This is a genomic window from Flavobacterium hercynium (assembly GCF_002217285.1).
Taxonomy (GTDB): domain Bacteria; phylum Bacteroidota; class Bacteroidia; order Flavobacteriales; family Flavobacteriaceae; genus Flavobacterium; species Flavobacterium hercynium.
Genome location: NZ_MUGW01000029.1, coordinates 1 through 57671, shown reverse-complemented (window position 1 = coordinate 57671; position 57671 = coordinate 1). Strand labels below are relative to the sequence as shown.

Below are 57671 nucleotides of genomic sequence, written 5' to 3'. Positions count from 1 at the left end.
ACGTCCTCTTTTGTATGAGCGGCTGAGCAAATGAGCCTTAAGCGGCCTCTTCCGCTTTCCACAATTGGATAGGTCACTGCCGATGTTTGAACGCCACGCTTAAATAAGCCCTGTACTATAGCGAAAAGTTTATCCTTATCGCTAAAATGAGGAGTGACGATAGGTCCGTCTCCAGTTCCTAGATCATACCCTGCATCTTCGAATCGCTGACGCATGTAACGAGTCGTATTCCACAGTCGCTCACGCAATGCGTCATCGGAACGGAGGCGTCTTAATGCAGTGAGTGCTGCTGCCATATCTGCTGGGCTAATGGAAGCCTGAAAAATGTAGGCTCTGGAAGACGACTTCAAAAGGTCAATGTGCTCCTGGCTAGCTGCAACAACTCCGCCAATACTACCTAACGCTTTGCTGAGTGTTGTCATGATGAAATCCACGTCTTTAGTAACGCCTTGAGCGGCACAAATGCCTGCCCCACCTTCACCGTAAAAGCCAAAAGAATGCGCTTCGTCCACTAGAACGAGTGCATTATATTTTTTTGCCGTGTGCACTATTTCTGCAACCGGTGCAGCGCCTTCGCCCATGCTATACACGCCTTCTAGAACCACCAGAATAGTACGATAGGGTGACACTTCCGACTCAAGGACAGTTATCAGGTCAGATGCATTGTTGTGTTGGAACGTTCTAATAGTTGCACCGGATAGACGAGCGCCATCAACAATTGATGCGTGACAGAGCTGATCGATAACGATAACATCGTTTTTCCCTAGAAGCCCTGCAATCGCTCCAACATTGGCTGTATAACCTGTCGGAAACAGACAAGCGCTGGGCTTTCCTACTAAATCAGCAAACTCTGTTTCGAACTCCAGGTGTTGATTGGTCATACCTGAGGCTGCGGCAGAGGTACCCATTCCGGTCCCAAAACGCGATAAGGCGATGGACGCTTCCTCAATGACATTCTGGTCACGGTTCAAGCCAAGATACAGGTTGGTCGTCCATATAACTGCTTCTTGTTCTTCATCATTGTAGGCATCGCCAACGATGCCCCTGGTGGCACTTCCCGTTCGCAATACCTTACTATAGGGGTTTCTACGATTGTCGTTCACCATGCGCAAAACTTCTTGAACCAGCTTGCTCTTATCGGTGACGTTCCATGAGGGCGCTTTAGCAGCCTGAAATGTCGGATGGCTGGACTGAATATGTGTTTGGAAGCTAGCAAGGGTATCGGTTGCCACAGTAGGTAGCTTATCTGCTGAGCGGTTATCGGAGCCACTTCCCATCGTATTGATAATATAACTGACCAGAGCATTTGGGGTAGGATGTTCAAATATCGCATGAGCTGGCAACTTTTGACCCAATAATTTGGTGAGTCGACTACTGAACTCCAATGTACTTAGGGAGTCGAGGCCAAGACCATCGAATGAACGGTCTGGCAATACGTCAGCTGAATTACATAATTTAAGGAGAGAAGCTACCTCGCTCTGAATAATCGACAGTATCGCTGCTTGTTTTTCATTTTTTGAACCTACCAAACGTTGTATGAAACTGCTGGTACTATTGACTGGATCAGCACCTAGGCTTAATGCAACTGCACCTTTTTCAAAACACACCTCCTCTTCCAGGCTCAGGAGTTTCTTGCGATCAAGTTTGTCATTGGGTAAAAGAGGCAGTGCCTTTAGGTGTTTCACAACTTGAGGAACCATATAATTTGGTAGTCGTTCTGATAAATAGGATTTGACTCTAGCCTCTGTTACCGTTTTATCCCGAGCGACAATATAAACCGCTAGTATCTTCTGACCAATACCTCCTTCAACAGCTGCAGCTGCCGCGGCGTCCACACCTTGCATCGATTCAAGTGTCGATTCAATTTCTTCAAGTTCTATTCGAAAGCCCCTGACCTTTACTTGTTGGTCGATTCGACCAAGAAATTCGATCTCTCCATTTTCTGTCCAACTGCACAAATCGCCTGTTTTGTACAACCGATTATCTGGAATCAAATCACTCGGTTCCATCTCGATAAAACGCTCCTTGGTAAGCACTTCCTCGTACAAGTACCCACGCGCAAGCTTACTTCCTGCAAGATACAATTCCCCAGCTACCTCATTAGCAACGGGTTGCATAGCATCATCCAAAATATACGAACGCGAGTTTGGCACCGACTTGCCAATCGTAACAACCTTGGTACCAGAAGGGACTTCGGCAATGGTCGAAAAAACGGTATCTTCGGTAGGACCATATGCGTTTAATACACGGAGGCCTGGCTCTTGCTGATAAACTTGTTCAACCAGTGAGCGTTTGAGCGCTTCGCCTCCAAAAACCAGACATCGTATACCCTTAGGCAATCTTTCTGTAGAGAGCAATGCTTGCATTAACGATGGAACCATTACGCATGTTCTCACCTGATCTATTGCAGGAAGTTTGGTCAGCTCAAGGGCGTTTTTCGCTAGTATTATTGTGCCACCCAACGACAAAGTGCCCATAATTTCCATCACCGAAGTATCGAAACACACGGAGGCACCAGCAAACACCCCTTTCAGCTCTTCATCACTGAATAGAGTGCGCATTGACTGACTCAAGCACACAATACTTCTGTGCTCGACAGCAACCCCTTTTGGGCGTCCTGTTGAACCCGAGGTATAGATGACATATGCCAAATCGTTCGCAGATGGTCGTACCGAGCTATCCGTATGATCACCCAATGTATTGATCCACAATAGTTCATGCACTTCACTGCATAGCTTGGCAGAGCTATCATTATCCACGATAGCTGCCACAGCATGAGAATGCTCTAACATATATCGGACCCGATCTTGTGGATATGCGGGATCCAACGGTACATATGCACATCCTGCTTGCATCACACCAATTAGAGCAGCTACCAGTTCCCAAGAGCGGTTCATACACACCCCGACTAACGAGCCTGGTTCTATCCCACGGCTCTTGAGCTCTCCAGCAACCTCACTAGCCCGTTTCATAAGACCTTTATAGTCAATTTTGGTCTCGCCATCGATAATTGCTATCCGTTCTGGATATTTTAGTATTTGCTTCGCAATCAGTCCACAAATTGTTGTTTCTAAATCATCATCGGTTTTTTGAGCCAGCTCTTTCTCCATTATTTTTTGCAAATTCTGGGTAGCCATCCCAATTATCTCTTCCGCATGCTTCACTCCCAATTCGTTCAACATGCTCTGTTTATTGCTAGCAATTTCGCCCGTGCTCGAGCCTGAATTAAAACGCTCTAATTTATCAGAATTGGTTAACAACTCACTAAATAACTTACTTAATTTATCCATTTTCCCTTCTTTTTTATAATTGACCAGTTTTGTTTTAATTATTGCTAACGTCCCCGCGCTACAAGCAGTTTGGGATTAAATTAAGCCCATTATTCGGATTTGCTAAATCATCCAAATACAAAACTAATTTCAAATTAAGCCTAATATTCAAATTGCTTGTAGCGTGTGCTGAACTAAACCTTCGGTAGCACATTATTTGATTTTGTACCTTACGAATATAATTAAAATCTGTAAGATATGACTACAAAAAAAAAGTGGATGTGCTAACTTAGCGTGAAGTTCTAGTTAAAGACAAAATCTGGTTCTGTCGCATCTGTTTAATAACTATTATCTTTAAATCTTTGAAATATATTTTATGAATACGAAAGGTCATTGTTATCCCAAAGCCATTATTTTGCAGGCTGTTTATTTCAAATTGAGATTTACATTGAGTTACAGGGATGTTGAGGAAATAATGAAAATGCGTGGAATAGCAGTTGATCATGCTACGATTCAACGTTGGGTATTTAAATTTACTCCAATTATTGAATCACAGATGAAAAAAAGAAAGAACAGAGTGGGAGTGAGCTGGAGAATGGATGAAACCTACATAAAAGTTAAAGGTATTTGGTGTTATTTATACAGGGCTGTGGATAAATCTGGTAAAACAGTAGATTTTCTTTTGACTAGAAGACGACAGAGAATGAGTATCCAGTCATTTCTAATTAGGGCAATAAATAATAACTGCAGACCAGCTTTAATAAATATAGAAAAAAGCTGCTCGAACACCAGCGCAATACGAGTTTACAACAAACGATCATTTTCAAATATAAATATTCGTCAATCTAAATATCTCAATAATATTGTTGAGCAGGATCATCGTTTTATAAAATGGCGAATACAAAACAGTTTGGGTTTTAAAAGTTTTTCGTCTGCAAGAAGAACCTTGGAAGGAATTGAAGTGGTGCACATGTTGGGAAAACAAAACCATTGCCATGACTAAACTAGCGCATTGGTAAAAGAAGGTTGAAGAATCTGGTTTTAAAAATTTTAATATTCTTCTTAATACTATAATGATTAATTACCAGTCAATCTTAAACTATTTTGATAATAGAAGTACAAATGCTTCGGCTGAATCTTTTAATACAAAATAAAAGCGTTTACAGGCCATTTAAGAAGAGTTAGAAGCATAGATTTCTTCTTGTTTAGATTAACCAATCTTTTTGCCTAATCCCCAACTTTTATCATGATCTCAAAAATCTCCGCAATGGTTAAATTTATGGCATAAAAAAAGTCCTAATTTTCATTAGGACTTTTTTGGTGGGGAGAGCAGGATTCGAACCTGCGAAGTTCACACAGCAGATTTACAGTCTGCCCTCGTTGGCCGCTTGAGTATCTCCCCGAAGCTTTGTATTGTTGCGCTTTGTTGTTCTAAGCGGTTGCAAATATAGGAACGTTTTTCATGTTTACAAACAAAAATCGCACTTAATTTTAAGTTTTTTTTGAAATAATTTTTAACCTATTGGTATTGAATAAAATAAAAAAATCTCCACTAGGGAGATTTTTTTATTTTTTGTCGAATTTGGTTCTTATTTCGCTAAAAGTTCTAAAACTTTAGCTCTTAATTCAGGACCTCTTAAGTCTTGAGCGACTACTTTTCCTGATGCATCAAGAATAAAAGTTGCAGGAATTGATTCAACATGATATTGAGCAGCGATTGGTTCGTCCCAAAATTTTAAGTTTGAAACATGTGTCCAGGTCAAACCATCTTTTGCGATTGCTTCTTTCCACTTTGTCGCTTCTTTATCTAAAGAAACGCCAATGATATTTAATCCTTTTGCATGTAACTCTTTATAAAGTGCTACAACATTCGGATTTTCTTTTCTGCATGGTCCGCACCATGAAGCCCAAAAATCTACGATAGTAACTTTTCCTAAACTTTCTTTAAGCGAAACTACTTTTCCTTCCGGGTTTGGGGCAGAAAAATCTGCTCTTCATTGAGCGCTACCAACTGGAGGAGCTGATGCACCAACTGCAGGTAATTTTGCTTGACCTATTTTAGATTTAATTTCTTTTCCAGTACTAGTGTTTTTCAATGACTCGTCAAGAGAATTGTATAAACTTTCGATTTTTTTAGCTTCAACAGATGGATCGTCAGACATTCCTCTAATGATTAAAGCTGTAATAAAAGATTTTGGGTGCGTTTCAGCATAAGCAACATATTGCTTTTTAGAAGTTTCCTGAACTTCTGTTTGGATAGCCATAAATTCTTTCATCAAACCATTGATAACTGCAGTATCTTGCGATTGTTGAGCAGCCTGCATTTTAGCAGTATTGTTTTTTTGGAAAGAAGATAATTTTTTCTGAGTTTTCATTAACTCATCATTAAATTTCACAAACTCGTCATTGCTGTAAGTTCCTGAAATTTTAGATTTATGTATACTGTCTTTGTCAACTGTAACTTTAATTTCTCCTGTTTCAAGGATAAAAGGAATTTGTCCGTTTGCCCCCTGAACAAGTAATGCATGGATAGCTGGTTCAGTTACTTTTCCTTTAATTTCAAATTTTCCGTTTTCAACTTTTACAGTATCAAGAGAAATTGGCATTTGAGTAGTTTTGTCACGACCTTGAAGGATAATTGTTTTTCCATTTTCAATTCCTGTAGCAGTTCCTGTAATAAGGTATTCTCCGTCTTTAACTTTGCTGCATGAAATAATTGCTACAGAAGCGGTAAGTAATAAAAATATTTTTTTCATTATAAAAAATTAATTAGTTAATTGATTTGAGCAACAAAAGTATCTAAAATTATAAAATATAAAGAATTTTGCTGCCTTAAAATTTTGTTATAGTTTTTGTTGGGTTTAAATGTCTTGTTATCAGCGTGTTTGGTGTTCTTTTTTACTCTTAAAATGATTGAAAATTGTCGATTTTTGCTTGAAAAAATCCATTTGGTAGTTATTAAACGCAAAAAAAGCATCCTGTTGTCAGAATGCTTTTACAAATATTGTGATATAAATCTATTCCTGATTTGTTTTCTTTCTCCAGGTAAAAGAGTTTAAAATGTGTCTTTTTGCGAATCTTCCAGGAGAATCAGCATTTACCATTTTCACGTAAGTAGCTTTAGGAACACTGATGTATTCGTATACACTTCCGTTAGAGAAATCAATGATTAAACGACCTTCAACAAATTTATAATCCGTAATTGATGAAGTTGCTATTGTTTCTGTATATTCAGGTAAATTTGCTTTAATCGTTTCTGGATTAATACTCACCAAAAAGTGATAAGCTTCAATAATAAGCTTACTTTTTTCTTCTGCTTCTTTCAAACCAGCTTCATCACCTTGAAATTTATCAGGATGAGATTCCTTCATCGCATTACGATAAATGGTTTTCAAATCTTTTAATTCAGCAGTTTTGTCTACGTTTAGTAACTTACGGTATTCAACTATTTTTTTCATAAATAAAAGGTAACTTCTTGTCTATTAGTTTGAAATGAGTGTTTTTACCCTCAAAACGACAATTTTTTTGCAAAGGTACACTTTTTTTTAACTTTTTAGTTTTGATGTAAAAAATAATCATTATTAAAAAGTTAAAAGTTGTCAGTTAGGTTAAAAAATCAAGCTTAGAAGAAGAACTTTAAACTTGAACAAAAGAAAACCTAAAATTAAATTAGTACTTCTCTTCAGGCTTGTTATTTGCTTTATGAAAATTTTTTGATTTTTTTGGATATTTATCATAGCTAATATCACTTGGATTTTCGATAATAGATTTTATAGTAATCAATTCTCCTACAGTATGATTAGCAGCTACCATTTTATAATCTAACAGATATTCACCACAAAAAAAATTGTTATTTTCATCTTTCTCTATAATGCCGGTATAAACACCTTTTTGCATCATCTTACTTTGTGAATCTTTAGACATGATCTTTATATTTTAAATTGAAGGGACAAAGTTAATCAAAAGTTCATCAATTTTGGTTTGTTTTAGGAGGTTCTTGACAATCTCAGTATATTTGCGCATGCAAAAAAACTTCAAGCCACATCCTAATTCATTCAAAAATACATTTTGTGTTTTTCAGGAAGTACTTTCAAATGAAATTGAAGGCTTAAAAAAACAATTCGAAAGTAAAGCCGGAAGTGCCTATTATTATACGGAAGCCGGAATGTACCGCGTCTCGAATCATTGGGGCCGATTAGCGAACAGCAAATGGCGTTTGATAGCGCGTGAACCTGAAACAGAGTCGAAAACAAAAATAGGTTTTGCAGCATGGAATGATTTTTATACGGACAATGCTGAAGAGAAGCTATATTATATAGATGCAAATTTTGAAAAGAATACCGTGACCTATCAGCACAAACAAAATCCTGATAGAGATACGAAAGCTATTTTAAGAACCAGTTTTGAAACCACAAAACGCATTAAGCAAATCAGGAATTTGCAACAACTTACTTCATGGGCAAAACATTTTGATTATGATGACCTTGATGTTTTAAGAGAACAAATTATCAGAGAACTGATTTATACCGAAAAAACTTTAGAAGAAATTAAAAGAGCAATATAATGGGACGCAACAACGAAAGAAACATAAAAAAGCACAACGATAAATTGCATAAAGCCCAAAACAAAGTGAAACAGGCTGAAATTGCACGCAAAGAAAAGTTGAAAGAAATTATAAAAAAATTCAACGAAAGTAAGACGGAAGAGTAGAGAATTGGTTTCAAGTTTCAGGTTTTTTAGTTTCAAGTTTTCGAACGGAGCGACCTGAAACTTGAAACATGAAACCTGAAACAACAAAAACAAATAAAAAAGATATGAGTAAATTCGAAGAATTAAAAGAAAGTGTGCAGAAAATCATTGATTTGATAGCTGCAAAACAAAGCAAAGAAGCAAACAACAAATTACTTGAAGTAAGCGATACTTTAGATGAAATGCTGGATCATGCGGAAGAAGATGAAGAACTAAGAGAAATAAGCCGTTATCAGGTATTATTGAATCAGTTGCATGTTAAGATTAATGGAGAAGAACAAGTAGATGGAGAGTAAAAAATGCTTTTGCGATACCGGATTATTGTTTAATGACTGTTGTAATTTGTATCTTGAAGGAGGTCAAAAAGCAGCCACAGCATTAACATTAATGCGTTCTCGTTATAGTGCTTACGCAACACACAATGCAGATTACCTTTTAGAAACAACTTATGTTTCTGAACGTAAATATTATTCTAAGTCTGAAATTTTGAAATGGGCAACCAGCAACAAATGGCAGAAACTTGAAATCCTAAGTACTTCTGAAAACACAGTAGAATTTAAAGCCTATTTTTTGGATGCCAATCAGCAACCACAAACACACTACGAGTTTTCAACGTTTAAATTCGAAAATGGAGTGTGGTTTTATGTTGATGGAAAATTTTCGTGAATGGTGAATTGTGAGTTGTGAATTTTAAATGATTTCACATTTTAACGATTAAGCAAATAAACGATTTCACAAATAATCGATTCACCAAACAAACAAATCCACGATTTAACGAATTAACGATTCCACAAACAACAAACAAAAAACAACAAACCGTCAAGAAATACTTTAACTAAAAATTAATAAACGTTTCGTTTTTCATAATTCTAAAATAGCGTAATTTTAAAATCATGAAAAACGAATTTAAAAAAGGTTTTTATTTTAAAACGTACGAAGCTCCTTTTCAGTCTCCGTTTGAAAAACTTTTTGGTATTTTCAAAGAGCTAATCACCCATACTTCAGGGGATTTTGATGAAGCGATAAACTGGCTTCGGGAGTTGGATAAGGAATATAAACTGACCGACGAGAACTACACAATCGATGATTTTATCGAAGATTTAAAAAAGAAAGGTTACATAAAAGACGAAGTCAAAGACGATGGAACAGGTGGTTTTGGAATCACTGCTAAAACAGAACGTGCAATTCGTCAGCAAGCTTTAGATCAGATTTTCGGAAATTTAAAAAGATCCGGAACAGGAAATCATAAAACCAAACACGCCGGAAACGGAGATGAACATACCGGAGAATTTCGTGAGTTTAATTTTGGTGATGGTCTGGAGCGTATTTCACTTACCGAAAGTCTTCGCAATGCACAGATCAACAATGGCGTAGAAAGTTTTATGCTGACAGAAAATGATCTGGTTGTCGAAGAAACACAGTACAAAGCACAAATGAGTACGGTGCTCATGATCGATATAAGCCACAGTATGATTCTGTATGGTGAAGATCGTATTACGCCGGCTAAAAAAGTTGCCATGGCGCTGGCGGAATTAATTACGACACGTTACCCGAAAGATACACTCGATATTTTGGTTTTTGGAAATGATGCCTGGACGATTCCTATTAAAGATTTGCCTTATTTACAAGTTGGACCTTACCATACCAATACAGTTGCAGGACTGCAATTGGCAATGGACATTTTGCGCAGAAAGCGAAATACTAACAAGCAGATTTTTATGATTACCGACGGAAAACCAAGTTGTGTTCGCGAACGTGACGGTTCTTACTATATGAATAGTAACGGACTTGATGAGTATATTGTCGACAAATGTTATACACAGGCGCAACAAGCCAGAAAATTACACATTCCGATTACAACCTTTATGATTGCAAACGATCCGTATTTACAGCGTTTCGTAAATCATTTTACCGAAGCAAATCAGGGAAAAGCATTTTACACTGGACTGAAAGGTTTGGGTGAAATGATTTTTGAGGATTATGAAACAAATAGGAAAAAGAGGGTTCGTTAAAATGTAGGTTCAAAGGTGCAAAGGTACAAAGGTTCAAAGGTTTGTCGTAGAGGCGCACCGCAGTGCGTTTTTGGGAGCGATTAAAAATTTTACATATAACGTAATCGTATAAATGCAAAACCGTAGAGACGCACCGCAGTGCGTCTACGTAAAATTTCGTAAAATAATAACACAATCATTATTTTACAAAAAACAACAATAACAAAAACAGATATTTCATAAAGATGGAAATTAAAAATATAAACACATTAGGACAGTTAAAAGCTGTTGGATACAAAAGCGTAGGCATCAAAGATGAATTGCGAAACAATCTTCGTGAGAAAATTAAATCGGGGAAACCTGTTTTTGAGGGTGTTCACGGATTCGAAAATACTGTAATTCCTGAGTTGGAGCGTGCTATTTTATCACGTCATAATATCAATTTATTAGGATTACGTGGACAAGCGAAAACGCGTTTGGCTCGTAAAATGGTTGAATTGCTTGACGAATATATTCCGTTTGTGGCTGGTTCAGAAATCAATGATGATCCGTTGAATCCTATTTCGCGCTTTGCAAAAGATATCATTGCTGAAAAAGGAGACGAAACACCAATTTCGTGGCTGCACAGAAGTGAACGTTTTTTCGAAAAATTAGCAACACCGGATGTTACCGTAGCCGATTTAATTGGAGATGTTGACCCGATAAAAGCAGCAAATCTTAAATTATCATATGCTGATGATCGTGTAATTCACTTTGGAATGATTCCGAGAGCGAATCGTTGTATTTTTGTGATTAACGAATTGCCGGATTTACAAGCGAGAATTCAGGTTGCTTTATTTAATATTTTACAGGAAGGCGACATTCAGATTAGAGGATTTAAATTGAGAATGCCTTTAGATATGCAATTTATATTTACTGCGAATCCGGAAGATTATACGAATCGTGGAAGTATTGTAACGCCACTAAAAGACAGAATTGGTTCTCAGATTCTAACGCATTACCCTGAAAGTGTTGCCATTGCCAGAACAATTACTGAGCAAGAAGCAAAATTAGATGAAACACAACACAGATTGGTTTATGTACCAAGTCTGGCAAAAGATATTTTAGAACAAATAAGTTTCGAAGCGCGTGACAGCGAATACATCGACAATAAAAGTGGTGTAAGTGCGAGAATGAGTATTACCGCTTTCGAAAACTTAATGAGTACCGCAGAGCGCAGAGCTTTAAAATCCGGAGCAGATTTTACTTCGCTTCGTTTGTCTGATTTTATTGGAATCATTCCTGCGATTACAGGAAAAGTAGAATTGGTTTATGAAGGAGAGCAGGAGGGAGCTGCAGCAGTGGCGCAGAATTTAATAGGATCAGCCATCAGAACGTTGTTTCCAACGCTTTTACCTAAAATTGAAAAATTAGAAAAGCAAGGTGAGAAAAATGCCTATTCAGATTTGATAGAATGGTTCTTTGCTGAAAGTGGTTTCGAATTGTTAGATGATGCTACAGATGAAGAATACAAACGTATTTTAGATCAGGTAACGCCATTAGATGTTATATTGAAAAAGTACCAGCCTCAATTGGATAAAAACGATTTGTATTTTATGAAAGAATTTATTTTATGGGGATTGGTAGAATATAAAAAATTAAGCAAAGACCGTTTTGCACAAGGACATCAGTTTAAGGATATGTACGGAAGTTATATTAGTAAATTGTAAAGAGCCAGAGGCTCGACCAATATTGTAGGGCCGGATTTTAATCCGGCTTTTGTTATTAGGATTGGAAAAAAGTTCCATAGGAACGACCGATATTTTGTGCTATTTACGAATATGGCGTATGAATATCGGTCGTTCCTATGGAACTTTCATAACGTTCATTGTTGTGATCAACGGATTAAAATCCGTTGCTACAAAATGTTTCGTTCCTACGGAACTTTAAAGTGAAAACAAAAAAAACGAGACTACAAGTTAAGAGTGGTCAGAGGAAATTCCGACCACTTTATGTTTTATATGCTTTTGACGGATCTCCGCCTACGAAGACTATAATTATTGCTGTAATAAGTTCCCGGAGTTCTAGACCAAATCTTTTTTTTGCGGTTTTATAGCCAAGGTCATTTGCTTTTTTTGATATATTAAAATCAGCATTGCAGCAATTAAAGTCATATAAATCATTACTTATATTCCGTTTTTATTCAGCGATACCAAGTGACTGAGATTTAGCTCTTGTTTGATAAACCTGAAAAAAACTTCAATATCCAATCTTCTTCTGTAATAGTCGGCAACTTATTTTGCACTAGGTTCAAAATCATTGGTAATAAATATAATTAAAATTTATAAATTAAACAAGAAAAATATTGTTAAAATAAAGTAAGGAAAACAAATATTTCAAAAGCATAAAGCAAAAAAAGTCGGAAGAATAATCTTCCGACCATGACTACCCAAATTGGGAGCTTTTTTTAGTCTTTAAATAGAAGAACTTTATAATAATTCTTATTGTCAGTTTCAACTAGCCAAATTCCTTGATCCGTAAATTTGGTTGTAAAATGCAGTCTAGTATTTCCTTCTGGAATGCTTTTTAAATATTTAAACAAATTTTCGTTCAAAATTATGGCAGCAAAGGAATTTTGAGAAAATGATTTTTTTCTTAAATCTCCAACGAAATCATATGTGAAACTAATAAAAGTTCTCAATTTCTCGTGAGATGCGTTATTATTATATTCTAAAAAGCTAGATTTTAATATTGCCCCGTTTGATTTATCCACAACCGCCGCATTTGTGAATTCTGTAAAAGAGTTAACACAAACTTGAAAAACGAGATTTTTATTGTATTCTGCTAAACTAACTTTCAACGCCGCATCGGACCTAATTTTTTCAAAGAAATCTTTCCCATCTATCTTATTAATTGATTCCCAAACTTTATTACCTTCCTTGTCAAATTTAAAAACATAAAAACCATTTGGATGAATTCTATCACCTATCTTTTTAGGAAATTCATCGCTAAAAATTCCATATACATATAAATCTCCATTTTTTCTGTCTTCTAAGTAATTATTAATACTCAGATTATCAAGATCTACACTCGTTTGTTCATATACCGCTGGTCCGCCATCGTTGCCAGATGTAACAAAAAATTTATCATTAAGTTTTAAAGTAAATGGAATTGTTTTTATTTTTTTTCCCTCAAAATTATAAGTTGTCTTGTATAAAATGACAATTTTAAAATCTTTAGATATTGATTTGGTTATTAAATCGAAATTTTCGTTACCATTTAGTTTACATCGAAACGTAACTTTCATATTAGTTTTAGCAAAAGATTCTCCTTCTAATAAAGTTAAATCAGGCTTTTCAATTGGAAATCTTTTTCTAGAACCTGTCTTTAATTCCAAAACTTCTAAAAAAATATCGTCTTTTTTCAAGTCGATCTTTCCTTTATTCTTTTGATTTGAAAAACCTAAAACATACAAATCATTGAAAGCCCCATCTATGTTATTTGAAGCTAAATTACTTTTAGAATGTGAAATACCATCAGAATAGATTGTAAAAAAAGAGAAGTTCATGTTTTCCCTAGTATCAGGATTTATTTCTATAGGCTTGTTATCAACAAAAATCTTATAATATGGAGTCCAAATTGACTTCTCGAAGTTGTAAGCCATAAAAGATTTTTCAGTTATGGAATAAGAGCAACTATACAACTCTTGATTTTCAAACAAAGTCTCTCTTTTTCCATTTGCATCGTAAGCTAAGGCATTAGTTGCTAAATAAGACGCGGTCATCTTAATCCTTTCACCACGATACATAACAAACTTTTCAGTATTTGGCAGATATTCGAAACTGATAGGATAATTACTTTCTTCAATCTTTTCATCAATAATTACAGTTTGTGCAGATAAATAAATAGAAGATAACAACACAATACTAAGCATTATTTTTTTCATAAAGTTTGTTTTTGGGGTTAATTCGAGACCAAAAATAGTATAAAAATTAACAAATAAAATCTTCTAAAGAAATATTTATTTGAAGAACATAATTATGTAATTTGTAATTTTAAAAAATTAATAAAAACAAATATTTGAAAAGAATAATGCAAAAAAAAAGTCGGAAGAATAATCTTCCGACCATAACTAACTACAAGTCTCGTTTTTTAATTACTATATCTGGCATAAAGTATTATTTCTCTCTTAATAGTTTTTCAACATATTCAAGTTTATCTTTTTCAGCCTGAACCAAGCGTTCGTACAATTCCACAACTTTATCAAGCGGATTGAAAGTACAATGATTATTCATAGCACCTTGACTATTACTAAAATCATTGTCAGTAAAGGTGTTGAAATAATTAAATACAGCTTCGTCCGAAAAATTCTTAATTGCTTCTACACTTACACCTAGTGCTTTAGCAACTTCTATTAATTTTTCTTCCTCTATTGTTTCGCTGTTTTCTAAAATAGAAACTGCCTGTTGATTTGTTCCCATAGCTTGTGCCAAAGCTTCCTGTTTCATATCTTTTAATTCACGAATACGGCTAATTTTTCGCCCTATGTGATTTGGTTTTGTTGTAGTACTCATATTTCAAAAGTAATAATTTTCTAAATAAAAAATAAGGTTATGTACGGTACATATTCAATAATGTATGGTACGGGCTAAATTTAAGTTTTACCAAACAATCAATTGTTTACTTGCTCGCCTGTTAAACAAAAATACAGTTTTTCATACAGGAATTAATTAAAAAAATAAAAAAGATGAAAGTGAGTGATAATGTAGGACTAGAGATAGTTACTAAAATTATTAATGAAAATGTAAATGTTAAAATGATAAAATGTTTCTTAGAAAAAAAGAAAATCAAAACGATTAAACCTCCGTATGATACCAATATTTTGTCTTATAAAGAACATACGCATTTTCATATATTAGTTTTAACAGATGATTATACTACACTTGATGCTGCTGCAATAAGCGCACTAATACAAACTAAAACACAAGGAAGATATTCTGCAACAATTTTGATGTACTGAAGTTGCTACAAAATGTTTCGTTCCTACGGAACTTTTTTAAAATTTGATAAAGTTTTTCCCGATAACAAGACTGAGTGTAATTCGAAAGAGCCAGAGGCTCGACCAATATTGTAGGGCCGGATTTTAATCCGGCTTTTGTTATTAGGATAGGAAAAAAGTTCCATAGGAACGACCGATATTTTGTGCTATTTACGAATTAAGCTGATACATATCGGTCGATCCTAACCCAACAAGTTTCAAAACCTGTATGGTTTATTATTTTATAAAAACGCCATTACCAGTTTTATTTCCTCTACCTTGCTACGTTGGCTGTATTTGCAGTTTTTCCCAAACAAAAATGGAAAATGGTTTCGAAGATTTGATTGCGAGTTATATTGAGAACAAAGTTGGAATATCGGAGCATTTTTTAAGCCCTGAATTGGCGAATCATTTAAAACAGAATTTAATCGATTTAAATCAAAAGAGTTTATTGCTGGCAGCAGGAATAGGAAACTCAGAAAAGGTTTCTTACGATGGTGCAATTAGAAGCGATTCTATTTACTGGTTAGATAAGAAACACAAAAATGTATTCGAAGATGAGTTCTTTACTCAGATTGATGCATTTATTCTTTATTTAAACGAAAGTTGTTACGCCGGAATTACGGGTTATGAATTTCATTATTCTTTGTATGAAAAAGGAGATTTCTATTTGAAACATTTAGATCAGTTTAAAAACAATCCGAGTCGGAAGTATTCTATGATTAGTTATTTGAATAGTAATTGGCAGGAAAGCGATGGGGGAGAGTTGATGATTCATCAGGAAAACAACAATCAGAAAATAGCGCCTACTCAGGGTAAAACCATTTTCTTTAAAAGTAATGAACTGGTTCATGAAGTCTTAATTACCAATAATACAAGAATGAGTATTACAGGCTGGTTGAAGAGTGATTAATGTGATTTTGAAACTAATAAGTAATAAAAGTAAAAAATGCAGAAAAGGAAATAAAAAAGGCTCGAATATAAATAGGATAAAAAATAGAAGCAAAACATAGAACTAAAAGAAGTTTAAGTACTACTTTTGTCAGCAAAATTTAATCCTATGTTGTTTCTTATTCTAAGTGTTTTTTGTAGTGTGATTGTGGGTGTTATTTTTAAAATTACTCGAAAGTATAATGCCAATCCTACTCAAATTGTAGCTTTTAATTATTGTATTGCATTAGCACTTTGTTATGCAATATTTGCGCCTAATTTTTCTGAAATTGATGCAAAAGCACCTTGGAATATATATGTAGCAATTGGTTTTTTGTTACCAATCGTCCTTTTGTTTTTGGTAGCTTCTATAAAAAATATGGGAATCGTTAAAACAGATGCTGCTCAGCGACTTTCTTTGTTTATACCAATTTTGGCAGCATGGCTTATTTTTAAGGAAGCTTTTAATACTTATAAAGTTATCGGACTTTTGATTGGCTTTTTGGCGTTGTTATTTATTTTGCGAAAACCCACTCAAAATAGTCAGAACAAATGGATTTATCCCGCCATTGTATTATTTGGATTTGGAATAGTTGATATTCTTTTCAAGCAAATAGCGTTGTTTACTACTTTACCTTACACAACTTCTTTATTTGTGGTTTTTAGCATTGCTTTAGTGATCGCTATTTTGATTGTGGCGTATGAAATTGTCGTTAAGAAAGTAAAGCTTGAAATCAAGAATGTGCTTTTTGGTGCTTTGGTTGGTGTTTTCAATTTTTGTAATATCTTATTTTACCTGAAAGCGCACAAAGCTTTTTCAGACAATCCTTCTACGGTTTTTGCGGGAATGAACATGGGAGTTATTGTGCTGGGAAGTCTGGTTGGCTTGCTTTTTTTTAAGGAAAAAGTTTCTAAACTTAACCTATTTGGATTGCTTTTAGCCCTGATTTCGATTGTTTTTATCGTTTTATCACAATTTAAGTGATTTTTTTTACTCTCCTAAAGTCTTAATTTACAAGGTGTTTTATTTTTATTTTCAAAAGATGTAAAATAAACTCTACTAATTCTATAGAATTTATAAAATATATTTATAAATTTGTCTCAACAATGAAAAACTATAATCAAAATATCATTCCATTCACTTGCAGCTTCACGATGTGCTGCATGATGCACTATGTAATGAAAGGTCGTTAATAGAGAAAGTACTTGTTAGTTATTTTTTTTTTTAGCCTTTCATGCACCATGAAAGGCTTTTTTTTTTAAAACGATAAAATGAATAAAATGAGATCCAATAGAAATACAAATATTATGATGCAGTGCTGTTTGAGGAAAATTCCATGTTGTGGCTGTATGCGATTTTTATAAAAAACAAATGCTTTTGCAAGATGACAGAAGCGAGTTAACGGATACATTTTAAGAAGAGAACCCAAATTTTAAAAGATATAATTATGAGTACAGAATTAATAAAACAAAACCCCTTTCAATCGATGATTGACAGGTTTAATATCGCAGCCGATATTTTAAATTTAGATGAATCGATCAGGCAAAAATTGCAAAGACCTGAAAAACAGATTCTCGTAAATTTCTCCATAACGTTAGACAATGGTAAGATTCAGAATTTTGAAGGTTACCGCGTGATTCACAATACGGCATTAGGACCTTCTAAAGGTGGGATTCGTTACGATAACGGTGTGAACCTTGATGAAGTAAAGGCACTTGCGGCGTGGATGACCTGGAAGTCTGCTGTAACGGGGATTCCGTTTGGAGGTGCAAAAGGCGGAATTATTTGTGATCCCCGAACACTTTCTAAAACAGAATTAGAAAAGATTACTAGAGCGTATACAAAAGCTTTAGCGGATATTTTCGGTCCTGAAAAAGATGTTCCTGCTCCTGATATGGGAACCGGTCCGGATGAAATGGGATGGCTAATGGATGAATTTTCATTGGTTCACGGAAAAACAATTCACGCGGTTGTTACCGGTAAACATTTGCATTCGGGAGGATCGTTAGGCAGAGTAGAAGCGACAGGAAGGGGTGTGAGCATTATTACGTTGCTGGCATTGCAAAAACTCAAACTGAGACCGGCACGATCTACTGTTGCAATTCAGGGTTTTGGAAACGTAGGATTACATTCGGCTTTGTTTTTATATGAAAAAGGGCTGAAAGTAGTTGCGATTAGTGATGTTTCTGAGGCGTTTTACAATCCGGATGGGATTAATATTCCGGAACTGATTTTATATTATAACCTGAATAGTAAAAGTATAAAAGGATATCCAAATTCGGTTGCGATTAAGCATGAAGAATTATTGCTTTTAGACGTCGATGTGTTGATTCCGGCAGCTAAGGAAGATGTGATTACGGGACGAAATGCCAGCGAGGTTCGTGCTAAAATTATTGTAGAAGGAGCAAATGGTCCTGTTTCGTCTGATGCTGATGCAATTCTGCACAATAATAATGTATTGGTAGTTCCTGATATTCTTGCTAATGCAGGTGGTGTTACAGTTTCTTATTTTGAATGGCTTCAAAACTCACTTTTAGAATCCTGGAGAATTCACCAGATTAATTCTCGTTTAGAGGATGTTCTGGAGAAAGGTTTTGAAACTGTTTTTAGAATTGCGGCGAAGCATAATGTTACGCCTCGTATTGCGGCTTATGTTATTGCTTTGCAAAAAGTTGCTGAAACACAATCTGTGAAGGAAATAGCGCTGGACACGCCAAAATTTATACAGAATTAAAGGATTGAACTAAATAGTACGACAAGTTTATTTTCATCGGTTAGGATTTTTTTTCAGTAATGAAAAAGGGTGTTAGCTGATGAAAATATCTTTTCGTTTATAGCAATATTGAATTATTTAAGCATTTATTACAAATCACAAAAAGCACTTTTTAAAAATGGAACATATTAATTTTCTAGCCTTCGCGATGCCCGCTTTCTTCTTGTTTTTATTTATAGAATTTAAGATGGCACAGCGTAGGAAGAAGCCGGAAATTTTCAATTACGAAAGTTCTGTTTCGAACATTAGTATTGGTATCGCGGAGAGATTGATCAATTTGTTTATCGCTGCGAGTTTTTATCAATTGTATTATTTTATCTATGACAATTACCGACTTTTTGATGTTTCGAGTAATGTCTTTGTCTGGCTGGCGCTGATTCTTGCTACTGATTTTGTTTGGTATTGGTACCACCGACTGGGACACGAGGTCAATTTTTTCTGGGCTGCTCATATTGTCCATCATCATAGCGAAGAGTTTAATTTTACTGCCGCGGCAAGGATTACTACTTTTCAGGCAATTGTACGAACAGGATTTTGGTGTGTGCTGCCCTTTGTTGGTTTTCATCCGTCGATGGTGATTACGATGCTGATTGTGCATGGCGCTTATTCGTTTTTTACGCATACGCAAATGATTGGCAGAATAAAATGGCTGGAGTATGTTTTTGTAACGCCATCAGTTCACGGGGTGCATCATGCTTCTGACGAGAAATATCTGGATAAAAATTATGGTGATATGTTTACGTTTTGGGATCGTCTTTTTGGAACGTTTCAGGAGGAAGAAGAAAAACCTAAATACGGATTAACGCATCCGCTAAAAAGTTATAGCTTTTTGTGGCAGCACTTTCACTACTATTTTGAAATCTACGAGTTATGGAAACGTTCTCATGGTTTTAAAGCAAGATGGAAGGCTGTTTTTGGAAGTCCGGCTCACATGGATCAGGATATTAGACCTATTTTGGAGAAACGATTTTTGCAGGATAAGGAGAATCCGCATCAAAGGCTTCGTTTTAAAAATTACTTGTATATTCAGTTAGGTGCTTCTGTTTTACTGCTTACTGTTTTTACGTATTATTTTGATTATTTAAATGTAGTCGATAAGGTTTCTGTTTTGTTTGTTATTCTGATTACGCTTGTGAATTGCGGTGCTTTACTGGAACAACGCAAGTGGATCTATTACCTCGAATATGGACGTATTTTTATAATAACGACTTATCTTTTGTATGAAGAAGATTTAACTTCATTCTTCTTTATTCCGCTTGTGGTAATGATTTTTGCGGAACAATTGTTTTCGCTTGGAAAACGTTATCAGAATGTGGTGCTGCAGTTGGAACCTGTAGAATAATTTGATGAAATAGTATTTGTTTTGAATACGAGAGTGCGTGAGGGATAGGAATAAGCTACCGTAGTAGCATGGATAGCCCGACAGCATTATAAAAAAGGGCGACTAAGCGGTGCTTATGTCAGCCCTTTTTTGTAATGGTGGCACGCCCAATTATTTAGACGTTGTGCTGTTTTTATACTCGATTGTAATCGGCTCGCCAATGTACGATGGCTTTTTTGATGGCTGCTCCGGTGAGATTGTTTTTTACAGCATCGTCTACAAGCGGCAGTAATTCGCTATCGGGGGCAAATCGCAGGGCAAATATTTGATCGTCTGTTAGTTTGTATTCGAATTCTTCCAGTCTTTTTCCGGTAAGCGTAAAGTAACGGTATCGTAATTCTAAGCGTACGATTCTGTTTTGCAATGTAATAGCGTAATGTTGGCGGAGCATGAAACCGAGACAGAACAGGAATATAAAACAGATGCTAATAAAAGTCCATATTAGTTTTTCGTTGGTTGTCCAGGCCATATAAAGGCTGGTGAACAAAAATAGTGCAAGAAGCGGATAATATACAAAATGGTGCGGGGGGTAAAATCGGATGTGATTTTTGTACGTTTGAATTTTCATAAGTGTGCATTGTATTTAGGGCTTAAACTATAAAAGCTATTCTACGAATAGAATAGCTTTTTTTTCAAAATAAACTAACAACCAATATTTTTTATAATCTAAATCTTTATTGTACTTTATAAGTAGTGAGATTTTATAAAGTACTGAATTCAATTATTTAAATATCTTAAAACCTAATGGTAAAATTAGATCATTAGTCTTGGTGTTGTGTTACATTTTAAATGCAGAATGTTATAGAATTCAAACATTTCTTACTTTTGAGGCTCTTGCAGGGATTTGATAATCTTCCATTCCTTTAACTTGTTTTCATAACTAATGCTGGCATTGGCGGGACTTGACGATGGTAACGTAATGAGTTGATACGTTTTATTTAGATGTACATATTTCTTGAAAAATGCAGCAGCAGCTTTACCATTGAATAATATAGTTTGTATTTGCGGGTGTTCTTTTAAGAAGCTTTCGAAATCATTGGCAATTTCATTTTTTATGGCGCTGTCTAAACTTCCTATGCGTTCGCAAAATTGTAGAACGTCCCAAACGGCGATGTTGTTTTTTTGCAACAATGATTTTCTTATTTCATATTCAGTAGAAAATTCTTCGTTTAGTATCGTAAACATAAACTTCCAGAAGTTGTTTTGCTTGTGTCCGTAATATTGATTGAGTTCTAATGATTTTGTGCCGGGCATTGTGCCCAGAATCAAAATGTTAGCTTGCTGTGTAGTTATTGGAGGAAAGGAAAAACTTTTCATACTTACTATTTTGTTTTTGCATATAAAAAAACTGTTTTGTTAAAATAATCATTTAGAAGGAATTATAAAACAAAATGAAAAAATTATATAACATTGTTGGTCTGTCTTTAATCGAACTTTGAATGATAGATTTTTAGGAATTAAGCTACCCACGACGAGATTCCTTTTTTAAAGTCTATAAAAGTAAAGCAAGAAAAATTAAAATACAGGCAAAATGAAAATAGTTAGTATACATACAGATAAAATTAAAAATATATTTGAAGAATTGGCTTTGAATGTAGGAGGTAAAGTTCTTTTTGATTTAGATGAATATACTTTAGAAGTAAATAACAGTTTTGCTAAAGGATCTATTATTGGCGCTTCGTTTAATGATGATATTTCATACGTGCAGTTTGATATGACTTTTGCATCTGATGTGAGACTTAATGTAATGAATCAAAAATCGTCTCCGGTTTATTTTGCTTATTGTTCTAAGGGAAATTTGTCGCATAGTTTTGGTTTACGAGGCGAGGAGAGAAAGCTGAAAACTTTTCAGACTGCTATTCTTTCGTCTAAACAAAATGAAGAGAATGTTTTATTTTTCGAAAAGGAAACCAAAACAAAATTTACTTTAATTATTGTGGGAACTCAAGTTGCCGGCACTCATTCGCTGAATGAAAGTGTTCGTGAAACTTTTTTTGAAGGAAAAACAGAAGACTTCTTTTATATCGGTTCTTATAATTTGAGAATTGCTGAGAAAATTGAGCAGCTTAATGCTGTAACGCAAAATGGAATTGTTAGAAATTTATTGAAGGAAGGAATTTTGAGAATTATCCTGGCAATGGAGATTCAGCAGCATTCTGATGATATGGCAGCTGCTACAAAAGATTTGAATTGTCTGACTCTAAGAGAAATGGAAGAGATAAAAGAACTTTCAGAAGCTATTAAATCAAACCCTGAAGAGCCTTTTACAATAAAATCATTGAGCAAAAAATCGGGATTGTCTCCAAATAAATTACAGGAAGGTTTTAAGATGATTCACAACCGTACGGTAAATGATTACATTACGCACATGCGTGTTTTAAAAGCAGAAATTCTGATTAGAACATCTGACTTAAATATTTCTGAAATTGTGTACTGCATTGGTTTTACAAGCAGAAGTTATTTTTCTAAAATCTTTAAAGAAAAGTTTAAATGCAGTCCAAAGGAATACAAGTTTAATTTAAATCCGTTAGCTATTACAGCTTGATATATATGGACTTGGTTTTTTAATAATTCTCTGATAATTATATAAAAACGAATGTCTGAAAAAAACAGAGCAATGATTTTTTTCACTAAGGTGCACAGTATATGTGCGCCTTTTTTAATTTCTGCTTGTTCATAATGCCTGATTAAAATTAAGGATTTCAATATCTGCCTGCCTTTGGCTCTTTTTCAGCTTCTTATAAAACTAAATTGCTACTTTATTTGGATGGAAATAGAAATTTTATATATTTGCATAACTAGTTATGTAATTAATTATGATATGGATTTTTTCGATAGAGTAGGCAAAGTGGCTTTAGGAAGCCGATTGCGTTTGATGACGGCTCGCATGACAGACGATGCGGCTAAAATTTATAATTTGTATGGTATAGAATTTATGCCCAAATGGTTTCCGGTTTTTATTACGCTGGCTAATGAACGGGAAATTACGATTACAGAAATTGCTAATGAAATTGGTCATTCGCAGCCATCGGTGAGCAAAATTATTCAGGAAATGATTAGCGCGGGTTTGGTTCAGGACAATTTGAAATCTCCTGACAAGCGCAGAAATGTGGTGATTATGACCGAGAAAGGTTTGTCGCTTACAGAAGAACTTAAACTGCAATGGCTGGATGTTGAAGCGGCTGTAGAATCATTGATTGGAGAATCGAACCATAATTTGTGGGCAGCGCTGGAGGAATGGGAATTTTTATTAGAACAAAAATCATTATACAAGAGAGTAATGGAAGAGAAAAAACTACGTGAAGGTCAGGAGGTTAAAATTGTTGCTTATGAACCTAAATATAAAGATGCTTTTAAAAATCTAAATGAGGAATGGATTTCAAAGTATTTTGAAATGGAAGAAACAGATTACAAAGCGCTCGATAATCCGAAGGAATATATTCTGGATAAAGGCGGTAAGATTTTAGTTGCGCTATATCAAAATGAGCCTGTGGGAGTTTGCGCCTTGATAAAAATGCATAACAGCGCTTTTGATTTTGAAATGGCTAAAATGGCGGTTTCTCCAAAAGCTCAGGGAAAAAGTATTGGATGGCTTTTGGGTCAGGCGATTATAGAAACTGCAAGAGAATTGGGAGCAAAAAAAATCTATCTGGAAAGTAATACTATTTTGAAACCGGCAATTAATTTATACTATAAGATGGGTTTTGAGAAAATTACAGGTTTGGCAACTCCTTATAAAAGATGCAATATTCAGATGGAATTGAAAGTTTAGTTTTTTTTTGAGGTTCAAAGTTGCAAAGGTTCAAAGGGACAAAGTATTAGACCTCTGAACCTTTGTTCCTTAAATCCTTTGAACCTCAAAAAAAAATTATCTTCCAAATTTATAATATTCCAGATCTTTATTCTTTTTATGATTGATAGAATCCATAATAGAATTTAGCGCCATTGTACTAAACGTGATTCCGTTTCCTCCAAAGCCTAAAACATAATGTTCGTTTTTGTGTGAATCAGGTTTTCCAAAGTAAGGCAATCCGTCTTTGGTTTCCCCAAAAGTTCCTGCCCAGGAATAATCGATTTTGAAACTGATGCCCGGGAATTTTTTTTGAAATTTTTTCATTAAAAAAAGTTCCTTTCTTGGTAAAAGTTTATCTCGCTTTTTAGCATCTATAAATTCTTCGTCACCACCACCTACGATTATACGGTTATCTGATGTTGCACGGTAGTATAAATAGGGTGTAGAAGTATCCCAGAAAATAGCTCTCTTGAAGGACTTAGGTAAATCAGGAATACTTTCTGATGCTATAACAAAAGTACTTTTTAGATCTACAATTTTTTCTTTAATGGTTTCAACACTTTCATATCCGCTGCAATGAATAACATGGTCGGCCGTAATTTTACATTTGTTTTCGGTAGTGGCAATAAGTCTTCCGCCTTTATGGCTTTGAACAGCAGCAATGTCTGTTCTGTCAAAAACTTTCATGCCTTTGCCCTGACAATAGCGTATGATGTCCTGAGCCAATCGATACGGATCGACAACGGCTGCAGTTTTAGATTCTATGGCTGCTAAAGCATTTAGTCCCAATTTTTCTAAATCCCACCGTTCCAGCCAGCTTACATCGAAGTCATGGTCTTTTCTGCATTTGTATTCGTTTTTTAGAAAGGTGAGATCTTTTTTTAAAGAGCAGAAATAAATACTTTTTTTAAACTCAAACTGGCAGTTGCTTTTGATGCTGTCAGCGATTATTCTGAGATCAAAAATTGCTTTTTTTCCATTATTGTAACTGTCAACAGCACATTCTACACCTCTTAATTTTATAAGTTCATGTAGTGGTACGTCTATTTCATATTGTAACAAAGCCGTGCTTGCAGCAGTACTTCCGTTTGCAATATCACGACGATCTACCATTATTACTTTTTTCCCTTCGTTAATGAGTTTGTAAGCGATTAAGGCTCCGGTTATTCCACCTCCAATTATTAGTATTTCAGTATCTTTATCTGAATCTAATGAGGGATAGCTCATTTCCAGTGCATTCTTTAATGGCCAAAAAGTTTCTGTTGAACGTAGTTTCATTTTTTAGTGATATTTTGGATGCGCATTTTTGTTTAGGGTTCTATCGGGACGCTCGCATTACTAATGCGCTTCTGCAATTCGAACGTGATATATATTTGGATTGTTTAATTCATAGTGCTTTTGACTGTTATTTTTTTGAATTAGACTTTGCTTTCTTTACTCTTTCTTTTCTAATGACTTTATTGTTTTTTTCATCGTAAAGTGCAGGTTTGATTTCTTGTCCTGTTTTACTAAAGATTTTAATTTTTGGATCTTCATGTGTTCCTGTAATAACAATGGGAAAACCGATGATTCCAAATAGGGGAAGTCCTAGTCGCATACGCAAATCTAATAAGCCATCGAAACTGGTTGTTCCCTTTATGGTAGGTTTAAAGCCGGCTACTGTAAAGGTAAAAGGTTCTATGTGAATTAAGTTATTATCTATGACTGATTTAATCTCAATCCCTTTCATATCGGGATTATTTAGTCCGTTTTGTCCTGTTTTAGAACTTATTCCGTCCAGAAGTTTCAAGCCTTTTACTTTTACATCTCGCAAGTTTATAATTCCTTCTCCTTCTAATGATGGATAAATTGGACTCATATTACCGTTTAAATCGCCTTTTACTTTGTAGTCAATACTAATAATTCCCTGCGCTTTTTCTGCTGCTGTTACCAATTCATGAAACATTGGAATTTCTTTATACGCTCTTTGTACACTAAAATCTTTTGCTGTAAAATGCGCATCGAAGTTTGCCATTGTCGGTGATTCGTCTTTATAATTAGCGTCGATACCAACAATACAGTCGATAATATTGAAGGTCGATTTTTCTAAGTAAAAGTTCCCTTTTGTGATACCTATTTTTCCTGTTAGTTTATTTAGTACTAATCCGTTGTATTCTACTTTGTCAACATCTGTATTAAGCGCTACATTTAAGTTTTTTGGAATAATAACCACACCGCTCATTTTTGGATGGTCTTCTTTAGCATAAGCTACTTCTGTATTACGATCTGTATTTTCGCCTTTTTCAAGCGCCATGAATTCATCTACATTAATAAGTTTAGATTTCATTTTAAAATCACCGCTTAGCGTGCCATGCGATTCTAAAAAGTAATTAATAGTATTTAGCAAATAACCATTAATGGCAAAATCTGATTTTCCGTAGGAAGCGTTGAATTTTTCGAACCACATTTTTTCGTTCTGAAAACGAAAGTTTCCTTCTTTGATGTAAAACGCTTTAGGGAAAAGCTCAGAGGTTGCTTTTATGTTTTTAAGTAAAATAGTTCCTCTGTTGTCCAGTTTTTCATATTGTCCTTTTGTGGCATAACTTTGTTTTCCTTTTAATGCCAAATCTGCTTTTGCATATCCGGTAACATCGACTCCTTTTTGGGAGAAGACCTGATAAATACGTCCAACATTTAATTCTCCTTTAATTTTTGCATTGTATGCCAGATCACTAAAATCAGAAAGTGTTGCATTTACATACACCGGATTTCCTTCAAAAGAAAAAGAAGCAGGCGCAACGGCTATGATCAGATCCTCAAAAGTTCCGGCTTTATTCAGAACATTGGCAACTAAGGTAATATTGGTAATAGGGTTAGGATAGGAATCGGTTTTTAGCCAGCCGTTTCGCAATGAAATGCCGCCAATAGTTTTAGGAAACAATTTTTTAGATGTACTAAAAGTTCCTTTTGCTTTTATGTCTGTTCTTAAAAGTCCTTTAAGTTCAAGGCTCGTTAATCCCAAAGCAGCATCAATAGTAGCGAGATCAAGATTCCCTTTTATAGCAGCATCAACATCCATTTCGGTAAATCCTTTGCTGCGCAGGTGGGCATTGAAAAAGTCTTTTTCACCTACTTTAAAATTTAATTTTCTTAAGTTTATCAATAATTTTTCGATATCAAGTGAAGGCATAATCGCATTCAGATCCATTTTAAAATCTGTTAACGGAGCGGGAGCATTTTGATAATTTATGGCGCCATCATTGATCTTTAGATTAAAAGCCAAATCCGGTTTTTGATTTTTAGAAACGTTATAATCTCCTTTGAAGGTAAAAAGCAAATCACTTTTACCGGAAATTTCGGTTTCGTTCATCCAGGTTAAATATTCCGGAGGCATTACTGAAAATAAGTCTTTTAAAGTGGTATTTTTGGATGCTGCTTCTATATTAATTTTATAACCGTCTCTTAAAATAGTAAACAAACCAGTAAACGTTAGAGGCAGTTTATTGATTTGCAATTCGTTTTTTTGCAGAATGAAGGAAAGTGCATTGGTATTTATTCGTGTAATTAAATCGGCATGTATTTCTTTTTTCCTCAGATAGGCTGTTCTGTCGTAATAGAAATCGATGGCATCTATTTGCGCATCTGTACTTAAATCAAAAATGTCTTCGCTTAAGTTTCCTTTTCCAATATAATTAAAACCTTTGGCATCTACCAGAACTTTGGCAGAACGATCGTTGTATTTCACGTGACAATCTTCAAAATCTATTCGTTCTAGTTTTATTGCGGTTCCTTCTTCTGTAGTATCGGCTACTTTTTTATCATCAGGTGATATATATATGTTGTAATTGGCCTGTCCTTTTTGGTTGACCATTACATTAATGAATGCTTTGGAAACGTATAGTTTATTAATTTTTACTTCATTGTCAAAAATCAGTCTTTTTAAGTTTATTCCAAAAGCAACCTGCTCCGCTTTCAGTAACGTATCGTTACTAAAAGGTGCAGAGCCAGTAAGCGACAAATCATCTAATGAAACTGTTAACGAAGGGAAATGGGTAAAAAAGGAAAGTTTCGATTTCGAAAAATCCATTTTAGTATCCAGACGCTGGTTCGCAATTTTTTTGACTTCAGAGGCTACTTGACCCGGAAAAAGTAAGGGAATCAAAAAGAGCAACAATAAGATAGATGCTATTGTTATTCCGATTACTTTAACTGTTTTTAAGGCTATATTTTTGAAGGAACTATTCATTCAGATCAATTTTGATTATTTTTTCGCTTTTTCGGCTTCGGCTTTTTTAGCCTCTTCTTCTTTCTTTTTTTCTTCCTTTTGTTTTTCTTCCTGTTTCAGTTTTTCTTCTTTTTCTTTAGCTGCTTTTTCCTGCTGCTCTTCTTTTTTCTCTTTTATTTCTTCCTGTTTTTTAGCTTTTTCCTTTTCTTTTTTCTTGTAGTAGCCTCTCAAAAGGAAATTGCTTTTGGCAGCTTCCATATTTTGACTAAAACCTTTTGTTCCGGATTCTAAATTATTTAAGGTGTTCGAAACGCTGTTTGCCATTTTATCATCGCTGACTAATCGTGCCAAAGCTCCTTTTCCGTTATTCATACTGTGACTAAAAATCGCCAGCTCACTCGAAATAACACCAACATTGTCTACGCTTTTCTTAACGCTTTTCATGATGTCATTCATTTCTATACCATTTACAGAAGCGATTTTCCCGTTGTTTTCCACAACAGTTTTTGAATTTGCACCCGGAGAAATGGTTAAAACTTTATCACCCATTAAACCATCAGATCCTATACTTGCGCTGGCATCTGTTTTAATGAATTCACGTACATCATCTTTAATAACCATTCCCACAACTACTGAGGAATCGTTTACTAATCTGATTTCGTCGATCGTTCCGATGTTAATTCCTGAAAAACGAACATTATTTCCTATCTCTAATCCGCTTACGGTTTTAAAGTTTGATGTAATTCTGAAGGTGGATCCAAACAGGTTTTTTTGCTTTCCGATAAAATAAATTGCCATTATAAAAAGCAATAATCCTATTGATACAAACATTCCTAATTTCCAAGTTTTTCCAGATTGCTTCTCCATGATTTCTATATTTTTTAATTTTATTCAAAAAAAGAGCGCACCCATTCGTCTTCGCTTTTTTCTAATTCTTCGTATGTTCCTTCTGCTTGTATAACACCTTCTTTTAAAACCATAATGCGATCTGCTGTGAGCTTAGCGCAAGCCATATCGTGTGTTATAATGATCGATGTCGTTTTTCGTTTGTGTTTTATGTCGAGTATAAGTTCACTTATTTCTCTTGATGTAATCGTATCTAATCCTGTGGTTGGTTCGTCATACAGAATAATTTCCGGTTTTAGAATTAGGGTACGTGCCAAGCCAATTCTTTTTCGCATACCACCGGAAAGTTCAGACGGCATTTTGTCGATAGCATCACTCAAACCAACATTATCCAGTGCTTCTAAAACTTCTGTTTCAACTTCTTCGCTGCTTAATTCTCTTTTGTGTTTTCTTAGCGTAAAAACCAGGTTTTCTCTAACGGACATCGAATCGTATAAAGCACCACTTTGAAACAAAAAGCCAATTTTGACTCTTACTTCATTAAGCTCATTTTTAGGTAAATGCAATACATTTTGATCAAATACTTTTATTTCTCCTTTGTCCGGTTCTATTAAGCCAACAATACATTTTATAGTTACTGATTTTCCTGAACCGGAACGTCCTAGGATTACTAAATCTTCGCCTTTGTTAACCGTAAGATTTACGCCTTTCAAAACATGATTATCCTGACCAAATGTTTTGTGCAAGTCCTTGATCTCAATGATGGGAGATTTGCTTTTGGCTTTAGATTCCTTTTCTATATTTTCTTCTTCTTTAATCATCTTAAAAAAATAAATCGGTTATTTGAACAGCTACCATGTCGATTATAAAAATGGTTAATGAAGCGGTAACAACAGCGGAATTAGCCGCTTTTCCCACACTTTCTGTTCCGTTTGAGGCATTAAAACCTTTGTAACATCCTATCATTCCGATAAAGAATCCAAAGAAGAAGGTTTTTATGGTTGCAGGAAACAGATCTAAAAATTCTAAGGATTGTAAAATTTGCGTCAGATACCTGTAAAAATTAACATCTCCATGAATATTGATTCCTATATATCCACCAATAATTCCAACAGCATCTGCAAAGAAAACCAAAATAGGAACCATCAAGGTACAAGCCAGTATACGTGTTACAACCAAATAGTTATACGGATTGATTGCTGAAACTTCCATGGCATCAATTTGTTCTGTTACTTTCATCGAGCCTAATTCTGCTCCAATTCCGGAAGATATTTTTCCGGCACAGATTAGAGCTGTTATCACGGGCGCAATTTCACGAATCAGCGAAAGTGCCACCATTCCCGGAAGCCAGGATTCAGCTCCAAATTTTACTAAAGTTGGTCTTGACTGAAGCGTCAATACTAATCCCATAATAAAACCTGTTATGGCTACTAACGGTAATGATTTATACCCAATGAAGTAACATTGTTTCAGGAACTCTTTTGTTTCATAAGGAGGTACAAAAACTTCCTTAAAAAACTGCTTCGCAAACAATGTTGCGTTTCCTATATCTTCAAATGTATTTTTTAAGTTAAGTATCAAAATACTGCGTTTTAGTGGTTCGTTTAAGTTTGAAAATCAATGCTTTAACATTTGTAGTTTTCCTCGCTTATTTTTAATGAAAGTTACTTCTATAGTTAACAAAAATTCTTACACAACTATTTTTCAAGTTTATATAATTTACATAACAACACAATAATAGTATGAAAGAGACGTTATTGTCCGGTTTGTATAAAAACAAAAAATCCCTTTGGTATAAAGGGATTTTAGGATAATAAATAGTAATTGGTTAAAGTGGTAATAGGTATAGCTAAAGTATTTTATAAGTTAATAGCGATTCCGGTTTTCTCATTCATTAAGGGAATAACCTTGCTCTCTGATAATTTAAAATTTTCCATAATCAGACGTGCTGTTAAAAAACAAACAGTCGATTCTGCTCCCTGATTAAAGTTTACATTTGTTTTTTCTAAACCATCATATCCGCCTCCGCTAACGGGATTGTACATAATTTGATTTAAATGATTCTTGCCTAAGAACCAGTTAAATGCAGTTTTCATTTGCTGTTTGTGCTCTGGCATTTTAAACGCATTGTAAAATGAACTTAATGTCTGAATCGTGTACGATACATCAATTGGCTGTTCTCCGTATTCCTTAGGTTCTGAACCTTTGTGGTACCATCCATCGTTTGAAATTACTTTGAAGTTATCATTGGCGAACATTTTAGATGATAAAAATTCCATTGATTCCAATGCCACTTTTTTATAGATGGGTTTATTGGTTACCAGATAAGCATATAACATTGATTCCGGCATAATTCCGTTGGCATACGTTAGATAGTTTTCGTACCATTTCCAATCCTGTGTTGCATGAATTTCATAATTCGAAAGCAATTTGGCATTCAATTTATTGATAATTGCGGCAACGTATAAATTAGGAGTTGTCGAATGGTACAGGTACAAACCTTTGGTTGCAAAACCAATAGATCGTGGCGACTGAATGGTTTCTGCCCATTTCAATGCATTTAGCAAACATTTTGATGCTTTTTTGGAAATAGATTCCGGAAGAATTGAAGCATTAGAAACGACAGCTCCTAAAGCCCAAAGCGCACGCGCATTTGAATCTTCTAAATTTACTTCGGCATTTTGTTCAATATGTTCTCTATTGTGCTGATCAACGTAATTCATAAAGTTACCTTTTGGTTTTTGGCAACGTTCTATGAAATCTAAATAAATTAGAATGTATGGTAAATCATCTTTGTCTTCTGTTAGTTTATAGTGCATACAAAAAGCAACTAAGGCACGTGCATTATCATCTAGTGTATAACCTGATTCTATATCCGGAATAGAAATTTTACTAAACTGAATAATACCCAGTTCCGTTGTCATTCTTTTAATATGCGCTAATTCTATTGAAGGATAAGTGAATTTAATTTCTGATGGACTTTCGAATAAATTTTTATAGGTGTTGATATGAATGATTCCAACATTTTCCCAAGAAGAAGCGCGTGTTTTTCTAAACGAGCTTTTACCCATTTCTTCTCTCAGATTTTCATCTGATAATAATTTAATCGCTGCTTCTGCAAATTGATCTTCATTACCAATGTCTACTAAAATTCCTGAGTCCTCTGTTAAAACCTCTAATGTATGTGGAATTTTTGATGCTACTATTGGGCAAGCACAACTCATTGCATAAGAAAAAGTGCCGCTAACTGCCTGATTTGGATCTTTTGAAGTAAACATGTAAACGTCAGTAGCTTTTAAATATTCTAAAAGTTCTTCGGTTTCTAAATATTGATTTATAAAACGAACATGATCGCGTAAGTTTAACTCATCGACCATTTGTTCTAATTTATCACGGTAGGTATCTACACCATCAATGATTAAGTTTGGATGTGTTTTGCCTATGATTAAGTAAAGTGCATTTGGAGTTTTTTCAATAATTTTAGGCAAGGCTCTTAAACCTGTTTCTATATTTTTCCCTTCGCCTAATAAACCGAAAGTAGATAATACTAATCTGTCTTCTATTTCAAATTTTTCTTTGGCTTTTTGAGGAAGTTCGTAAACTACAACGTGTGTTCCGTGTGGTACACAAGTAATGATTTCTTTACTAATGTCATAATCTCGAACTAAAATATCTTCTGATTGATTTGTCATTACAAAAACTGAATTACTATAACTTAGCAACAGTTTTACGAATGTCTTCAATTCATTATTTGGATTTTGAATTACGCTATGAAAGGTAAAGGTAACGGGTTTTTTAATAGCATTTAAAAAATCCAATAAGTGATCGCCGTAATTACCCCCAAACAAACCAAATTCATGCTGAATATGTACCAGTTTTACACTTTCGTCATTGTTGATTTCTTCTGCAACTGTAGTGTATTCAGATCTGTTTTTTGTGTTTAAGGTAAAAGCCTGAGTTGGATTGTCTTGTGGTTTGCTAACTAATTCGCAAATTTCACATTCTATAGACTTACCAAAAACATCAGTAATTCCTTTTATTGTATCCTGCGTGTAGGTTGCGATTCCGCATTGTGTTGGTGGAAAAGTTGATAAAAAAACGATTTTTAGTTTATTTGATAGTGCTTTCATGAGGAAATATTTTTTAGTTCGTTTATAGGATCTTTATGGTATTTTTTTCGATTTTAAAAATAGAGAATACAGATGATTTTTTGTTTATTAGAATGATGCTGCAGTCTAAAGCGATTCTTTCAACTTACTGGCGTTCAATATTTTTTGATAAAAGTAGAATTTAGATGAGGTGAGGATTAATCCAATCCGTTAAAAAATTAACTCTAAAGCATTTTTGTGGGAATTCTGTAACAGGAAAATGGGAATTCTGATACTTCTGCTAAAATTTTGAAATTATTGTATAATCAAACGTATTGCGCTAAAAAAATAACGGATAGAGTTAAAGCTACTTGTTTTTTAGAGAGAAATTTGAAAAACAAATCAGACTTTACAAGTCATTTTTATTAACTAAAAAATCAAATATTATGTTACGTTATACAGTCATTTTTATTATTCTTGCGATCATTGCAGGGATATTTGGTTTCGGTGGAATTGCCGCTGGAGCAGCTAGCATTGCAAAAGTTTTATTCTTTATATTTTTAGTGTTATTTGTTATTTCATTAATAACAGGAAGAAAAAAAGTGTAGCAATACATTTCTAATCAGATAAAAAAGCGAGACCGGTATAACACCGGTCTCGCTTTTTTTATACTTTTTAATTGGCTTATAAAACATAATTTTTGATTACAAACAGATCTTTAAATCCCAATCTGGTATAAATATCTTTCCCCATTACTGAGGCTTGAAGTAAAGCATACTCAACATTAAGATCTATAGCGTGATTGAGTGCAAATTTCATGATTTCTTCGGCATAACCTTTTCTTCTCATCTCTGGTATTACACCAACACCGTGAATACCGATATTATTCTCTGTTTTAAAAAGCATAAATGTTCCGATTGGTTTCTTTTTTAGGGAAACCAGATAGAAATCAACATTATCTAAATTTCGTGCCAAGGTTTCCTTGCTTATAACATATCCAAACGCGTTAGGATACAGATCTGACCAGATTTTAGCTTCTTCTTCGTTGGTAACTTTTTTATAGGTAAGCGTATTTTGCAAGGTAAATTTTTGGTCTAATGGTAATGCCATTGCTATTTGTTCCGTTTTCTTAATCAGACCTTTTTTTTCCAGTATTTCAAAAGAATTACTGTTGTAAAGATCCCAATACGGAAGTACCAAACCTGAATTGGATTGCATAATCTTTATCGCTTGGTCTACGTCATTATCATTGATATCTTCATGAAACCAAAGTTTGTTTGGCCAGCCTGCATTTTCGATTTTAGAATATTCAAACGTACCATTATTATGGTAGGATAGGAAGGCAGCACCAACAGTTTTCCATAATGTGGTAAGGTTATGTATGTTGTCTTGTATTAATTTTGAATTTGTCATCTTGATAAATATTATAGATCTGTCGCAAAGTTAGTTTTCACATTTTTGAAAACTCTTTACATATGTTGATTCTCTATTCTTTTTCCAGATTTTTTCGGATGCGGCTTAATTGCGTAGGTGTAATTCCTAAGTGCGAGGCAATATGGTGTAACGGAATCCTGTCTGAAATATCAGGATGTTGCGCTAATAACTCAAGATATCTTTGCGTAGCATTTTTCATGACTAAGGCAATTTCGCGTTGTTCTTTTTCAATAATCCAGTTTTTTTCGAGGTAGGCAATGTAGAAATTTTTAAAATCAGAATATTGCGCAATTAGTTCACGGTATTTTTTGTAATTAATACTAAAGAGAATAGTATCTTCGAGTGCTTCAATTGCAAATTCTGAAGGCGTTTGCTGCAACAATGAAACTTTTGATCCTGCAAAGTCACCTTCCAGAAAAAGATTTTTATTGTAAATAGTTCCTTCCTGATCTGTGATAAAAGTTCGTAAAACACCTTTGCACACAAAATAAATGTCTTTAGCAATTTGTCCGTTTTCTAAAAGTATTTCTCCCTTTTTTGCAGATAACAATACAACTTTGTATTCGATCTCCTTCCATGTTTCTTGCGAAATAGGAGCGTAGCTTTCAAATTTAAGTTTTAAATCGTTCAGATGTTTTTTATTGTTGTCTAACATGTATTAAAGGAAGATTGTATTGTATAGTAAAAGTAAAGAAATAAAACAAGCTTAAAGAAAAAACGCTGCTAAACCAGAGTTTAACAGCGTTTTTTTAATGTTTTTTCAAACACGATTATTCATAACAAGTATAATCTATTTTGATCGTTTGCTCATTATTATCTTTTGTAAACTTAAGCATTTCTACTAAATTCATTTCATCTAAATGAATAGTTCCCCAAGGTTTGTAAAAATCATTTTGCTCTGCACGTTCTGCTGTTGAGTAGAATTTTTCAAATGTTCTATCGTTATTTTTTTCAATTTTAGATTTTCTGAATTGAAGTACTTCTTTGTTTTGAAATGAAGTATACGTGTGTACAAAAGGATAAACGTTGCTTGCACCGCTGCAATCTCTCGTCCAAACTACATTGTTAATGTAATATACGACGCAGTTGTTTTCAAATTTTTCTTCTACAAAGTTATTCATGTATGAAAATTTATCATCAGCCATAAGCGTATACGATTTACGAAGCAATTTGCCATTTTCAAGCCAAAAAATAGTTGTTTGATTTGCATCTCCTACGTTTTCTGTAATCACGATTTTATTATCATCGTAATTTACAGAAGACACTTCCTGATCGTCTTTCATAATTTTAGAAAGCATTCCGTCTTTGTAAACAAATTCTTTTTTGCCTTTTGATTTTCCTTCGCGATCGTAAAAAGAAACAGAAGTTGGAAGTCCGTCAGTATCAAATGCAACACTTTTTAGTGGTGTTCTTGCGCCTTTGTTTTTTATAATGTAGGAATCAATTGTTTTTAGTTTCGCTGTTCCTTGTTGGTATAGCGCCATTTCTTCTGATCTGATGTCCGAAAAAGGCAATGTGTAACCATTAAGCAATGCTTTAAGCGTTTCTCTGGATTTTGAAGTGATTTTGTTTTTGTTTTGTAATGAAGCTACTTCTTTTTTGTACTTTTTCGTATTAACCACATAAGATGACTCTTTTTTAGAACGTATTTGCTCCCCAACAAATTCGGTTGCCATTTTTGTACCTTCTTTTATTTGAACTTTATCGTCCATTTTTCCGCCCCAGTACGCTAATGCCTGAAACGATTTTCCGTAACCGGTAATGTCTAAAGTTTGTTTATTTTCGAAAAGAATATAAGTGTATTTAGTGATATTGATGATTTCCAGATTTTCTTTCGGAAAGTTGCGTTGCAGTTCTGCTTTTTCAGAGTTATCTTCAGCTTTATCCACATACACATCGGCTTGACCGGAATATTCGGTTACATCAACTAAGAAAACATACTTTTTTCCTTTTTGTACTTGCAGTGTATCTGGTTTTATTTTTTCTGGTTTAACTTCTTCAACTACGACTTCTTTTTTAGTTACGGCAGTTTTAGGTTGTGTTTTCTTTTTTGCTGCTGGTTTTTTTTGTGCAAAACCACTCATTGATAAAGTAAAAATTAACAAAATACTTAATATGTGTTTCATTGTTTTGTAGAGGTTATGGTTTTTGTTAGTGATATATTATTGAGAATGAATGAAATGTGGTTATTTTTTAGTTCTCAAAATTTTTTTGGCAAATGTACTTATTTTCGTATAAATCACCGTCTTTAAAATGCTTTATTTTCTTAAAATCTGGAATTCTTTCATTTCTAGTCAAATAGATTTTACTTACAAAGAGAAGCACAGGCTTTAGGAACTTTGGAAATAAAAAAAACGCTGCAAAACCGAAGTTCTGCAGCGTAATCTCAAATAAATAATTAAAAAAAACGGGTATTATTTCCAACCACCGCCCAAAGCACGATACAAATCAGTGCGGGCAGCCAATTGTTCTCTTTTTATGTTTGCCAGTTCTAACTCACTCTGCAATAAATTCGACTGAGCCGAAAGTACTTCTAAATATTCTGCCATTCCGTTTTTGAATAGCAGATTTGCATTTTTAATCGCTTGTTGTAATGTTTTTACACGTTCTTTCAAAAATGATTCTTGCTGTTCCAGTTTTTCTACTTTAACCAAAGCATCCGATACTTCGCTAACGGCTACTAAAACAGCTTGTCTGAAATTTAAAACTGCTTTTTCTCTTTCTGCTTTTGCAATATTGTATTGCGTTCTCACTCGTTTGTTGTTTAGCAAAGGTTGTGTTAGACCTCCCAATGCTGTACCAAATAAAGAAGCAGGAACGTTAAACCAGCTGCTTGTTTCGAACGAATTTAATCCGCCTTGCGCTGTAATTTTCAAGGTAGGATACAAGTTTGCTTTTGTAATACCTACATTAGCATTAGCAGCTTGGAGAGCCAATTCAGCGCTTTTTACATCGGGTCTTCTGCTTACTAATGCAGATGGAATTCCGATTGCAGTATTGTTTTTTACTTCAATAGTACTTAAACGTGACGTTCTTGTTTTTGAATTAGGAAATGATCCTGTCAACACGCTCAATGCATTTTCCTGAATCGCAATATTTTGTTCTAACAACGGAATCAATTGCGCAGCGTTTAATTTCTGTGCTTCTGATTGTTGAATCGCTAATGTAGTCACTTGTCCGGCATCATATTTTAATTTGATGATGTTTGTTGTACTATCGTTTAATTTCAGATTTTGTTTTGCAATTTCTAATTGTGCATCCAGCATTAAAAGATTGTAATATCCTTTAGAAACATTGGCAACAATGGTAGTCTGTAAAGCTTTTTTTACTTCCTCAGATTGCAGGTAAGTAGCAAAAGCACCTTTTTTCTGGTTTTTGATTTTTCCCCAGATATCCGCTTCCCAGGAAAGTGAAATACCAGTAGAATAATCTTCAACATATTGTTTGCCTAAAAATTGGTTCAGGTTCATTCCTGTAAAGCTGTTTTCAGACGGACGATTGATACTTGCGTTTACAAATGCGTTAACCTCAGGAACATTGTTCCATTTTGATTGTGTAAAACGGTATTGTGCAATTTCAATGTTCTTAGTAGCAATTTGCAAATCGTTGTTTCTCGTTACCGCACTGTCAATTAGCTGAACAATGTCTTTTTCTGTAAAGAAATTTTTCCACTCCAAATCAGCGATACTTGTTGTATCCGTTGAAACCGATGCACTCCTGAAATTTTCAGGAAATGCATCTTTTGGAGTTTCAATATCCTTCGAAACTTTACAGGATATAATAGTGGTGATCAAAAGCGCAATCATCACAATTTTGGTTATATATTTTTTCATTTTATAAGTTGTCATTAAATTTCAGTACAAGTATCTTTTCTGCTGTCCAGATCTTTAGAAATCTTATACGATATGTAGGCGATACCAGCAAAAACTGTTATCAGAATTGTCGTTATGTAATTTTCCATTTTTTATTTTTCTTCGTTATGAATTACGGCAACCGGTTTTCCGGAAACCTTTTCTTGTAAATGTTGGAATACGATAAATAACACAGGAATGATTAATAATCCCAGAATTACTCCGGAAACCATTCCTCCCGCAGCACCAATACTAATAGAGTGGTTACCTTGTGCAGATGGTCCTTTAGCACTCATCATAGGAATTAAACCTACCACAAAAGCAAGCGATGTCATGATAATTGGTCGTAAACGTAATTTAGCCGCATCGATAGACGCTTTTACCAAAGCTTGTCCTGATTTTCGTTTCTGCACCGCAAATTCTACAATCAAGATGGCATTTTTAGCGAGCAGTCCAATAAGCATAACTAAAGCTACTTGTACGTAAATGTTATTTTCAATTCCAGTTAATCCAATTGCTACAAATACTCCAAATATACCTGCAGGGATAGATAAGATTACAGCCAAAGGCAATATGTAACTTTCGTACTGTGCAGCAAGTAAGAAATAGATGAATATCAAACACAGTAAAAATATAGTTGCCGATTGTCCTCCGGAAGAAATCTCTTCACGTGTTTGTCCTGAAAATTCAAAACTATAACCTGCAGGTAATTGTTGTGCTGCTACTTCTTCAATTGCTTTAATGGCATCTCCGGAACTAAATCCAGGTTTCGGAATCGCATTAATAGAAATCGAGTTGAATAAGTTGTATCTCGAGGCCGTTTCAGAACCATAAATACGAGATAGTTTTACCAATGTATTTAGCGGAACCATTTCGCCATTTTTATTTTTTACAAAAACACGATCGATCGCAGTAGGATCAGCTCTGTCGGCAATATCAGCCTGAACTACAACACGGTAATATTTACCAAATCGGTTGAAGTCAGAAGCTTGAGCACTACCAAAATACGCTTGCATGGTTTGCAGAATATCTTTTACTTTTACACCTAACTGATCTGCTTTTGCATCATCAATATCCAGTTGTAATTGTGGATAATCTGCTTTGAAACTTGTAAACGCTACAGCAATCTCAGGACGTTTCATCAATTCTCCGATGAAGTTTTGAGAAATACCACTAAACTTATCCAGTTTACCGCCTGTTTTATCCTGCAACACTAAGTCTAAGGCTTCTACGTTACTAAATCCGGGAACGGTTGGAAAACTAAATACGAAGAAACTTCCGCCTGAAATAGCACCCAATTTACCACGAACCTGATTCATGATTTCATCAATATTTTTGACATCACCACGGTCTTCATTTGGTTTTAACAACACAAACACAACTGCTGATGATGGACTTGTAGAGTTCGTTAACAAGTTGAAACCTGAAATCGCCGTTACATCTCTCGAAGCATCTAATTTGCTTAACAGATTTTCTGCTTCAGTCATTACTTTTTGAGTTCCGTCTAAAGAAGTTCCAGAAGGTGTATTTACCGCAATAGCAATAAATCCTTGATCTTCTGTAGGTATAAATCCTGATGGAGTAGTTTTAACCATTACAATTGTAGCAACAGTAATTAAAGCTAATCCACCTAAACTAACCCATTTGTTGCGAATTAAGAATTTTAATCCACCTACATAACGGTTGGTTAACGAGTTGAAACTGGTATTAAATGCAGTAAAGAATTTTTCTTTAAATCCTTTTTTCTCGTATGGAGCAGTAGCATTGTCGTGCCCGGAATGATTATCTTTCAAGAATAATGCAGCAAGTGCAGGACTTAAAGTCAAAGCATTAATCGCAGAGATTACAATTGCAATCGCCATTGTAAACGCAAACTGACGATAGAATACTCCAGTTGAACCTTCCATAAAACCAACCGGTAGGAATACAGCAGCCATTACTAACGTAATCGAAATAATAGCACCCGTGATTTCGTGCATTGCTTCATGCGTTGCAATTTTAGGAGATAAATGTTTATGCTCCATTTTAGCATGCACGGCTTCAACTACTACAATCGCATCATCGACGACAATACCAATCGCCAGAATTAAGGCAAATAAAGTTAGTAAGTTGATAGAGAAACCAAATAACTGCATGAAAAAGAACGTACCTAAAATAGCAACCGGAACTGCAATTGCAGGAATAAGCGTAGATCTAAAATCCTGTAAGAAGATAAATACCACGATGAAAACCAATATAAAGGCTTCTAATAAAGTATGTTTTACCTGATCGATTGATTGATCCAGCGAAACTTTTGTACTATAGAAAATATTGTGTTTAATTCCGCTAGGAAAATCTTTAGAAGCCTTAACCATCAATTTGTTAATCGCCACCTGAATGTCATTAGAATTAGAACCTGCTAACTGAATAACACCAATTACAATTCCTTTTTTACCATTCAAACGGGTTAAACTGTTGTAAGAGTAAGCACCAAGTTCTACACGGGCAACATCTTTTAAACGAAGGATAGAACCGTCAGCATTAGAGCGAATCGCTATGTTTTGGTAATCCTCTGGTTTGGTTAGTTTTCCTTTGTATTTAATTACATATTCAAAAACTTCTTTACTTCTTTCTCCAAATTTACCCGGAGCAGCTTCTAAACTTTTGTCCTGAATAGCTGCCATAACCTCATTTGGTGTAACATTATAAGTAGACATTTGAGTTGGGTTTAACCAAACTCGCATCGAGTAATCTTTTACACCACCAAAAATACTGGCGGCACCAACTCCGGGAATACGTTTAATCTCCGGAATAATATTAATTTGAGCATAGTTGGCAACAAAAGTCTGATCGTATTTGGCTTCATCTTCTGTATACATACCGATAGCCATGATAAAACTATTTTGTTGTTTGGCAGTAGTTACACCTTGTTGTACAACTTCAGCAGGCAATTGGCTTGTAGCTTGTGCCACTCTGTTTTGTACGTTAACAGCAGCCTGATCGGCATCAGTTCCCAGTTTAAAGAAAACGGTAATGGCAAGCGTACCATCATTACTGGCAGTAGAACTCATGTACGTCATGTTTTCAACACCATTTATCGATTCTTCAAGAGAAGGAGCAACAGAACGCAAAACCGTTTCTGCATTCGCTCCCGGATAAACAGCCGTTACCAATACAGATGGTGGTGCAATATCAGGAAACTGTTGTAAAGGCAATTTTGTTAGGCCAAGTACACCTAATATCACCAACAAGATGGAGATAACGGTTGCCAGTACAGGTCTTTGTATAAATATTTTGAACATTTTTGTAAAAATTATTTTTTGTTAATGATTTGAGCCACTTTAGAAGTTGCTTTCTCAGGCTGAATTAATTGTCCTTCCTGAAGTTTATCGATACCGCTCAACACAATTTGATCTCCTGATTTTACACCTTCGCTGATTAAGTAGTTTACACCACTTTTTCCGATAACAATAATTGGCATTTTATTAACCTTGTTCTCATTGTTTACAGTAAATACAAAGATTTTATCTTGCATTTCAACAGTAGCTGATTGTGGAATTAAAATAGCATCATCATGCTGAAGACCTAAACGTATTTTTCCTGTATTTCCGGAACGTAGTGTACCGTTAGCATTTGGGAAAGTTGCTCTCAACGTAATAGCGCCCGTGTTTTTATCGAATTGACCATCGACCATGTCAATTTTTCCTGATTTCTCGTAAGCATTGTTATCAGCAAGGATTAGAGTTACTGGAGGTAATTTTTTGATTTTGTCACCAATTGTATTTCCAGTATAATGTGCTTTAAAATTGATGAAATCAGTTTCTCCTAAAGAGAAGTAAACAAACACTTCATGTACATCTGAAAGTTTAGTTAATGGCTCGATATCAGCTGCAGATACAAGACTTCCTTGTTTTTTAGGTAATCTTCCAATGTAACCACTTACTGGAGCTGTCACATTTGTGTAGCTTAGATTAATTCGGGCAGATTCTACCATTGCCTTAGCCTGCTCAATGTTGGCAGCAGCAATTTTCTGAGAAGCCTTAGCCGTTTTCAATTGATAATCAGAAACTACTTTGTTTTGCACCAGCGGAGTCAGTTTGTCAACTTCTAATTGTGAGTTGATCAAAGCAGCTTCGGCAGCATGAAGACTAGCCAATGCATTGTTTAATTGCTCACGAAAAGGACGTTCGTTGATTTTAAATAAAGATTGTCCTTTAGTTACATAAGCACCTTCATCTACCAATACGCGATCAAGGTTTCCGCTTACTTGCGGACGAATTTCTACATCTACAGTTCCTTGAATCGAAGCCGGATATTCCGTATCCGTAATAGTATTAGCGCTTGAAACCGCTAAAACCGGTAAAAGCGGTGCAGCAGGGGCAGGAGCTTGTGATTTATCTGCACAACTGCTAAGTATAAGTGCAAGGATAAAACTGGTTATAATTACATTTTTCATTTTTAGATTGGTTTTTAATTTGTTGGACATTTTTTTATTGCTTTTTTTAGTTGGTGGTTGTTTGTTATTGTTGTTTAATCGGTTATTTGGTTAATCGTGTAATCGTTTGTTGTTTGTTGTTTGTTGTTTGTTTTAAACGTTATTAAATAAATTAACAGTGTTAAGTTTGAAAACAAAGATTTTCATATATTTTAGTATTTACTCATAACTCATAACTCAGATTAAACTAAATTAAATTATCTAACAGTGTTAAGCTTTAAAGCATAAATTGTTTCGTAATCGTTAGTTTTTGTATTATTTAAAATTATTTGACTTACTCAAAACAAAATTAAATAACCTAACAGTGTTAAGTACTTAAGCGCACTTTATTATAATTATATTTTGAATTAAAAATACATAACTCATAATTCAAATTTCTTAGTTTATAATTTAAAAAAAAACAGGTATTAAATCATTTATCACTGTTAAGTAAAAACGAAAATTTTTTTTACTGTATTGATTTGATTATTCCACCAATCGCATCTTTTAGGATTTGATTGTTAATCGTTTCCATTACTTCACTTCTGTTAATGATATTGATAGCGATCAAGCCATGAATAACAGAAAAGAAGGTGAAATATTTTTGTTTAATTACGTCATTACTTGGATTACTGTTTTTCATAATTTCAGCAATTACAGAGGTAAACAGCTTATAAGGCTTTTCCTGAGCAGAGCATTGTTGTGAACAACAGTTCATTTGCACTCCAAACATTACCTGATACATTTCGGTATCTGTGAAAGCAAAATCCCAATAAGCCATCCACATAGCTTCTAACTGTTCTTCCGGTTTTTCAAACTTAGCTTTGGCTTTTTCAAGTTCTTTCGCTAATTTTATAAAGCCTTTTCCGGTTAGTTCCTGTAAGATAGCATCCTTATTAGAAAAATATTCGTAAATGATAGGAGCAGTGTATTCAATTTTATCAGCAATTTTTCGCATACTCAGACCATGCCATCCTTCTTCTTTAACGATAGCATAAGCAGCATCAAGAATATTAGTTCTTGTTTCTTCTTTTTGTCTTAAAATACGATCTTTACTTGCCATTTTAATTGAGTATTAAATTGTTTAACACCGTTAGGCAAATGTATGGCGCTTTTTGAAATTAAAATATATTTTTATCATAATTTTTTCTTATCGTATGATAAATGAATTTAAAATTGGATTCAATTAATTGATTTTAAGCTGTTTATGTGTTTTTATTTTATTGATTATTTTTTTATTCGTCTTATAAGATTTTGATTTATCATTCTAATTTGTTGTTTTACTGTATCTTATATGCGTAATTATTGCTATTGGAACTCAGATGAAATGTTACTATTTTTATCAGAGCAGGAAAAGAGATTTTTTTTACAGAATTTTCACCTTATTTTTGGTTAAAAACTTATTATGAGACGTTTTATTTTGAAATGCAATTAAAATCTGATTTTAATATTTTGTATTTTTAGTGTATGTGTTTCATGTGTTTTGTATTGATTATCAATTGTTTAGTTTGTATATTTTTGTTCTAAACAATCTTTTTTTGCAATTAAAAATATGTCTTATGTTGATATATTTTGACGGTATTTTTACTGAAATATATTATTATTTTATGTATTGATTTTTTACAATCTAAATATTAAATAAGAAATAGATTTCAAATTACGCAATCATATCCCCTAAATGATTGATAAAGTTCTATAGTAATCTGTCTCGCTGTGATTTAAAATTGCACTTTTAAAAGATGTAAAATCGATTACTATTTGTGTGTCATCAAATAGTAATGCCTCGACGAAAAATTTAATTGTATAACGGTAGTATTCAAGAAGATGCTACATTAATTGTGATGTAATATGAGAAAATCAGTTGGAGAAGTAGATTTAACGTGTCGTACAGATGGGAGTGTCTGGATATACGACAACAGAAAAAACAACGCTTCATTTATGGTGAATGATAGTGATGATGTTTGTTATAACGATTCGGTTGGAAACTATATGACAAGTTCCCCGCGTTATATCAGTATAAATTTTGAACATTTCCAGTTAAAGAATTATGGTGATGCTATTCGAAAAAGCGATGGTACACGCATGATTATGATGAGGAAAGAAGACATTCAGGATATTGCCAACAAAACTTTTTACGATGAAGGACAAGTACATGTTATCGACTTTTTAACTTTTAACGTTAACGAGCCAAAATAATTGCAATGTTGTTAGACCTGACAACAATTTGATTTAATCTACTGCAAGGTCATTCTTTTCATAATACCACAAAATAAACTTCTATTTATGATAGAAGAAATAATACTGCGAAACTCTTGATATTGATGTTGAGAGGGAAGTGCTATTTTGTATAACTAAACTAATTATTGCTATTATGAAAGTCATTAAAATTACTATATTCTTTCTGTTGTATATTGCAAATTGTGCAGCTCAGCCCGGGATAGAAGAGAGTGCAACGATCAACATTCAATCCATGTATGCCAAGGGTAAACAAGTATTCAAAAAAGGTAATGCCGCTATGTCGACTAACACCATTCACTTAGAAAATAAGACGGGTGAAATAGATGTATGGACGGGTACTGTCAGTAAATTAGAGGAGAGTTTTGATCACTTCATTTACAAAAAAGATACCATGCGTGTAAAAATGCTTTTACCTTCTCATCACAGACTCGCAGGCATAAAGATTAGAGAACTTAATTTTACTAAAGGCAGCTACACTATTAATTTGCTAAAGCTTATTGAAAAAACAGACAACATTCAAAATGGCTTTCTGATCATTAATAATTTTCCTGATGACTGTTTAGGGATATAGATTTTAGATTGCAGATTTTAGATTTTAGATTTGTTGGAGTGTTGATTTAGAATTTTAGATTTTAGAATATTTAAGTTAGACTATCCATTTACAGAATCTAAAATCTGCAATCTAAAATCTAAAATTTAGAGGAATCTACAATCTAAAATCTGCAATAAAAAAAGGACAGCATGTTATCAGCGTGCTGTCCTTCAAGGTGAATTTGATTTGCATTTAAATCATAATGATTTAAAAAGCCGCAAATAATTGCGTACAGTTTTGGTAATCACTAAAATGAAGGCTAAACGCAGGTTATTCGTTTATGATATCGCCTTCCTTAGTTTCTTCGCTGGCAATTTTTACCAGTTTATCTTTCAGGTTTAAATCGCCAAAAATTTCAACTTTATTGTCGATTTCTCTTCCTCGTTTTACATCAACTCGGGCTGCTTTATGGTTTACTACTTTAATAACAAAAGTACCTTCTGCTGAATTCACTAATGCTGATTTTGGAATTACAAACGTGCTGTCTTTCGCATTAAGCGGTAATAAAACCTCGGCTACCATTCCCGGTAATAAGTTTCCTTTTGTATTATGTACATCCATTTCGACTCTTTCTGAACGTAATTTTAAATCAAGAGCACCGGACATTCTCTGAATTGTAGCTTTAAACGTTTCCGGTAATGATTTTACGTTAAAACTCATTTCATCACCATTGTGTAAATAACCTGTATACAGTTCCGGAATAGAAACTGCTAAACGCAATTTATCTTGTTGTTGAATCGTTAATAATGGCAAATCGGAACCTTTTCCTGTAGGTCCCACAAAAGCGCCTAAATTGACATTTCTTGCAGCAACAACACCATCAAAAGGAGCACGGATTTCAAGATAACCTCTCATGATTGATATTTCTTTATGGGCGGCAACTGCTGCCTGGTATTGTGCGTAATCAGAATTTTTCTTTCCGTTTGCCATTTCCAGATCATTTTTAGAAATTGTTCCTTCAACCTTGCTCGTTTCGTAAATACGGTTGTAAGTACTTTTGCTGGTCGTGTAAATAGCTTCCATAGATTTCAATCTTGATTCGGCTGCAGCCAATTGAGAACTAATTTCAGGCGCTTCCAAAACAATTAAAAGCTGTCCTTTTTTTACTTTAGTTCCAATATCAACTTTAAGCAATTTTACAAAACTGCTTACTTTAGCATATAAATCTACTTGTTGAAAACCTGTTAACTCGGCTGGTAAACGTAACTCTGTCGTCAGTTTTTCTTTCTCTAACGAAAATGTTTCTACTTTAGGTTCGATGGCCGCTGTAACCGTTTCTTCTTTTTTAGAATTACAACTGCTTAGTATAAGTAAGGCTACAAAGAATAGAGCCGTTGATTGTACTATTTTATTTTTCATATTCATTTTATGATTTTAATGATGAGATATAATGAATGCTTTCTTCGTCCTCAGGATCTAAAGAAACAGACTGTGTTGTTGTTTTTTCCTGTGCCCATGCAAAGATAAGTGGGAGAATAAGTAAAACGGCAAATGTCGAAAATAATAGTCCTCCAATTACAGCTCTACCCAAAGGCGAAACCTGATCGCCTCCTTCGCCATGTCCAATCGCCATTGGCAACATTCCCGCAATCATCGCAACTGAGGTCATAATAATCGGACGAAGACGCAACGCTGCTGCTTCTCGTGCTGATTCTAAAGCGTTTCCGTTTATTTTTCGAAGCTGTTCAGCATTGGTAACCAATAAAACGGCATTTGCAATCGAAACTCCAACAGACATGATGATTCCCATGTACGATTGTAAGTTTAGCGTTGAACCGGTTAAAGTCAGCATCAAAAGCGCTCCTAAAACAACCGCCGGAACCGTAGTTAGAATAACCAATGAAACCTTGAAAGATTGAAAATTAGCGGCTAACATTAAGAAGATCACAAATATGGCAACCAATAACCCTACCTGCAAACTACTTAATGTTTCGCTCAATACCTTACTCATTCCAATAGGTGTGATGAACAATCCACGAGGTAATTCACCTAGTGAACTTATAGTCGCATCCACATCTTTCACAGCCGTACCTAAATCGGTTTGGCTAATGTTTGCTGTAACGGTAATGTATGGCATAGCCCCTAAATTGTCATTTTCACCACTTACAAATCCGGGTGTAATTTTGGCAACGTCACTCAAAACAGGACGAAGCGAGTTTTTTAATACCGGAATTTCTCCAATATCAGTTTTACTTTTCATTTGATTTAGTGGAACCTGAACCTGAACGTTATAGGATAATCCCGCTCTTTCATCAATCCACATATTTTTTTCCGTATAACGTGATGATGATGTTGATGCCACAAGCGATCTTGAAATATCATTCATGTCAACACCTAATTCCGCAGCACGTGTTCTGTCAATATCAATATTCATAGCCGGATAATGAATAGGCTGACCAATCTGCACATCTCTAAAATAAGATATCGCTTTAAGCTTGTCTACAATTTGATTGGCATACAATTCATTTCGTTTTTTATCTTTTCCTGCAATTCGAATTTCGATTGGAGTAGGCGAACCTTGACTTAAAACTTTATCGGTAAGTTCGATTGGCTCAAACGAAACTTTTACATCGGGCATTACTTTTTTAAGGCGCTCTCTAAATTCATCCTTAAAGTCATCCATATCAACATGATATTCTTTTAAACTTACCTGAAAAACAGCCTCATGCGAACCTGCCATAAACAAATAAATTGGATTGATGGAGAATAACGAAGGGTGTTGTCCAACATATACAGAAGAAATTCCAATGTGTTCTTTACCCACCATTTTTTCTAATTCCTTTAAAACAACAATTGCTTTTTCTTCCGTTCGTTCTAAACGGGTTCCGTCAGGAGCGCGCATTCTTAACTGAAACTGACTTGAATTTACTTTTGGAAATACATCTTTACCAATAAAAGAAATAAATACCACCGCAAATGCCGTTATCACAATTAAATACGTTAATCCTGCCACTTTTTTATAAGGAAACAAACGATCTAAGGTTTTCATGAAGCGAAGCCTGAAACGCTCGAAAAGATCCACCTTTCCGTCGTTATTACTATCTTCTTTTTCGATCATCGCTTTTTTCTGTGTGATCAGTTCCTTTTCAGACTCAGGCGTTAATCCGCAAGCGTTAAACTCTGCTTCATCATCTGTGATATTTGGAGCGTGATCATGTTTTGGATGCGCTTTCATCAACCAGTTTGCCATTACAGGAACAAAGGTCTGAGATAATAAAAACGAAATAATCATAGAAAAACCAATTGCTAAAGCCAAAGGTAAAAACAACGCACCCGGAATTCCGACCATCGTAAAGGCCGGAGCAAACACGGCAAGTATACAAAGCAGAATTAATAATTTAGGCAATGCAATTTCCTGACAGGCATCCCAAATGGCGAGTGCCTTGGGTTTTCCCATATCGAGATGCTGGTGAATGTTTTCTATCGTTACGGTACTTTCATCAACCAAAATCCCGATCGCTAAAGCCAGTCCACTCAAAGACATTAAATTAATCGTCTGTCCGAATAATTTAAGGAATAAAACACCCGAAATAATCGAAATAGGAATAGTTAGAATTACAATTAACGCAGCACGTCTGTCACCAAGGAAAAGCAAAACCATTAATCCGGTTAATGCAGCTCCAATGATACCTTCTGTAATTAAACTTTTTACGGAGTTAATTACATAAACCGATTGGTCAAATTCGTATGATAATTGCACGTCCTCAGGAAGTGTACTTTGAATTTTTGGTAATTCACTTTTAAGTTTCTGAACTACATCCCAGGTTGAAGCGTCTCCTGCTTTTGCGATACTAATATAAACCGAACGTTTTCCGTTTACAAGTGCGTAACCTGCTGTAATATCAGCACCATCTTTTACGCTGGCAACATCGCCTAAAGTTAAGTTTTGAACTCCGCCTTTGAATAACGGAATTTTTTCAAAATCCTTAACTTCTTTGATTGTATTGTTGGTAGGTGTAATATAATTGACATCACCAATTCTAACATTTCCGGATGGAGCAGTCTGATTGTTTACACGAATCGCTTCTACAACCTGATCGGGTGTCATATTGTGCGAACGCAATAAATCCGGATCAACATTAACCTCAATTGTTCTTGGGCTTCCGCCGAAGGGTGCCGGAGATAATAAACCAGGAATCGAAGTAAAGGAAGCACGTACATATACGTTGGCTAAATCCTGTAATTCATTGTTTGAACGTATTTTACTGCTCAAAACCAATTGTCCGATTGGTAGAGAAGAAGCATCAAAACGAATAATAAACGGAGGCTGTGTTCCCGGAGGAAAAGCCGCCTGAATTCTGTTCGAAAGCGAACTTAACTCAGCAGCAGCCTGCGCCATGTTAGTATTTTCATAGTAGGTTAATTTCATGATCATTAACCCCTGAATATTTTTAGTTTCAACAGATTTTACACCATTAGCAAACGGTAAAATGTTGACGTAAGTTTTGGCAAAATAAGATTCCATCTGGTCAGGTGTGTAACCTCCAAACGGATGAGCAATATAAATGACTGGTAAGTTCATTTTTGGCAGAATGTCTACCTTAATGTCCTTGATGGCCCCAATTCCGAAAAAGAACAAACCTGCAACCAATACTAAGATCGAGATGGGTTTGCGGAGTGCAAAACGTATTAAATTCATTAGGATCTATAATTAAAATTCATTTATAAATAAGTCAAAATTGCCTGTTGCAGCGACTTTTAGTAAGTACGATTGCCATACATTATTGTTAACAATGTCGCGATCTATTTCGGCACGGTTTAAAGTGTACATAATTTGTGTTAAATCAGTAAGATCTGTTAATCCGTTTTTGTATAAAGTTGATTTTTGCAAATATGCTTTTTGGGCAGCACTAACCTGAATAGGCGCTTCGGCATAATTCTCGAGTGTAATTTTTATTTTATCCTCGGCAAAATTAAGCTGTGATTTTAATTCTCTGTCCGCCTGATTGTATTCTTCCTGCAAAGCTTGCGACACATATTTTTGGGCGCTAACCTGTTTGCTCATTCTAAACGGCGTAGTCAGGTTCCAGGTAATTCCAATTCCCACTAAATAATTAGTACGATCCGGATTTACACCATCAACATAATTTCGAGTAAAAGCAGTCTGATCGGTTGCGTACGCAGCATCAAATCCCGATGCTCTGGTTTGCAAAACACCAAAAGCAGTCATTGTTGGATAATAAAAACGTTTGTACAAGTTAGCCTGTTGATTGCTGTAATCGATTTTTGTTTTGTACAATTGAAGCAACGGATGAAGACTATCACTCGTTCTTTCAGCCGTTAACAAGGCTTTAGGAATGTCATTGACAAAAAGCGTATCGGTTGCAAAATCCTGTGGAGCAACACCCATCAAATCAACCAATTTGTTGTTTTGTTCCTTAACGAAGTTCTTCGCAAGATTCAGTGCAATTTTTGCTTTAGACACTTCGGCTGTAGCCAAGGTAGAATCTACGCCGGCAAGCAATCCGTTTTTGACACGTACTACGGCAGTCCTTTTAAAAACTTCGGCACGATCTAAGTTCTTTTTTTGTGAAATAAGCAATCTCTGACTCGCTAAAAGGTTTAAATAAGCAGCTGAGATTTTAATTTCCTGCTGAAATTTCTCTTGCTTCAGATCTTTTTCTTTGGCCTGAAGGTCTACTTTAGCCAAATTGATCTTTTCCTGAGCTTTTCCGAAAGTAAAGAAATCCCAGTTCATGTTTACCAGATAAAGCGCTCCAAAGGCAGAGTTCCAGTTTTGTTGCGGTAGTGGTAATCCCGATGATGCCACACCAAGTCCTCCAAAACCATAAAGCGGTCCGTTTTGTCCGTTTACAGTTCCGTAATCTTGTTGTGCAGATAGGTTTAGATTAGGTAAATAGTCTCTGCGAGATTGTTTTAAGTTTTCTCGAGAGGCATTGGTGTAGTTGTTTTTCGATTTAATGGAACCGTAGTTTTCAAGACCTGTTTTTACTGCTTCTTTTAAAGACAGGGTTTGAGCATAACTACCAGAGCCAATAATCAGAAAAAATAGTAAAGTAATTTTTTTCAGACACATAAAATTTCGTGGTGTATAATGATGAACAAAAATATTTCTCTTTGGCTGATAAAAGTCATCTTAAATGATATACTGCAGTAATAAATGATGAATTGAATTGGTCATTTAATGGAAATGATAATTAAATATTTGTTCGTACTTTGTAAACTATTTAAGTATTAAAAATGAGTAAAAAATTTGATAACATATTGGATAACAAATGGTGGCAGGAAATTGCCGTTATTCTTTTTTCCTTTACAATTTATACACTAAAGAATGACTGGATGTTATTTAGTTCTATGGCATCTATCTTAATGGGTCTGTTTTTCTACTTCATTTTATACATGCATGCACAATTCAATCGCTTCTTTTTATTACCCATCTTATTCAAAACCCAAAAACCGCTTACGTATATTTTTCTAACACTTTTTGGAGTAGTTGCATTCTCTATCGTATTGTACGAAGTGATGATGCTGGAGATGTTTAGTACCTGCCGATTGTATCAGAATTCACACCAACGCAGTTATACGTATCAATTAGCGAGTGTACTGGGGACGTTGGTTTGCATTTTAAGTCCAATTATTGTTTTTAAGTTCTACAGAATTCATAAAAAACAAACAGACGAAGCCTTGTTGTTCAATCAAATGCAATTGAATTCGCTGAAAGGACAATTAAATCCACACTTTTTATTCAATACCTTTAATACGCTTTACGGAATAAGTCTTGAGTTTCCGGATCGTACACCGGATCTGATCATGAAAGTTTCGCAGTTAATGCGTTATCAATTAGAAAGTAACAGCAAACAATGTGTTTCTTTAGAAGACGAACTTGAATTTATAAACAGTTACGTGCAACTGGAAAAGGAGCGTGTAGGCTATCGTTGCGATATAACCTATGATTGTAAAATCGATAATGAAAACTTGTATAAGGTTTCGCCTATGTTGTTGATTGCTTTTATAGAAAATGCTTTCAAACACGGAACTTGTGCTATCGAAAAATGTTTTGTGCGTATCTTTGTTACAGTCGAAAATGGTTTATTGCATTTGCATGTTGTCAATTCCATTCCGACAAAAAAAATAGATGTAGTTTCAACTAAAATCGGTTTAAAAAATACCATTGAACGTTTAAATTTAATTTATGGTAAAGACTATAAGTTAGACATTCAAGAGGATAATAATACGTATATCGTTGACTTGAAATTGCAATTGAAAAAATTCCTTTAATGAGAGAATCCAAAAAATGTATTATTGTTGATGATGAACCTGCTGCACATTATGTGTTGGTCAATTACATCAAACAAAATCCACAATTAGATTTGGTTTTTCAGGGATACAATGGTATCGAAGCCATGAATTATCTTCGGGAGAACAAAGTCGATTTGATGTTTTTGGATATCAACATGCCCGAAATTTCAGGAATGGAATTGCTAAAGATTCTGCCAAAACATCCTAAAACTATCCTAACAACAGCTTATTCTGAATTTGCATTAGAAAGTTATGACTACGGTGTGATCGATTATTTATTGAAGCCAATTTATTTCCCCAGATTTCTAAAAGCAGTGGACCGTTTTTTTGAAACAGAAAATTTAAAAACCCAACAAGCAGAAGAAGTAATAAATTCAGTATCTGTAAAAGTAGACGGTTATTTTATTGAGCTTGAACTAGATCAGTTATTGTTTGCACAAAGTTTTGGAAACTACGTAAAGATTCATACAACCAAACGAACTTACCTAGCTTCTATTACGACAAGTGAATTAGAGAAATGTCTTCCCGAAAAAAACTTCATGCGCATTCATAAATCGTATATTGTAGCGCTGGATAAAATTGAGGGTACAGAAAAGGATTTTGTAAGCATTAAAAAAGAAAAAATACCAATTGGAATTACTTATAAAAGAGAACTTTCAGATCGGTTTAAAAAATAAAATCACGTCCGGAATATTTTTCCATCAGTGATTAACGATGCTTACTAATTCAAATTTATTTGGATGAACAAACCCGACACGTTTTTTATAACGATGCCGGGTTTTGTTTTTATTATAACATCATTCCGCCTGAAACTTCAATACGTTGTGCGTTTACCCAACGTGCTTCTTCAGTACATAAAAACGCAACAACTCCGCCAATATCATCCGGTAATCCAACGCGTCCTAAAGCCGTAATCGATGCGATATGTTGGTTTAATTGCTCATTATCACGAACGGCACCACCACCAAAATCGGTTTCGATAGCGCCCGGCGCAACCACATTTACTTTAATTTTTCTTGCTCCTAATTCTTTTGCCTGATATTTAGTTAAAGTTTCAATAGCACCTTTCATTGCCGCATAAGCCGCATATCCAGGGAAAGAAAAACGAGCCAAACCAGTCGAAATATTAATGATTCCGCCACCATCGTTGATGCTGTGCAATGCTTTTTGAGTAAGGAAAAAAGGTCCTTTGAACTGAATATTAGTCAACTGATCAAATTCTGCTTCAGTTGTTTCAGCAAAAGAATTGTAAATTCCAATTCCTGCATTGTTGATTAAGAAATCGAATTTGTCTGTTTTAAAGGTGTTTTTTAATGCCTGTGAAACCTGTTCTAAAAACGAATCAAAAGTTCCTGCATCTGCCACGTTCAATTGTAATGAAGCTGCTTTTTGTCCAAGACTTTCAATTTCTTTAACTACCAAATCTGCTTCTTCTTTTTTGCTGTTGTACGTAATAATTACGTCAATTCCTTTTTTTGCAATTGCAATTGCCATGTTTTTTCCTAAACCTCTGCTTCCTCCGGTAACTAAGGCTATTTTTGTATTTACTGCCATTTTATATTTAATTGTTAATTGTGAATTGTTAGTTGTGAATTGTGAATTGTGAAAAGTAAAATGTTAATTGCGAAAAGTAAATATTTTGCGATTTCACATTTAACATCTTACATTTAACTAATTGCCTAATTGGAATGTAATGCGTTGAAAGATGCTTTTAATTCTGAGACACTTGCGTTTATTCTTGTTGCGCTTGTTCCAAAAGTTAGTTCATCTTTTCCTTCTTTTAGTTGTTCGAAAATAGATACGATAAAATCACTTACACTCGGATGTGCGTCATGTAATCCGATGCCTCCAAGATCTGTGTTTAATGCTGGTGGAATAATTTCGATTACTTCAATGTTTTTTGATTTCAATATATGACGAAGCGAGATTGTAAACGAGCGGAAGAATGCTTTCGTAGCAGAATATACGGGAACTTTAGCAAAAGGAGATAATGCCAGTCCAGACGTTACATTCATTACGGTTGTAAGCGATTGTAATTGAATAAAAAGCGAAGTTAAATGTAGCGGAGCTTCAATATTAGTAGCAAGTTCTGCTTTCATACTCTGGTAAAAATCCTCATCAGCAACCGAAACCCATTTTTGAATTCCCGCATTGTTTACTAAAACATTTAGATCACTATGATTTTTTTCGATCCATTCGTAAAGCGCCACACGTTCCGCTTCAATTGCCAAGTCACATACTTTTGTAATTACGGTTGGAAATTTCGCTTTCACTTCATTTAAAACAGATTCGCGTCTGCCACAAATAATGACAGTGTTGTTTTCCTTAATGAATCTTTCCGTTAGCCCTAGTCCAATACCACTTGCGCCACCTGTTATTAGAATTTTGTTGTTTGATAAATTCATGTTTTTCGATCTTTTAATTTGATAAGACAAAGGTAGGAACGAAGTAAAGGCGGGTAATTGTAAATTTCAAACCGATGTTTGCGAAATTCAAATTCAATTTTAGATTATTAGATAGTTAGACTTCTTAGATAGTTAGATTGTTAGACTTTAAGATTCTGAGACTTTTTAATCTTTTAATCCAAAAATCTAACATTCTAATAATCTAGCAATCTAAAATCTGCAATCTAAAATCTAAAATCCGAAACTAGCTCCTAAAAGCTAAAGGCGTGTAAGTGGTTTGTTTTTTAAAGAAGTTCGAAAAATGCGCTAATTCTTCAAAGCCCAGAGAATAAGCGATTTCGGAGATATTCCAATCTGTTTGTTTGAGCAAAATTTTAGCTTCGTTTGTTAATCGGGTGCTGATTAATTCTGTAGTTGTTTTTCCGGTATTCTCTTTTAATACTTTATTGAGGTGGTTTACATGAACTGATAATCGTTCTGCAAAATCTTTAGCCGTTCTTAGTTCTAATCGCTGATTGGTTGATTCAATAGGAAATTGTCTTTCTAATAATTCAGCAAACAAGGACGAAACTCTCGCTCCGGAATTATGCTTTGAATAAAGTGCTGTTATAGGTTGTAATTTTTGTCCAAAGTGAATTAGCTCTGCGACATAATTTCGAATTAAATCGTATTTGTAAACATAATCAGAGTTAATTTCTTTTTGTATTTTGTTGAAAATCAATTCAGCTTCAACAACTTCTTCATCTGTAAGCTGAAAAATAGGATAACCGTCTGAAGCAAAAATAGGAAGTTCGTCCAAATCGATTCCGCTTTTGTTTTTAGATAGAAATTCGCTGGTGAACACGCAAAATTGCCCACCTTGATTTGTGTCTTGCGGAAGATAGTTATATGGAATTTTTGGTGTAGCAAACAGAAGTCCCTGTTTTTCGATATCGATAATTTTATCAGCATACTCCGCTCGGTTTTTACCTTTTATCAAGCTGATTTTGTAATATGCCCTGCGGTCATAAGGCATTACCGATTTGCCATGCAAACGCTCTAAAATTTCTTTTATATCAAAGATGTTGAAATGCCCAATCTCTTTTTTAATGTCGCCAGGTAATAAAGAGGTTGGTTCGATAATAGAACCGTTGGTAATGTCTTTGTAAAATGAATCAAGGGATTTCATAGAAGTGAAATTTGTAAAATTCAAATGTACTAAAAAATTAGGTATTTATTTTTTTTGTCAGGAATTCATGAATTACTGAAAGACTTTACTTAAAAATTATTTGTCAATTACTGGGTGAATGCACCACTTTAATTAAAACAAACTTCCCTGTACAAATTCTTCTTGCGTATTACTGTTGAAGGTAAAAGTATCGATTATAAAAAATTGTTTTTTATCGGGATCTAATTCTCGTAATACAATAGCATCACATACAAAATCAATGTCAATGGTGGTAAAAAGCTGTGAAGCAATTTTGAGGTTTTCGGGATTTAATCGTCGCCCAATAGAAATATGAGGATCGTTGCTTTTCTTTAGGTTAGAAATTTTCAAAGCTTCCTGCGTTTTTTTCATTATGGGTTTTAGCTGCAGGGTTGAATCAGCAGTAGGAGCAATGAAAAACGCGCCATTTTCGTAAGCACTAAAATGGTCTAAGTATACTTGAAAAGGAGAAAAAGTATCACAGATTTTAAAAAGTCGCTGTTTAATTTTTTCCACTTCGGCTTCCGTTGTTGTAAACTCACAAATGGTTATGTGCGCAACAGAATTGCAACTATTGTACCAGTCAATTTTAGACTTTAAATGGTTTTTCATCACACGTACAGCGTGTATAACGTCTGATGAAGGATAAATAGCAACAGAATATTTCTTTTCTATTTGCATTAGATTTATCGTTTAATTGACTGTAAATGTAGAGATTCTATTTAAAGAAAAAGGCATACCGCTATAACTTTCCTTTGAGGTGTAACCTGTGCAGAATCTCAGATCTTAGCAAACCGCTGCCTCCGCCAAAGTGTTCAATAACTTCAACATCGGGATTGTTTTTTAGGCAAAACGAAGTGAATTCTTTTTCAACATGATCTTCGATTGCAGAACTCAGCAAAACCATATCGATTTTGTTGTTTAAAAAATGTTCCTGTGCCAGATGTTCATCAGTAAAAGCAATTGCATTCCAATTTTCGTCTGCGTTTACAAGACGAAGCAAAATAGGCAAAATAGATTCGTTTTTTCCGAGTATTAAGAATTCAAGTTTCATAGTCAATAGTTTATTATACAAATATATTCGATAAAATATTGTCTCCACTTAATGTAGGATAAGAAAGTTTTTTTAGACTTGCTTAGATTGTTAGACTTACTTAGACTTGCTTAGATTTTTGGATTTTTAGATTTTTGGATTGAAAGATTGAAAGAT

The 57671-nt window shown here is 34.6% G+C and carries 49 protein-coding genes, 1 tRNA gene and 1 pseudogene (1 of these 51 running past the window's edge); 20 read left to right on the top strand and 31 right to left on the bottom strand.

What is annotated here, in order from left to right:
• Positions 1-3290 carry the 5' portion of an amino acid adenylation domain-containing protein gene (locus B0A66_RS14445; RefSeq protein ID WP_089050558.1) on the bottom strand. 466 nt of this gene lie to the left of the window's left edge, so the window shows 3290 of its 3756 coding nt (coding positions 1-3290); it begins with the start codon at positions 3288-3290; the stop codon falls past the left edge of the window.
• Positions 3291-3645: 355 nt separating this feature from the next.
• Between B0A66_RS14445 and B0A66_RS14440 the strand changes: the two genes are divergently transcribed.
• Positions 3646-4272 carry an IS6 family transposase gene (locus B0A66_RS14440; RefSeq protein ID WP_089050557.1) on the top strand — a complete coding sequence of 209 codons (627 nt, stop codon included), beginning with the start codon at positions 3646-3648 and terminating at the stop codon, positions 4270-4272.
• A gap of 70 nt (positions 4273-4342) precedes the next feature.
• Complete coding sequence (locus B0A66_RS23145) at positions 4343-4423, top strand: transposase (protein ID WP_244283503.1); 81 nt, start codon at positions 4343-4345, stop codon at positions 4421-4423.
• Positions 4424-4587: 164 nt separating this feature from the next.
• Here B0A66_RS23145 and B0A66_RS14430 read toward each other — a convergent pair.
• The 5 genes and pseudogenes from B0A66_RS14430 to B0A66_RS14405 form a co-directional block, all read right to left on the bottom strand.
• Positions 4588-4671: transfer RNA gene (locus B0A66_RS14430), tRNA-Tyr, on the bottom strand.
• 187 nt (positions 4672-4858) lie between these two features.
• A pseudogene (locus B0A66_RS22895) lies at positions 4859-5245 on the bottom strand (peroxiredoxin family protein); the annotation flags it as partial.
• Between the two features lie 18 nt (positions 5246-5263).
• Positions 5264-6025, bottom strand: coding sequence for a DUF4369 domain-containing protein (locus B0A66_RS14420; RefSeq protein ID WP_089050555.1), 762 nt, complete (start codon positions 6023-6025; stop codon positions 5264-5266).
• Positions 6026-6286: 261 nt separating this feature from the next.
• Complete coding sequence (locus tag B0A66_RS14410; protein WP_089050553.1) at positions 6287-6727, bottom strand: KTSC domain-containing protein; 441 nt, start codon at positions 6725-6727, stop codon at positions 6287-6289.
• A 211-nt stretch (positions 6728-6938) separates the two neighbouring features.
• A complete protein-coding gene (locus tag B0A66_RS14405) occupies positions 6939-7193 on the bottom strand; it encodes a hypothetical protein (protein ID WP_089050552.1) in 255 nt (84 codons plus the stop codon).
• A 97-nt stretch (positions 7194-7290) separates the two neighbouring features.
• On the opposite strand from B0A66_RS14405, the gene B0A66_RS14400 reads away from it, so the two are divergent.
• The 6 genes from B0A66_RS14400 (at position 7291) to B0A66_RS14375 (ending at position 11718) form a co-directional block, all read left to right on the top strand.
• Positions 7291-7833, top strand: a complete 543-nt coding sequence (locus B0A66_RS14400) for a hypothetical protein (protein WP_089050551.1) — start codon at positions 7291-7293, stop codon at positions 7831-7833.
• Complete coding sequence (locus tag B0A66_RS22890) at positions 7833-7979, top strand: hypothetical protein (protein WP_089050550.1); 147 nt, start codon at positions 7833-7835, stop codon at positions 7977-7979. Before B0A66_RS14400 ends, B0A66_RS22890 begins: the two co-directional genes overlap by 1 nt.
• Before the next feature lie 68 nt (positions 7980-8047).
• Positions 8048-8314, top strand: coding sequence for a hypothetical protein (locus B0A66_RS14390; protein WP_244283496.1), 267 nt, complete (start codon positions 8048-8050; stop codon positions 8312-8314).
• Positions 8304-8684 (top strand): YchJ family protein, encoded by a 381-nt coding sequence (locus B0A66_RS14385; protein ID WP_089050549.1) that lies wholly within the window; start codon positions 8304-8306, stop codon positions 8682-8684. The genes B0A66_RS14390 and B0A66_RS14385 overlap by 11 nt, the downstream gene beginning before the upstream one ends.
• Before the next feature lie 227 nt (positions 8685-8911).
• Positions 8912-10030, top strand: coding sequence for a vWA domain-containing protein (locus B0A66_RS14380; protein ID WP_089050548.1), 1119 nt, complete (start codon positions 8912-8914; stop codon positions 10028-10030).
• Positions 10031-10254: 224 nt separating this feature from the next.
• A complete protein-coding gene (locus B0A66_RS14375) occupies positions 10255-11718 on the top strand; it encodes an AAA family ATPase (protein WP_089050547.1) in 1464 nt (487 codons plus the stop codon).
• A gap of 737 nt (positions 11719-12455) precedes the next feature.
• Here the strand turns inward: B0A66_RS14375 and B0A66_RS14365 are convergent.
• Entirely contained in the window at positions 12456-13934 is a 1479-nt protein-coding gene (locus B0A66_RS14365) for a hypothetical protein (protein ID WP_089050546.1), read from the bottom strand.
• A 232-nt stretch (positions 13935-14166) separates the two neighbouring features.
• On the bottom strand, positions 14167-14562 hold the full coding sequence (locus tag B0A66_RS14360) for a helix-turn-helix domain-containing protein (RefSeq protein ID WP_089050545.1): 396 nt from the start codon (positions 14560-14562) through the stop codon (positions 14167-14169).
• A 173-nt stretch (positions 14563-14735) separates the two neighbouring features.
• Here B0A66_RS14360 and B0A66_RS14355 point away from each other — a divergent pair, with 173 nt between their 5' ends.
• From B0A66_RS14355 to B0A66_RS14335, 5 genes are all read left to right on the top strand, one after another.
• On the top strand, positions 14736-15008 hold the full coding sequence (locus B0A66_RS14355; RefSeq protein WP_089050544.1) for a hypothetical protein: 273 nt from the start codon (positions 14736-14738) through the stop codon (positions 15006-15008).
• Between the two features lie 337 nt (positions 15009-15345).
• Positions 15346-15939 carry a 2OG-Fe(II) oxygenase gene (locus tag B0A66_RS14350; RefSeq protein WP_089050543.1) on the top strand — a complete coding sequence of 198 codons (594 nt, stop codon included), beginning with the start codon at positions 15346-15348 and terminating at the stop codon, positions 15937-15939.
• Between the two features lie 147 nt (positions 15940-16086).
• Positions 16087-16941, top strand: coding sequence for an EamA family transporter (locus B0A66_RS14345; RefSeq protein WP_089050542.1), 855 nt, complete (start codon positions 16087-16089; stop codon positions 16939-16941).
• A 463-nt stretch (positions 16942-17404) separates the two neighbouring features.
• Positions 17405-18691: a Glu/Leu/Phe/Val family dehydrogenase gene (locus B0A66_RS14340; protein ID WP_244283494.1), complete on the top strand. Its 1287-nt coding sequence runs from the start codon at positions 17405-17407 to the stop codon at positions 18689-18691.
• A gap of 157 nt (positions 18692-18848) precedes the next feature.
• Positions 18849-20072: a sterol desaturase family protein gene (locus B0A66_RS14335; RefSeq protein WP_089050541.1), complete on the top strand. Its 1224-nt coding sequence runs from the start codon at positions 18849-18851 to the stop codon at positions 20070-20072.
• A gap of 172 nt (positions 20073-20244) precedes the next feature.
• Here B0A66_RS14335 and B0A66_RS14330 read toward each other — a convergent pair whose 3' ends face one another.
• Entirely contained in the window at positions 20245-20679 is a 435-nt protein-coding gene (locus B0A66_RS14330; protein ID WP_089050540.1) for a DUF6526 family protein, read from the bottom strand.
• A 251-nt stretch (positions 20680-20930) separates the two neighbouring features.
• Positions 20931-21428, bottom strand: coding sequence for a DNA-deoxyinosine glycosylase (locus tag B0A66_RS14325; RefSeq protein WP_089050539.1), 498 nt, complete (start codon positions 21426-21428; stop codon positions 20931-20933).
• Between the two features lie 214 nt (positions 21429-21642).
• Between B0A66_RS14325 and B0A66_RS14320 the strand changes: the two genes are divergently transcribed.
• Complete coding sequence (locus B0A66_RS14320) at positions 21643-22656, top strand: helix-turn-helix domain-containing protein (protein ID WP_089050538.1); 1014 nt, start codon at positions 21643-21645, stop codon at positions 22654-22656.
• A 276-nt stretch (positions 22657-22932) separates the two neighbouring features.
• Positions 22933-23883: a bifunctional helix-turn-helix transcriptional regulator/GNAT family N-acetyltransferase gene (locus tag B0A66_RS14315; protein ID WP_089050537.1), complete on the top strand. Its 951-nt coding sequence runs from the start codon at positions 22933-22935 to the stop codon at positions 23881-23883.
• 96 nt (positions 23884-23979) lie between these two features.
• On the opposite strand, the gene B0A66_RS14310 is transcribed toward B0A66_RS14315, so the two are convergent.
• The 6 genes from B0A66_RS14310 to B0A66_RS14285 form a co-directional block, all read right to left on the bottom strand.
• Positions 23980-25182 (bottom strand): NAD(P)/FAD-dependent oxidoreductase, encoded by a 1203-nt coding sequence (locus B0A66_RS14310; RefSeq protein WP_089050536.1) that lies wholly within the window; start codon positions 25180-25182, stop codon positions 23980-23982.
• Positions 25183-25309: 127 nt separating this feature from the next.
• Positions 25310-28129: an AsmA family protein gene (locus B0A66_RS14305; protein WP_089050535.1), complete on the bottom strand. Its 2820-nt coding sequence runs from the start codon at positions 28127-28129 to the stop codon at positions 25310-25312.
• Positions 28130-28144: 15 nt separating this feature from the next.
• Positions 28145-28975: an MlaD family protein gene (locus B0A66_RS14300; RefSeq protein WP_089050534.1), complete on the bottom strand. Its 831-nt coding sequence runs from the start codon at positions 28973-28975 to the stop codon at positions 28145-28147.
• Positions 28976-28995: 20 nt separating this feature from the next.
• Complete coding sequence (locus tag B0A66_RS14295) at positions 28996-29775, bottom strand: ABC transporter ATP-binding protein (protein WP_089050533.1); 780 nt, start codon at positions 29773-29775, stop codon at positions 28996-28998.
• 1 nt (position 29776) lies between these two features.
• Entirely contained in the window at positions 29777-30535 is a 759-nt protein-coding gene (locus B0A66_RS14290; RefSeq protein ID WP_089050532.1) for an MlaE family ABC transporter permease, read from the bottom strand.
• Positions 30536-30813: 278 nt separating this feature from the next.
• A complete protein-coding gene (locus B0A66_RS14285; RefSeq protein ID WP_089050531.1) occupies positions 30814-33084 on the bottom strand; it encodes a glycosyltransferase in 2271 nt (756 codons plus the stop codon).
• A gap of 404 nt (positions 33085-33488) precedes the next feature.
• On the opposite strand from B0A66_RS14285, the gene B0A66_RS14280 reads away from it, so the two are divergent.
• Positions 33489-33650, top strand: coding sequence for a DUF1328 family protein (locus B0A66_RS14280; RefSeq protein WP_089050530.1), 162 nt, complete (start codon positions 33489-33491; stop codon positions 33648-33650).
• 76 nt (positions 33651-33726) lie between these two features.
• On the opposite strand, the gene B0A66_RS14275 is transcribed toward B0A66_RS14280, so the two are convergent.
• The 7 genes from B0A66_RS14275 to B0A66_RS14240 all read right to left on the bottom strand — a co-directional run bounded on the left by B0A66_RS14275 (position 33727) and on the right by B0A66_RS14240 (position 43843).
• Entirely contained in the window at positions 33727-34455 is a 729-nt protein-coding gene (locus tag B0A66_RS14275; RefSeq protein ID WP_089050529.1) for a GNAT family N-acetyltransferase, read from the bottom strand.
• A 73-nt stretch (positions 34456-34528) separates the two neighbouring features.
• Positions 34529-35131 carry a Crp/Fnr family transcriptional regulator gene (locus B0A66_RS14270; RefSeq protein WP_089050528.1) on the bottom strand — a complete coding sequence of 201 codons (603 nt, stop codon included), beginning with the start codon at positions 35129-35131 and terminating at the stop codon, positions 34529-34531.
• A 115-nt stretch (positions 35132-35246) separates the two neighbouring features.
• Entirely contained in the window at positions 35247-36602 is a 1356-nt protein-coding gene (locus B0A66_RS14265) for a hypothetical protein (RefSeq protein WP_123868244.1), read from the bottom strand.
• Positions 36603-36890: 288 nt separating this feature from the next.
• Complete coding sequence (locus B0A66_RS14255) at positions 36891-38309, bottom strand: TolC family protein (protein ID WP_089050634.1); 1419 nt, start codon at positions 38307-38309, stop codon at positions 36891-36893.
• A gap of 131 nt (positions 38310-38440) precedes the next feature.
• Complete coding sequence (locus B0A66_RS14250; RefSeq protein WP_089050525.1) at positions 38441-41608, bottom strand: efflux RND transporter permease subunit; 3168 nt, start codon at positions 41606-41608, stop codon at positions 38441-38443.
• An 11-nt stretch (positions 41609-41619) separates the two neighbouring features.
• On the bottom strand, positions 41620-42762 hold the full coding sequence (locus tag B0A66_RS14245; RefSeq protein ID WP_089050633.1) for an efflux RND transporter periplasmic adaptor subunit: 1143 nt from the start codon (positions 42760-42762) through the stop codon (positions 41620-41622).
• A 487-nt stretch (positions 42763-43249) separates the two neighbouring features.
• Positions 43250-43843 carry a TetR/AcrR family transcriptional regulator gene (locus tag B0A66_RS14240; protein WP_089050524.1) on the bottom strand — a complete coding sequence of 198 codons (594 nt, stop codon included), beginning with the start codon at positions 43841-43843 and terminating at the stop codon, positions 43250-43252.
• A 785-nt stretch (positions 43844-44628) separates the two neighbouring features.
• On the opposite strand from B0A66_RS14240, the gene B0A66_RS14235 reads away from it, so the two are divergent.
• Positions 44629-44976 (top strand): hypothetical protein, encoded by a 348-nt coding sequence (locus B0A66_RS14235; RefSeq protein ID WP_089050523.1) that lies wholly within the window; start codon positions 44629-44631, stop codon positions 44974-44976.
• A gap of 175 nt (positions 44977-45151) precedes the next feature.
• Positions 45152-45589, top strand: a complete 438-nt coding sequence (locus tag B0A66_RS14230) for a hypothetical protein (RefSeq protein ID WP_089050522.1) — start codon at positions 45152-45154, stop codon at positions 45587-45589.
• Positions 45590-45880: 291 nt separating this feature from the next.
• On the opposite strand, the gene B0A66_RS14225 is transcribed toward B0A66_RS14230, so the two are convergent.
• Genes B0A66_RS14225 through B0A66_RS14215 form a run of 3 tightly spaced genes read right to left on the bottom strand, consistent with a single transcriptional unit; the run spans position 45881 to position 51647 of the window.
• The gene (locus B0A66_RS14225) at positions 45881-46969 is read right to left on the bottom strand and encodes an efflux RND transporter periplasmic adaptor subunit (RefSeq protein ID WP_089050632.1); all 1089 of its coding nucleotides are present in this window, start codon (positions 46967-46969) and stop codon (positions 45881-45883) included.
• 7 nt (positions 46970-46976) lie between these two features.
• Complete coding sequence (locus B0A66_RS14220) at positions 46977-50249, bottom strand: efflux RND transporter permease subunit (protein WP_089050521.1); 3273 nt, start codon at positions 50247-50249, stop codon at positions 46977-46979.
• 12 nt (positions 50250-50261) lie between these two features.
• Positions 50262-51647: a TolC family protein gene (locus B0A66_RS14215; RefSeq protein WP_089050520.1), complete on the bottom strand. Its 1386-nt coding sequence runs from the start codon at positions 51645-51647 to the stop codon at positions 50262-50264.
• A gap of 164 nt (positions 51648-51811) precedes the next feature.
• Here B0A66_RS14215 and B0A66_RS14210 point away from each other — a divergent pair, with 164 nt between their 5' ends.
• Positions 51812-52849 carry a sensor histidine kinase gene (locus B0A66_RS14210; RefSeq protein ID WP_089050519.1) on the top strand — a complete coding sequence of 346 codons (1038 nt, stop codon included), beginning with the start codon at positions 51812-51814 and terminating at the stop codon, positions 52847-52849.
• The gene (locus B0A66_RS14205) at positions 52849-53547 is read left to right on the top strand and encodes a LytR/AlgR family response regulator transcription factor (protein ID WP_089050518.1); all 699 of its coding nucleotides are present in this window, start codon (positions 52849-52851) and stop codon (positions 53545-53547) included. The genes B0A66_RS14210 and B0A66_RS14205 overlap by 1 nt, the downstream gene beginning before the upstream one ends.
• Positions 53548-53659: 112 nt before the next feature.
• Here B0A66_RS14205 and B0A66_RS14200 read toward each other — a convergent pair whose 3' ends face one another.
• From B0A66_RS14200 to B0A66_RS14180, 5 genes are all read right to left on the bottom strand, one after another.
• Positions 53660-54424 carry an SDR family oxidoreductase gene (locus B0A66_RS14200; protein ID WP_089050517.1) on the bottom strand — a complete coding sequence of 255 codons (765 nt, stop codon included), beginning with the start codon at positions 54422-54424 and terminating at the stop codon, positions 53660-53662.
• 125 nt (positions 54425-54549) lie between these two features.
• Complete coding sequence (locus tag B0A66_RS14195; protein ID WP_089050516.1) at positions 54550-55275, bottom strand: SDR family oxidoreductase; 726 nt, start codon at positions 55273-55275, stop codon at positions 54550-54552.
• A 244-nt stretch (positions 55276-55519) separates the two neighbouring features.
• Positions 55520-56443, bottom strand: a complete 924-nt coding sequence (locus B0A66_RS14190; RefSeq protein ID WP_089050515.1) for a helix-turn-helix domain-containing protein — start codon at positions 56441-56443, stop codon at positions 55520-55522.
• Between the two features lie 132 nt (positions 56444-56575).
• Positions 56576-57142: a 2'-5' RNA ligase family protein gene (locus B0A66_RS14185; protein ID WP_244283492.1), complete on the bottom strand. Its 567-nt coding sequence runs from the start codon at positions 57140-57142 to the stop codon at positions 56576-56578.
• A 61-nt stretch (positions 57143-57203) separates the two neighbouring features.
• Complete coding sequence (locus tag B0A66_RS14180) at positions 57204-57515, bottom strand: hypothetical protein (protein ID WP_089050514.1); 312 nt, start codon at positions 57513-57515, stop codon at positions 57204-57206.
• Positions 57516-57671: the final 156 nt, after the last annotated feature.

What these genes read in the sequence shown, in the direction of transcription:
- B0A66_RS14315 (WP_089050537.1), top strand. Translation starts at nt 22,933, where the DNA reads ATGGATTTTTTCGATAGAGTAGGCAAAGTGGCTTTAGGAAGCCGATTG.
- B0A66_RS14285 (WP_089050531.1), bottom strand. Translation starts at nt 33,084, where the DNA reads ATGAAAGCACTATCAAATAAACTAAAAATCGTTTTTTTATCAACTTTT.
- B0A66_RS14325 (WP_089050539.1), bottom strand. Translation starts at nt 21,428, where the DNA reads ATGAAAAGTTTTTCCTTTCCTCCAATAACTACACAGCAAGCTAACATT.
- B0A66_RS14420 (WP_089050555.1), bottom strand. Translation starts at nt 6,025, where the DNA reads ATGAAAAAAATATTTTTATTACTTACCGCTTCTGTAGCAATTATTTCA.
- B0A66_RS14295 (WP_089050533.1), bottom strand. Translation starts at nt 29,775, where the DNA reads ATGATTAAAGAAGAAGAAAATATAGAAAAGGAATCTAAAGCCAAAAGC.
- B0A66_RS14275 (WP_089050529.1), bottom strand. Translation starts at nt 34,455, where the DNA reads ATGACAAATTCAAAATTAATACAAGACAACATACATAACCTTACCACA.
- B0A66_RS14220 (WP_089050521.1), bottom strand. Translation starts at nt 50,249, where the DNA reads ATGAATTTAATACGTTTTGCACTCCGCAAACCCATCTCGATCTTAGTA.
- B0A66_RS14345 (WP_089050542.1), top strand. Translation starts at nt 16,087, where the DNA reads ATGTTGTTTCTTATTCTAAGTGTTTTTTGTAGTGTGATTGTGGGTGTT.
- B0A66_RS14225 (WP_089050632.1), bottom strand. Translation starts at nt 46,969, where the DNA reads ATGAAAAATAAAATAGTACAATCAACGGCTCTATTCTTTGTAGCCTTA.
- B0A66_RS14250 (WP_089050525.1), bottom strand. Translation starts at nt 41,608, where the DNA reads ATGTTCAAAATATTTATACAAAGACCTGTACTGGCAACCGTTATCTCC.
- B0A66_RS14340 (WP_244283494.1), top strand. Translation starts at nt 17,405, where the DNA reads ATGAGTACAGAATTAATAAAACAAAACCCCTTTCAATCGATGATTGAC.
- B0A66_RS14245 (WP_089050633.1), bottom strand. Translation starts at nt 42,762, where the DNA reads ATGAAAAATGTAATTATAACCAGTTTTATCCTTGCACTTATACTTAGC.
- B0A66_RS14365 (WP_089050546.1), bottom strand. Translation starts at nt 13,934, where the DNA reads ATGAAAAAAATAATGCTTAGTATTGTGTTGTTATCTTCTATTTATTTA.
- B0A66_RS14375 (WP_089050547.1), top strand. Translation starts at nt 10,255, where the DNA reads ATGGAAATTAAAAATATAAACACATTAGGACAGTTAAAAGCTGTTGGA.
- B0A66_RS14255 (WP_089050634.1), bottom strand. Translation starts at nt 38,309, where the DNA reads ATGAAAAAATATATAACCAAAATTGTGATGATTGCGCTTTTGATCACC.
- B0A66_RS14210 (WP_089050519.1), top strand. Translation starts at nt 51,812, where the DNA reads ATGAGTAAAAAATTTGATAACATATTGGATAACAAATGGTGGCAGGAA.
- B0A66_RS14205 (WP_089050518.1), top strand. Translation starts at nt 52,849, where the DNA reads ATGAGAGAATCCAAAAAATGTATTATTGTTGATGATGAACCTGCTGCA.
- B0A66_RS14270 (WP_089050528.1), bottom strand. Translation starts at nt 35,131, where the DNA reads ATGTTAGACAACAATAAAAAACATCTGAACGATTTAAAACTTAAATTT.
- B0A66_RS14320 (WP_089050538.1), top strand. Translation starts at nt 21,643, where the DNA reads ATGAAAATAGTTAGTATACATACAGATAAAATTAAAAATATATTTGAA.
- B0A66_RS14400 (WP_089050551.1), top strand. Translation starts at nt 7,291, where the DNA reads ATGCAAAAAAACTTCAAGCCACATCCTAATTCATTCAAAAATACATTT.
- B0A66_RS14310 (WP_089050536.1), bottom strand. Translation starts at nt 25,182, where the DNA reads ATGAAACTACGTTCAACAGAAACTTTTTGGCCATTAAAGAATGCACTG.
- B0A66_RS14405 (WP_089050552.1), bottom strand. Translation starts at nt 7,193, where the DNA reads ATGTCTAAAGATTCACAAAGTAAGATGATGCAAAAAGGTGTTTATACC.
- B0A66_RS14380 (WP_089050548.1), top strand. Translation starts at nt 8,912, where the DNA reads ATGAAAAACGAATTTAAAAAAGGTTTTTATTTTAAAACGTACGAAGCT.
- B0A66_RS14215 (WP_089050520.1), bottom strand. Translation starts at nt 51,647, where the DNA reads ATGTGTCTGAAAAAAATTACTTTACTATTTTTTCTGATTATTGGCTCT.
- B0A66_RS14185 (WP_244283492.1), bottom strand. Translation starts at nt 57,142, where the DNA reads ATGCAAATAGAAAAGAAATATTCTGTTGCTATTTATCCTTCATCAGAC.
- B0A66_RS14440 (WP_089050557.1), top strand. Translation starts at nt 3,646, where the DNA reads ATGAATACGAAAGGTCATTGTTATCCCAAAGCCATTATTTTGCAGGCT.
- B0A66_RS14330 (WP_089050540.1), bottom strand. Translation starts at nt 20,679, where the DNA reads ATGAAAATTCAAACGTACAAAAATCACATCCGATTTTACCCCCCGCAC.
- B0A66_RS14180 (WP_089050514.1), bottom strand. Translation starts at nt 57,515, where the DNA reads ATGAAACTTGAATTCTTAATACTCGGAAAAAACGAATCTATTTTGCCT.
- B0A66_RS14235 (WP_089050523.1), top strand. Translation starts at nt 44,629, where the DNA reads ATGAGAAAATCAGTTGGAGAAGTAGATTTAACGTGTCGTACAGATGGG.
- B0A66_RS14265 (WP_123868244.1), bottom strand. Translation starts at nt 36,602, where the DNA reads ATGAAACACATATTAAGTATTTTGTTAATTTTTACTTTATCAATGAGT.
- B0A66_RS14280 (WP_089050530.1), top strand. Translation starts at nt 33,489, where the DNA reads ATGTTACGTTATACAGTCATTTTTATTATTCTTGCGATCATTGCAGGG.
- B0A66_RS14230 (WP_089050522.1), top strand. Translation starts at nt 45,152, where the DNA reads ATGAAAGTCATTAAAATTACTATATTCTTTCTGTTGTATATTGCAAAT.
- B0A66_RS22890 (WP_089050550.1), top strand. Translation starts at nt 7,833, where the DNA reads ATGGGACGCAACAACGAAAGAAACATAAAAAAGCACAACGATAAATTG.
- B0A66_RS14190 (WP_089050515.1), bottom strand. Translation starts at nt 56,443, where the DNA reads ATGAAATCCCTTGATTCATTTTACAAAGACATTACCAACGGTTCTATT.
- B0A66_RS23145 (WP_244283503.1), top strand. Translation starts at nt 4,343, where the DNA reads ATGATTAATTACCAGTCAATCTTAAACTATTTTGATAATAGAAGTACA.
- B0A66_RS14410 (WP_089050553.1), bottom strand. Translation starts at nt 6,727, where the DNA reads ATGAAAAAAATAGTTGAATACCGTAAGTTACTAAACGTAGACAAAACT.
- B0A66_RS14355 (WP_089050544.1), top strand. Translation starts at nt 14,736, where the DNA reads ATGAAAGTGAGTGATAATGTAGGACTAGAGATAGTTACTAAAATTATT.
- B0A66_RS14350 (WP_089050543.1), top strand. Translation starts at nt 15,346, where the DNA reads ATGGAAAATGGTTTCGAAGATTTGATTGCGAGTTATATTGAGAACAAA.
- B0A66_RS14360 (WP_089050545.1), bottom strand. Translation starts at nt 14,562, where the DNA reads ATGAGTACTACAACAAAACCAAATCACATAGGGCGAAAAATTAGCCGT.
- B0A66_RS14385 (WP_089050549.1), top strand. Translation starts at nt 8,304, where the DNA reads ATGGAGAGTAAAAAATGCTTTTGCGATACCGGATTATTGTTTAATGAC.
- B0A66_RS14195 (WP_089050516.1), bottom strand. Translation starts at nt 55,275, where the DNA reads ATGAATTTATCAAACAACAAAATTCTAATAACAGGTGGCGCAAGTGGT.
- B0A66_RS14240 (WP_089050524.1), bottom strand. Translation starts at nt 43,843, where the DNA reads ATGGCAAGTAAAGATCGTATTTTAAGACAAAAAGAAGAAACAAGAACT.
- B0A66_RS14335 (WP_089050541.1), top strand. Translation starts at nt 18,849, where the DNA reads ATGGAACATATTAATTTTCTAGCCTTCGCGATGCCCGCTTTCTTCTTG.
- B0A66_RS14305 (WP_089050535.1), bottom strand. Translation starts at nt 28,129, where the DNA reads ATGAATAGTTCCTTCAAAAATATAGCCTTAAAAACAGTTAAAGTAATC.
- B0A66_RS14200 (WP_089050517.1), bottom strand. Translation starts at nt 54,424, where the DNA reads ATGGCAGTAAATACAAAAATAGCCTTAGTTACCGGAGGAAGCAGAGGT.
- B0A66_RS14300 (WP_089050534.1), bottom strand. Translation starts at nt 28,975, where the DNA reads ATGGAGAAGCAATCTGGAAAAACTTGGAAATTAGGAATGTTTGTATCA.
- B0A66_RS14390 (WP_244283496.1), top strand. Translation starts at nt 8,048, where the DNA reads ATGAAACCTGAAACAACAAAAACAAATAAAAAAGATATGAGTAAATTC.